We start from the raw sequence: 57,671 nt of genomic DNA on the forward strand, positions 1-57,671 counted from the left end.
GGACGAGTCTTTGATACTCGCCGACGAGTCTTTGATACTCGTGGACGAGTCTTTAATACTTGTGGACGAGTCTTTGATACTCGTGGACGAGTCTTTGATACTCGTGGACGAGTCTTTGAGAGAGATGCTTCAAGTTCTAACTCTCCTTTGCCCCTCTACCCCTCTACACTTCTTAGCCAATGCCTTTAGCGATGAAAAAGGCTTCACCAATGGGGCCTAATGCAAGTACTGGGAAGAATGTAAGTGCGCCCAGGATTAAAATCACGCCTGCGGTAACGCCTGTAAATAGTCCAGTATCCGTTCGCAATGTACCAGTGGTATAAGGAACAGCTTGTTTACGAGACATACTATCTGCTAAAAACAGCAAACCGATGATGGGAATATAGCGTCCTGCAATTAAACTGAAGCAGGTACTCAAGTTCCACCACAAAGCGGTTAAAGTTGGTGCTGTACCTGTAGCGATCGCCAAAGGAGAAGGTTGTGAATCTCCCAAACCTTCAAAGCCAGAACCGTTGTTAGCAGCAGCGGAAGCGTATTCATAGATAACTTGAGCAAAACCGTGGAATCCGGGATTGTTAATTCCTGATAATTGATCGGGAAACGCCAAGGCGATACCTGCGGGAATCATAATTGCGATCGGGTGAACTAGGAGAATTAAAAAACTAGCAAGTACAACCTCGCGCTTCTCAATCTTGCGTCCCAAAAATTCTGGTGTGCGTCCCACCATCAACCCTGTAGCGAACACAGCGAGAATTAGGTAAGCGAATAGATAAGCGGTTCCCGTACCCTGTCCACCCCAAATAATTTGCAGGAACATATTGGAAAGGGTAATAAAACCACCGTTGGGCATGAAGGAGTCATGTAAACTATTAACAGCGCCGGTCATCGTGCCTGTTGTAACTGTTGCGAACAAGGCAGATTGTGCCCAACCAAACCGCACTTCTTTACCCTCTAGATTCGGTTGCTGACTACCCAGCAGTGCATTCACAGCCGGATTGCCGTTATATTCCCCAATGGCATTGATAACGACAAATACGATGAAAAGCACACTAACCATGCCATATACTAACCAGGCTTGCTTGGTGTTATTAGCAAATAAACCGTAGGTATAAATCAGGGACGTGGGAATTGAAATCATCGCCACAATTTGAATCAAGTTTGAAAATCCGTTGGGATTTTCAAAGGGGTGTGCGGAGTTGATGGCGAAAAAGCCGCCGCCGTTTTCCCCTAATTGCTTGATAATTTCAAAATGAGCAACAGGGCCACGAGCGATCGCTTGACTAATATTCGCATCTTCCAAGGTGGGGAATACAACCGCACCCCCCAGTGTTTCAGGAACACCAGCTGCCATAAGAGCGATCGCGCCCACAATACAAATAGGCAATAAAATTCGGGTAATCGAGCGAATTAAATCTACATAAAAATTGCCTAACGATCTACCAGTCAATCCCCGAATAAAGGCAATCCCTACCGACAAACCAGTAGCAGCAGAAGTAAACATGTGATAACCAAGTCCCCACATTTGGCTGCCATAGCTCATGTAGGTTTCACCAGAATAGTGCTGCTGGTTAGTGTTAGTAATAAAAGAAATAGTTGTATGCAGTACTGTATCCCAAGTTGGGGCATTTATCTTGGTTGGATTTAATGGCAGCCATCCTTGATTCATAATAATCAAGAAAATCAGCAACCCCATTGCGACGTTACTGTATAGGATTGCCCGCCCATACTGCCAGCCAGTCATATTTTCTTTGGTTTTAACGCCAACCAAAGCATAAAGTACTCGCTCAACCGGATTCAAAATCGGATCGAGAAAAGTACTTTGCTCTAGGTAGACCCGCGCCATATAGCGCCCAAAAACAGGAGTAATTGCTACCACAATTAGTAGCGTTAATGCAATTTGAATCCATCCTTCTAGCATGAGTTAATCAAACTCCAACCTAAGTAAATTTGAGATAAATATCAGATATTTTCTTGTTATGCATCGGAAATATTTATGAACTATATCGGCATCATTATTAACTAACCAATCTATAACTATGGGCTTTCTAAATCAATCATGGAGCTTTTTTTGATAGAACACAAGGTATAAATTGATATTTAAACTAGGTTATATAAGAAATATATGTTTCTATGTATAAGAGTGTTTATCTCGATATATATCTGCAAATATAGAAGGATGGCTAAATACTAAACAAATAGCTATTTGACACTAAAACTAGCTGAGTCTTTGAGGATTACAGAAATTTTCAGCTTTATTGACTACGTAGGGAATAACCTTTTGCAAAAATATGTTTTTGCCAGAGAGGGAAAAGGGACTCATGTTAAAGGGAAAGGATTTTGAGTTTCTTCACCCTTTTCTCCTTCTCCCGACTTTTGCAAGAAGTCTAATCAGTAAGTATCTAGGCATAAATAAATTTCAAGTTTGTAGTAAGGACTTTAGTCCTGATAATCCTTGCTCTGAGCGATAAATCGCTCACTACAAACTAGGAGTTGATTTTATATTTAATTATGTCTACCTACTTAAGAGGATGTCTGAAAACTTTTTGGTGTTGTATTCGAGACTTGTAGATCCCCCTAAATCCCCCTTAAAAAGGGGGACTTTGATTCCATTTCCCCCCTTAAAAAGGGGGGCTAGGGGGGATCAAGCGAAATATTGAATACTTCTCAGACATCCTCTAAGAACCTAAAAAGGGTGGTTATAAACTGCAATGATACAAACAAAACCATGATTTACGCGCAATTCGTCAAGAAGCTTAATTTATCAAACCACTTTCTCTACGAGATGCTACGCTTTGCTTCTTTAAATATTTTGCAAAACACCAAATTATCCTAAATATGGATATTTGGTAATATTACATTTTAATAATTGCATCCAATATTTTGTAGCGTTTTTTTGAGTTATTTCTATATCGCGCAAATTATGACCTTTGCCTACATTTAACATATAATATGTTAGTTGTAGAGATATAAACAAATAACTTAAACCCAAAGGTTTTAAATGTTGCAAAAACAGGTGATATATAAATTGAAGTTTCTGTCTATGGCGAAAATGTATCCACCATTTTGTTTGATGTTCGGCTATATTTTTTTGTAGACCTAATATAGTCTCAATCTCTATAAATTTATCTTTTACTTGATTATAAAATTTTATTTCTTTTTCAATTTCTCCAGCCTTGTATGATAAATCAGCATCGTCAGATAACTGATAGGCTTCACTAATTAAATGACCAATATTTTCTGCTTTTTGTTGATCGTATCCAAGTTGAATATATATTTCAGTTGCTGCTTCTGCTAATTCAGCAAATTTTTCAGCATCATGTAGCCAATATATTTTTGTTTGTAGTTCTCCTAAAATAGAAGCTAGAGTATGATTCATCAATTTGGCTTGGTTGGCTTGAAATATGCTTTTGATTATCTAACTTAAAATTAAACACTAAAATATAGCCTTTTGAGCATCTGAACTTAACTACTTTGATGTATTAGATTTAGCCGATCTTTTTACCCACCAAACTCATTAACTGCTTATCCAGTTCGATGAGATAATCTCTACCGTAAGCTCCATTCTCTAACCCAGTGACAAGATGATTGGGAATGTCTTGTGTAATTTCTTCGCTACAAGAACCAGCAGCCAAGGCGATCGCGGCTACTGTATCAACATCCCCAGTAAAAGCGATACAATCTTGTAAAAGTTCGCTCATACTGTCATTACGCATCACCGCGGTAATCGCTGCTCTGACACTCATCCAGCCTTTGGACTTGACTTTACCTTCCCACGGTTTATTCCACTCTCCAGATACATAACCTTCCAGAAACCGTCCTAATTTGCGTTTTGCTCCCAGTCGATAGATAAAATAATGCGACATTAAGGCAGCCGCAACGGCAGCATTGATACCATCGGTTGTATTGTGGGTAATTGCCGCTTGAATTGTTGCCGCCTCAATGACTTTTTCTGGTGTGGGATAGATGCCAATGGGTGCTGCACGCATTGCTCCCCCGCTTTTGTCACTATCAGGGTTAATTTTCGTTAAAAACTCTTCCCCATCCTGAATTTCTAATAGAAAATGGTAGAATCTTCGAGCATAACCTTCTCTTCGATCGCGTTTAAAAGCTCTAACAAAACTATCGGCTAAAACTTCTGGCGTCCACGGTGCTTGAGCAACAATCACTTCCGCAATGGCAATACTCATCTGGGTATCGTCGGTGTAGCTGCCAGGATTGAGTCGAAAACGCGGATGTTCCACGTATCGACTCAAATCGTTGTTAGCGATCGTTTCGTCTGCATATTCAAAACCTGCACCGTAGGCATCTGCGTAGGCGTAGCCCGCCGAAGGCATCGCTAACTCTAGCAGCATAAGGATCTTAAACTAAAAACGGACGCGCCAGAAAAAAGCTAGAAACTGATTTAGCATCTACCTGCTCTCCCTCCAGAATAGCTTTTTCTAATTCTTCAGGAGTCATAAACACAGTTTCAATATCCTCGTCTCCATCTTGTGGTGGTGGTGTCTCCAGCTTTTCTAAATCTCGCGCCAGAAAAGCATAGATAATTTCATCAGAATAACCAGGAGCTAGGAAAAATTCGCCTAATTTGTCCCATTTTTGGGCACTATAGCCAGTTTCTTCGGCAATTTCACGTTGTATTGTTTCTAAAGGCTCTTCTTTTCCTTCCAATGTCCCCGCCGGAAATTCTAATATCCGTCCCTGAATTGCAAAACGATACTGGCGCACCAGTATAAGTTTACCTTCCGCTGTCACTGGTACAGCTAGGGCACCGCCAGGGTGACGAATACATTCCCATTCTCCTTCCGATTTATTCGGCAAACGCAAGCGATTAACTTCAAAATCAAACTTGCGTCCTTTATGAAACAGGCGTTGTCTTAGCAGTTGTGGTAATTCTCTACCTAATGGCATAGTAAAATCTGATTATCTGTGAATACAGAGGCAAAATCAGTGTTCTTCTGCTTTTAAGGATGGTAATTTTAATTGTCCATCCATAAATGTACATCAGAACAGTCTACCTCTTTCAGCAGCTCTTTAATCACACACCCGGAAACTGGTTCTATCCAATCTGGGGCAATTTCTGCCAGTGGGACTAGCACAAAGGCGCGATCCCGCATTCGGGGATGGGGAATCTGGAGATTTGGTGTGTCCAAAATAATGTCATCATATAATAACAAATCCAAATCTAGGGTTCGTGGCCCCCAATGTTCCTGACGCACGCGCCCAAATTGTTGTTCAATTTCCAACAAAATTTCTAATAACTGCTGGGGAAGTATTTCTACCTGCAAGATGACGCAGCCATTGAGGTAATCTGGCTGTGGTGGCCCGACAGCTTTGGTTTGATACCAATGGGATCTGGCTTCTAAAACAATACCTGGCGTTTGGGCTAAAGCCTCTATAGCTGCTGATAAAATTGTTTGAGAATCGCCAATATTACTACCAAGAGCAACGGCGCTTCGTCTTAGCTCTGCTTCGTCGTAGCCCGATGTGGACATTATACTTTCCTGAAATAAGCCGTTTTCGGGCTGTCTTTGCGGATACTTGTCAATAGTTTTTAGATTCGCAGTATTTCTCAAAACTGCAACATTTTTTACAAAACTAAATTAACCAAATTTAAAAAACATTATTTTCTAGTGAATTCAGTTAATTATTTATAGGATATTATACTAAACACAATGGTAGTGCTATAACCCCAAAAGTTGATTGATGGTGGTTATAATTACTTACTACTTTGAGCGAGGAACTGACGTGGGGAAGCTTACCTCCTGGTTCAAGCGAAGACCAACTAATTTGAGTGACTCTGGACGAGGAGGAACGAATGAGAGCTTACCACCAGCACATCTGGCGCAGACGAGGCAGTTACTGAGCAAAATGAAAATTTTACCATCTAGGATGAGGGTCAATCGGTCAACTGGCGCTAGACCACTCTATCGCCGCTTCTGGTTTTGGGCAGGTTTAGGTATTGGTGGTGGGATAGCTGCCTCGATCTACGGCATCAGTTTAATAGATCGGACTTTGCCAGATCAGTCCGAGTTGAATGCTGTGTTGCGAGAGCAAACACTGACCATTAAAGCTGCTGATGGCACAATATTACAACAACAAGGTGAAACGGCCAGAGAACAGCTACAGCTAGAACAAATACCAGATAATTTAAAAAAAGCTTTTATCGCCTCAGAAGATAGAAGATTTAGGCAACACAATGGAGTCGATCCGCAAGGGATTGTCAGAGCGAGTTTGAATAATTTGCGATCGCAAGGTGTGGTAGAAGGTGGTAGCACCATCACCCAACAGCTAACGCGGATTCTCTTTTTGAAACAAGAGCAGACAATCTGGCGCAAACTCAAGGAAGTCCGCCTTGCCCAAAAAATGGAGCAAGAATTAACCAAAGATCAGATTTTAGAGCGTTACCTAAATCTGGTTTATTTGGGATCTGGAGCTTATGGTGTGGCAGATGCATCCTGGGTATATTTTAGTAAAACGCCAGACCAGCTTTCCCTTGCAGAAATGGCTACAATCGCTGGATTAGCTCCTGCTCCTAGCTTATACGCCCCAGACAAAAATCCCGAAGCGGCGAAACGGCGGCGGAACTTGGTATTGCAACGGATGCAAGAAGATAAAGTAATTACACCAGAGCAAAGGCAAGCAGCCGTTCAGGAGCCATTAACCCTCAAAAGCAGTTCACCCAAGCGACTGGAAATAGAATCACCCTACTTTACCAGCTACATCCAAAAAGAATTGCCGAAGTATGTCTCTCCTGATGTGCTAAAAAGTGGGGGTTTAGTAGTAGAAACCACGTTGAACCCAAGTTGGCAGAAGGTGGCAGAAGAGGCAGTTGCAAAAACATTGCGAAATCAAGGACGCTGGGAAAACTTTAAGCAAGCGGCAATGGTGGCTATAGACCCCCGAAATGGTGAAATTAAAGCAATGGTTGGGGGAAAAGACTTTGGTAAAAACCAGTTTAATCGAGTTACCCAAGCACAACGGCAGCCAGGATCGACATTTAAAGGGTTTGTATATGCCACTGCGATCGCTACCGGTAAAAGCCCCTACGATAGCTACGAGGATGCGCCCTTTGTCGTAGACGGCTATGAACCGAAAAACTATAGTGAAAACTTCCGGGGTTCAATGAACATCCGAGATGCCCTCACCCGCTCTGTTAATATTGTTGCGGTCAAGGTGTTGATTGATGTGGGATTTACACCAACGATTAAACTTGCCCATGATATGGGGATAAAATCTGAACTCAAGCCCACCTACTCCTTGGCTCTTGGTTCAAATGAAGTCAATCTGCTAGAGTTGACCAGTGCTTATGGCAGTTTTGCGACTCAGGGATTGCACGCAGAATCTCATGGTATTACCCGCATCCTCAACCGCCAAGGCAAAGTCATCTGGTCAGCGAATTTCAAGTCAAAACGCGCCCTGGATGCTGACAGTGCCGCCATCATGACTTGGATGCTACGCAACGTCGTCGAAGCGGGAACTGGTGGTGCTGCTCAATTAGATAATAGACCAGTTGCCGGCAAAACCGGCACCTCCGACGAAGCCCGCGATTTATGGTTTATTGGCTACATTCCTCAGATGGTAACAGGGGTATGGCTAGGTAACGATGACAACCGCCCCACTTATGGTAGTAGTAGTAGTGCCGCTTACACTTGGCACGAATTTATGGAAAAAGCGGTAGACGGGATGCCTGTTGAAAAGTTTCCTAAACGACCCAAGTTAGAAGGTCGCAAAGGCACTATCAAAGCCCAATCCATCAAGCCTAAACAAGTGCTGAATCGTTCTATTGCCTCTAAAGATGATGATGACTCAGAAGGGGAAAGTGCGAGAAATTCTAATTCTGAGGAGAGTGGTTCATCTAGGAGACGTAGAAGAAGAAGAAGCTATTCTCAAGAAACACAGCAAGCAAGCGATTATACCCCAAAACGGAGAAGGCGCGATCGCAGCGAATCAAGTTCTAGTAACTCTTCTGAGGAATCATCTACTCCACGGCGACGCTCTAGAAGAGTAGAATCTGATTCACCCCCGCGTCGAAGAAGTCGGCGAGAGTCGTCTCCTGCAAATAGTTCTGGTTCTTCAGGTTCTTCATCGTCAGAACAACCATCTTGGCGGGATAGACTTAGACCTTCTAACCAGTAATGAGAAGTGGGCATTGTTAATACTATGCACTTTTAGTCAACCAGACTCAATCTCAGAAGTCAAAAGATAAAAACGCCCAGTTAAAAGCACTGCACCCATAAGTAGCCCTAGTATTAAACCCAACCATAAACCTATAGCACCCCAGCCGAAAGTGAATGCCATCAGATAGCCCCCACCTAAACCTACTATCCAGTAAGCGAACATAGTAATTAACACTGGTACTTTGGTATCTTTCAAGCCGATTAAAGCACCAGCAGCAATAGTCTGAATAGAATAAAATATTTGGACTATTGCCCCGGCAGCGAGGAAAGAAGTTGACGTTTTAACTATCTCGATATTATCTAAATTACTGGTGTCCAAATACATTGCCACAATATAGTTGGGAAATAGCCAAAAAATCAGTGCCACAATACTTACAAAAGGAGTAACAAGCGCAATGCAGACTAATCCGGCTGTGCTTGCACCCTTGAGATCGTTTTGTCCCCTCAACTGTCCTACTCTCATCGTGACAGCATAGGAAATACCTATAGACACTGTTTCGACAAAACTTTCTGTCTCGACGGTAATTTCATGTGCTGCTAACGTCTCTGTTCCAAACCATCCCATCATTAAAGCAATAGCAGTAAATACTCCAATTTCTGCTCCATACTGCAACCCCAAAAACCACCCAGTTTGGAAGATATCTATAAACATATCTTTATCGAACTGATGCAAAGCACAATCAAGCTGATAGTCTTTAAAGTAGTTATCAAAGCAAATCCAACTGGCGACAGCGATAAAATTTAGCCAAAAAATGAGTGTGCTTCCCCAACCAATACCGGCTAAACCAAGGGCTGGTAAACCAAATTTACCGAACATTAGCACGTAATTAGCAACCGCATTTAATAATAGTCCAGCTACCGTAATTACTGTTAAAAATTGGGGCCGATTGAGGGCAGAGCTAACTTCTTTTAAGATACAAAAACCGAGTGCGGCCGGAAAACCCCAAACAATAGACCGCAAATATGTTTGAGCTAATAATACATTGCTTTCTTCTTGACCAGTCAGCAGCAGGATATAGTCAAAGTGCCAAATGATAAACATTACAGGTAAGCACATCGTCACGGCTAACCAAATTCCTTGACCGGTAGCACGGCTCACTTGGTCTATCTTTCCTGCACCAAAAGCATTGGCGACACTTACACCCGCGGCTGAAAGAACAGAACGACAAACGGAAGCTAAAGTAGAAAAGGTAACAGCGCCTAAAGCACCCGCAGCTAAAGCTTGGCTGTTAAGTAAGCCCATCATTACCCCATCCAATAAAGGAATGCCCGCTTCTAATATTTGAGTAATTATCAAAGGAACTGCTAATTGCAAGCAAGCTTGGACTTCTAATATCAGTTCTGACTTAAATTCTTTTGAAGTTAACTCCATTGGGGCGCTAAAAAAGCAATACTAAATACATTAAGATATATTAACGCCATAGGTGTAATCAACTCAAGCTATTAGCGATCGCCTGACTCAAAGAGAAATGTCTATAGTCATACTCTGTTTCTAAACTAAACTGTTTAGTTTGCACTTGTTGACAGCTTCGCCAGCTCTACGCCAACTAAACTAATACTGCTCTGGTAAACAGCAAGTAGTAAGACTCTTTTCAATGTATATCTTTTACTAATGTACTGAAGTTAGTTTTTAAGGATTGCCCAAAGGGCAGTGCGCGAGAGCGCAATCACTCGTTTTTTGTCCACTCTCACAAAATCGCGTTGCTCCCATATAAAGTTTATTCGTGGCTAACAGGTAAAATAACTTTATTCTCTGAAAAATGAGGTAGAAAATTAACTTGTGAAGCGTATCGTCGAATTTCCTCTCGAAAACGGAGACTCAATTCTTGTAGAAGTAGATGAGCCTGGGCTAACTGATGATCGTATTGGTCTGCGAGACGATATTATTCAAAAAGCTCAAAAAACTTTTGAATCTGCTCTGGAACAAGTAAAGCCCATAGCAAATGTCATTATGACTAAAGTAAATAGTCTCAATCAGCCTGCCGACGAAGTGGAAATCAAGTTTGGCATCAAAATGAGTGCAGAACTTGGGGCAGTCATTGCTTCTGGGAATGGCGAAGTTAATTATGAAGTGACTTTGAAGTGGAAACGGGAGCCATAAGATGGCCACACCCCTGGAGTTATCAGTCGTCAGGATTTACTCAAACAGTGGCAAAGTTGTTGGTGCTGGCTTTTTAGTTTCCCAAAAATATATCCTTACATGTGCCCATGTGGTAGCAGATGCTTTAGGAATTGCTAGAAACACTGCCGAAATAATCAATGCAGAAGTCCGTTTGGATTTTCCTTTATTGGCAGCTAAAGAGTTTTTGACCGCCAGGGTAGTATTCTGGCGGCCTGTTAACCCTAATGAGTTTGCGGAAGATATTGCAGGGCTGGAGTTAGAAAGCTCTCTTCCTGGTGCGGCTCATCCAGCACGATTGGTAGCATCAGAGGAATTATGGGGGCATTCTTTCCGAGTTTTGGGTTTTCCAAAAAACCAACCCAATGGGGTTTGGGCTACTGGACAAATCAGGGCTGGACTTGCAAATGGTTGGGTACAACTGGAGGATGTGAAACAACAAGGTTATGCATTAGAGCCTGGTTTCAGTGGTGCGCCGATATGGGATGAGCAGTTACAGGGTGTAGCAGGCATAGCAGTAGCGGCGGAAATGGAGCGAACAGCAGCTAAAGCAGCGTTTATTATTCCCACACAAGTGCTGATTACAGCATGGTCAGACTTGGTTGAGCAAGCTCTTTCTTTAGAAAAAATGCAGCAACAGCCAAAAGTGAAACGAGCCAATGACAGTGCTAGAGTTTTTATTAGCTATCGCAGCCAAGATCCAGATTTAACGTTGGCCCAGCAGTTTTATGAAGCAATAAAAGCGGCTGGGCATGAAGCATTTATGGCGGGGGAGAGTATACGGTTAGGCGAAAACTGGCCTGAACGCATAGATAGAGAATTGGAACAGTCTGATTACTTTCTGCTGCTCTTATCTCCTAAATCTGCAACTAGTGAAATGGTCACAGAAGAAGTCAGGCGTGCCAAGCAGTTGCAAGATTTAAATCCCGAAAAGAAACCTATAATTTTACCTATCCGTGTGAACTTTCCTTTGGATTCGCCATTAAATTATGATTTACGGGGTTATTTGCAAAGAATTCAACAACGAGAGTGGAAATCATCTGCTGATACAGTCAAGATTTCGCAAGAAATTTTGACAATTCTAGCCGAAGGTCATGAGGCTAACTATACAGAGGATGAGTTGACAACAGCAGTTGCGGTAGAAAATTTGGAAGAACCTCCTTTGCCAGTAGCAGAACCAGAATTACCAGAGGGTCAGGTAGATATGGCTTCTGCTTTTTATATAGAACGCCCTCTTATTGAAGAACACTGCTACGAGGCTATTTTGAAGCCTGGTTCTCTGATTCGGATTAAAGCGCCTCGACAGATGGGTAAAACTTCTTTAATGGCACGGATTCTTCATCAAGCTTCACAACAAAACTCTCTAGCCGTATCTTTGAGTTTTCAACTTGCAGATAGTAAAGTGTTCCCAGACTTAGATAAATTTTTACGCTGGTTCTGTGTTAGCGTTACTCGGAAACTGCGAATACCAAATCGGTTAGCGGATTACTGGGATGAGATTTTTGGTAGCAAAGATAACTGTACAGCTTATTTTGAGGAGTATCTTCTAGCAGAAATCGATCGACCCCTAGCATTGGGTTTGGATGAAGTCGATTTAGTATATCAACACCCTGAAATTGCCGCAGACTTTTTTGGACTCCTGCGTGCTTGGCATGAAGATGCAAAAAATCGGGATATCTGGAAGAAATTGCGATTAGTAGTGGTGCATTCAACAGAAGTTTATATCCCAATGAATATCAATCAATCACCATTCAATGTGGGACTTTCGATTGAGTTGCCAGAGTTTAATGCTGAACAAGTCCAAGATTTGGCACGTAGGCATGGGCTAAATTGGAGGTCTTCAGAAATTGAACAATTGATGAATATGGTGGGAGGTCATCCTTATTTAGTGCGAGTAGCACTCTATCGCATTGCGCGCCAAGAGATCGCACTGGAACAGTTATTACAAGTTGCTCCTACAGATGCCGGGCCTTTTGGTGACCATTTGCACCGACATTGGTGGAATCTAAAACAACATCCTGAGCTAGCAAGGGCAATGAAACAAATTGTTGCAAAAAACACACCAATACAGCTAGAGCCAATAGAAGCCTTTAAATTAAAAAGTATGGGTTTGGTCGATCTGGAAAATAATTATGTAATACCTAGATTTAATTTATATCGGCAATATTTCCGCGATCGCGCGGCTTCTCTGTAATCGAAATCTCATACATCTACATTTCATTGATGAACGCAGAACAAAACCCAGCTTACGAATATCAAGTCGGAGGAAGTTTGCCAATTAATGCTCCCACTTATGTAGTACGGCAAGCGGATCAAGACCTCTATGAAGGGTTGAAAGCAGGGGAGTTTTGCTATGTGTTGAACTCGCGCCAAATGGGTAAATCTAGCTTGCGGGTGCAAGTAATGCAACGATTACAAGCGGAAGGTATTGCCTGTGCAGTAATTGACTTAACTAGAATTGGTAACCAGCAAGTAACGGCAGATCAATGGTATGCAGGGATTGTCCGCATTCTTGTCAGCAGTTTTGCTCTGTCTGAAAAGTTTAATTTGCGGAGTTGGTGGCGCGATCGCGATTATCTTTCCCCAGTGCAGCGGTTAAGTGATTTTATTGAAGAGATACTACTGGTGGAGATTGATAAACCTATTGTCATTTTTATAGATGAAATTGATTGTGTCCTCAACCTGAAGAAGATTGTTGGAACTGATGATTTTTTTGCTTTTATCCGAAACTGTTATAACCAACGTGCTGATAAAACGCAATACACCCGTCTGACTTTTACACTCTTAGGGGTAGCAACACCTTCAGATCTGATTGAAGATAAAAAGCGCACCCCCTTTAATATTGGCAAAGCAGTTGAATTAAGCGGCTTTACGCTAGTAGAAATAAAACCACTAGGAACCGGATTTGTAGGCAAAATAGATAATCCGCAGCTGGTATTAAAAGAAATTTTAGATTGGACAGGTGGACAACCATTTCTCACTCAAAAAGTATGCCAACTGATACTAAAAGATTTAGTTAATTTACTGCCTAATTTAAGCTCATCAATAAACGAAATAAATATTACAGAGTGGGTAGAAAATGTGATTATTGATCACATCATTAAGAATTGGGAATTTCAAGATGAACCAGAACATTTACGTACAGTACGTGACCGGATTATGCATAATCAAACTCAAGCAAGTATGTTGCTAGGGTTGGTTCAAGAAATTTTAGATAAAGGAGAATTATCTGGTAATGATAGTGATGATCAAATAGAATTAAGATTATCTGGATTAGTAGTACAACACGACAGTAATTTAAAAATTTATAATCGCATTTATAAATCTATTTTTAATCAAGAATGGGTAAAGGAACAATTAGCTAAATTGCGCCCCTACTCTGAAACTTTTCAGGCGTGGTTAGATTCTAATTGTCAAGATGAATCGCGGCTTTTGCGGGGTAAAGCATTAGAAGATGCTTTAAATTGGAGAGAAGGCAAAAGTTTGAGCAATCAAGATTATGATTTTTTAACTGCTAGCCAAGAGCAAGAACAACGCGATCTTCAAGAAAGGCTGGAAGCCGCCAAAGCGAAAGAATACAAAGCAAGAATTAAAGTTGAAAGGCAGAGAACTCGATTAGCGATCGGATATGCTGTTGTGGCAGTGATTGCTATATTTGCTGGTTTTCAATGGAGAGAAGCTAAGATAGGTCAAATTCAGGCACTCACAACTTCCTCTAAAATTCAATTTACTATAAATCAATATTCATTTGATGCATTAATAGATGCCTTAAAAGCAGCAAGACTACTCCAGCATTCTATCTTTGTCAAAAATGAGCATGAACTTCAAATGCAAGTTATGGAAGCAGTTAGCAATGCAGTTTATGGAGTTAGAGAAAGTAACCGTCTAGAAAAACATCAAGACCTAATTAGACGTATCAAGTTCAGTCCAGATGGTAAAAGCTTTGTGACAGCTAGCTATGATGGTACTGCCAAGCTCTGGAAGTTAGGTGAGAAAGAACCTTTAACATTAAAAACCTATAAAAGTTATGTTGTTGATGTCAGTTTTAGTCCTAACGATCGGAGGATTGCTACTGCTAGCCGAGACGGAATTGTAGATATTTGGGATAGTGAAGGTAAGCATATTTCAAATCTTAAACATACTGTAGCAACTTCAAATGAAAATAAAGATATTCTCTGGAGCGTTGACTTTAGTCAGGATGGTCAGATAATTGCTACAACAGGTGGCGACACCACTATCAAGCTTTGGAAGCTAGATGGTAGTCTTTGGAAAACTTTAAAGGACGATACGAATGGACATACACAAGAAGTCCGTAATGTTAGCTTCAGTCCTGATGGTCAGAAGATTGCCTCCGCTAGTACTGATGGTACAGTTAAACTTTGGGACATCCAAGGTAATTTAATTGATACATTAAATGGTCATAAAGGAATATCAGTTTTAAATGTAAGTTTTAGCCCTAATGGTCAAACTATCGTTTCTACCAGTAGTGATAATACAGCTATTATTTGGGATGTAAAGAAGAAAACTCAGCTAGCTCAACTGCAAGGGCATACAAAACCAGTGAAAAATGTTGCCTTCAGCCCCGATGGTAAAACTATTGCCACTTCTAGCGATGATGGAACTATTAAATTATGGAGTAGCCATAATTACCAATTGCTAGACACTTTGGAAGGACATAGAGGTTCCGTTAGTGGTATTAGTTTCCACCCTCAAGAACATATTTTAGCATCCGCTGGTGATGACAAAACAGTTAGGCTTTGGCGTATAAATCCTTTGCAAGTAACTTTGAATGAACATGATGCCATTTACAGCATTGATATTAATCCTAAGAAAGATATTATTGCGACTGGTAGCGGAGATGGAGTTATAAACCTATGGAATTTCCAAGGAGAACGACTAAAAACTATTAAAGGTCAGAAATTGGGTATTGCTAGCGTTACTTTTAGTCCAGATGGTAATACCATTGCTAATAGTAGCCCAGATACGACTGTTAGGAGATTCAATTTACTAGGACAAGAACTAAATCCAACACTTAGAGGACATAAAGACTCTGTTAATAGTATTAGCTTTAGCCCTAATGGAGAAATTATTGCTTCTGCTAGTATTGACAGAACTGTGAAACTTTGGAATAGAGAAGGAAAACCTTTGAAAACTTTGCTAGGTAATACACAGTTTTTCAGTGTTAACTTTAGTCGAAATGGTGAGACCATTGCCGCAGCTGGACGAGATAAAAAAATTCAATTTTGGAAGCGTAATGGAAGCCCCCTATATACGTGGAATTTAGATGAATCACCTCTTAATAAATCAACTTTAAATACAACTATTTATAAAGTTATATATAGTCCGATTGGAAGCACAATTATTACTTCTAACGAAGATAATACTGTAAAGTTATTGAGTCCAAATAGTGGTGTTATCAAATCTTTGAAAAGTCATACGGCTGGGGTTTGGGGATTGGATGTTAGCCGCGACGGTCGAATGATTGCTAGTGGTAGCGATGACCGTACTGTAAAAATATGGACTATGGATGGGAAATTGATTACAACTCTTACAGGTCACAAGGGTAGCGTAAACTCTGTTAAATTTACACCTGACAGTAAAAAGCTTGCTACCGCTAGTTCTGATAAAAAAATTTTGGTGTGGGATGTACAAAATATGAATTTCGACGAATACATAGAGCGTGGATGTAATTGGTTGAGTGATTATCTAAAAACTCATGATGATCAAGATGATTTAAAAAATGTGTGCAAATGAAATAAAGATTAAATGCAAACAATTAGTCTATATTTAATCAAATTAGCTAATAGTAAAGTTAGATATCTCTCAGGAATACATTTATGCTAAATCAACCGGAAAATCGTAATCAAAACTATGATTGGAAGAGTAAAGGCTTAGGTTGGGTGCCTGATTATCCAGATTTACGCGACTATAATTTAGATGATGAGGATCTGAGAAATCAGCAACGCTTGAAAGTGGAAGAAACCACAGGTTGGATAGAAAATATTATTGGAGAATTAATTCAAGTAATAAATGAAAATGGTCAAAAAAGTAAAATTAATGAACTAAGAATTAATGAACTAAGAAATAAAATATTGGGAAATGTTATATTTAAAAAGGTAAGAGTTCATAAGCTTTTGCAATATCCAAGTTGTTTGGAAATAAATGAAACCACTAGTAAATTTAGTATTAATAAAATTAAATATGATAGTATTTTGTCGAGACAAGTTCTTCAATTAAAGAAATATCTCGGTATTTTATTATTAACTAAATATTTAGAGCTTCCTGAAAAAATAAATACAAATTATAGTGATGGCACTGATAATAGTTTAGATATGAAACAGCCATTGGATATAATTCAGTGGATGAATGATGAAAATTATGATTTTCGCACAAAAGAAATTGTTGAATTGTTTCAATGTTTATCAAATATTAAGCAAGATGGAATTGTTGGGCTTGAGACTTTTATTCAATTAAATGAATATCTATTAAACCCGAATAAAGATAAATTAGCTGATAAAGATAATAAATGTAAAGAGGATGATGCTAAAAGAAGACCATTAAAAAGAATTAGATATTTTTCAGTAACTTCATTAATACCAGATAATGCTTTTAATAAAATTATATACAACTTATGTTTAAAGGTAAATGAGCAAATTTTACAAGAAATAAAAATAAGAAATTTTCTTGAAGAAGATTTTCTGAATAGCATTAAGGTAAAATCGGACTTTTTTCAAAAAGTTTTAGCAGAGCTAAATTCAAATGAGCTAAATTCAAATATTGTTACTAAAGATAAAAATTGGTTATTAAAAGTTTTAGGAGAAGGGTTAACTAAATCAACCCAATCTATTAGTACAGTTAATCAAAATCAATTTGAAATTAGTGCTAATTTTGAATTTTTAAAGAATTCTCCCTTGCTCGATCCAATAATTTCAATAGCTCTCAGAAGTATTTATCCGTTAGCTCGACTTAGACACCAGACACTTGAAGAATTAGTTGAGCAAGGAATTTCTAACTTTGAAAATCTTATTAAACCAAGACAAGAAGATTTTGATGAACAGCAAAAGCCAAAGGTTGAATACTCCAATAATGAATTAGTTAAATACTCAATTCGTAAAATTATATCTACACTTCGTTATGAAATCCAATCTCTTGAGCAAGAAAATCAAGAAAGACAAATAAAAAATGAAAAATTTACAACAGAGTTTATCAATTCTTTTGTCCTATGTTTCTTTATCAAAAAATACTTAAATCAATTTGAGTATACACGAGAAGCTGTAGAAGAAATTGAAAAAGAAATTGCTGATATTGACAATTCAGATGTTACCAACTCATCTCCTTATAATCTTTTTGATAAGCAAGAAGTATTTGAAATTGTAACAGAGAGAAATACCAAAAGCTCTACTCAGAAACAAGAAGAACTATTCCTAACTTTAAATTTATATATTCCCATATTCAGCAGTAAAAATCTTAAATATTTAGAAGAGCCGAAAGCACAGGAAGAAAAAGATAAAAAACCATTTTTTCAACTTCCTAGCGTAGTGGATTTAAGTTATTGGTTTTCTTCAGTCAAAGACCAAGGTTCTTTACAATCATGTACTGCATTTGCTGCTATTTCGTTATTAGAGTATTTTGCCAATAAAAACTCTAAAGATAAAATTGAACCGTCTCCTATGTTTCTCTACAAGGCTGCACGTAACAAAATGAAAGTTACAGGAGATGTAGGTTCGTCAATTAGAGAAACGATGAAAGCATTAGCCTTATTTGGCGTTCCACCAGAAGAATATTGGTCTTATGATGAAAAAAAAGTAGATGAAGAACCACCACCATACTGCTATGCTTTTGCTCAAAATTACAAGACAATAAAGTATTTTCTTTTAGATTATGCTGGTATTACTGAAGAAACTCTTTTATTTCAAATAAAAGCAGTTTTGTCCGCAGGATTTCCTTGCATTTTTGGACTTACACTTTATAGCTCTGTCTACAAAAGCTCGAACGAAAAAGGTCATATTCCGTTTCCAGATTATCAGGAAGATAAGATTGTTGGTGGACATACACTTGTAGCAGTTGGTTATGATGATTTTCAGTTCGTTAAATGTGCCAATGGTCAGAAATACTCAAAAGGTGCATTTTTAGTAAGGAATTCTTGGGGAACTGAATGGGGTGTAAAAGGTTACGGTTGGCTTCCTTACGATTATGTATTAGCTGGATTAACCTCTGCTTGGTGGTCGTTGCTCAAATCAGAATGGTTTAACGAGAATAATTTTGGTTTGTCAGGTACAGGTGGTGAAGGAGTACCAGGTAGTACAGGTACATAAATGCTGATAATTTAATGGTTGCGATCGCCTAACATAGATTTTAATCAATGCTGTAGAGCGACGAATTATTTAGACAAAACGGCAGATTCTTTGTCATTGGAGTTTAGACTAATTTTGCTTACCAAACCACCAAACCCTTATCCAGAAAGGCTTTCCTAATTTATAGGTAAGTTTTAGATTCCTAAGTTTAAAATGCTTGTTACACAAGAGCTGTAGCCTGAAAAATAGAATTTAGTCTAAACTCCAGCCAAAAGTAAGCAAAAGCAAATTGCGCTACCGCTTGAGAATAAGGGCCTTATGTGATGCGTTGCAATAGCGCAGGCTCTTTGAGTAATCGAGTGTCGGAGCTAGCGACATTACGAATTAGTAATTAGCTAAACAAATATCACTATGAGTTGTGAACTTTGAATTAAAAAATTGTTTGAACTCAACACTCACAACTCATAACTTTCTAAGATTATCGTGCTGGTAGTTGTGGGTGTGTGGTCGAGTACTTGGTCACTATGCCAGAAATTTCGGGGTTGTAAAGCCTGAGATAATTCCAGTAGTTGCCAAATACTTGCCGCACATAGTTTTTAGTTTCATCAAAGGGAATTTCTTCAACAAACTCATCTGGATCTTTTGTAGTTAGAGTTTGCAACCATTTGGAGACATTGCCGGGCCCAGCATTGTAACTAGCGATCGCCAGCAAGGAGTTATTGTTATATTGATCGTGAGTATGACCCAAATACCATGTACCCAGCATGATGTTATCGTTGGGATTTTCTAAGTTGATTGTTTTGAAATCCACCTTGATTTGTGGTGCAATCCATTTAGCTGTACTCGGCAACAGTTGCATTAAACCAGTAGCATCAGCGACAGATTTGATTTTTGGTTCAAACCGTGACTCTTGACGCATCAAAGCAGTTACTAGCAAAGGATTTAGTTTACGGTCAATAGACCACTTTTCAATCTCTCGCTGATAGGGAAATGGATAACGCGCTTGCCAGTAGGTGATTTGTTTACTCAGAGTCTGATATTGGGCAACTTCGGCTGGTATTTCTCGGTCTTCCAATTTAGAAATTTCATCAATTCCGATGAGATTTTCTCCTTTAGCCTGCCGCATCAACCCTTCAGTAAATTGCTCTGCTACCGTTGGCTGAATTTTGTTCTGAAATTCTGTTTGCCATTGTAACCAGGCATCGCGGTCTTGACCTAGCAGATACAATTCTTTGAAAGTTTCAGAACCAGCAGGCGGTAATGGACGCTGGGGTGCGATTACTTCCGGGTTCATGACGCGCACGTTGTCAAAGTTGCCGACATTTAGCCCCAACATTGTCGCGGCTCGCCATGCATAGTAAGAGTAGGGAAACTGGCTAACCACATATTCATAAGCAGTTTTAGATTCTTGCTGTTTCCCCAGTGCAGCCGCCCATTTACCTACCCAAAAGCCTGCTCTTGGAGCCAAAATGCTATTGGGGTTATTGGTGACGATTGGTTCTGCCCATTGCCAAGCACCGACGTAATCTTTGGCATTGGCTTTATCTTGGGCGATTTTCCAACGGTATTCTGCTGCTTCGTCAGAGTTACCGTATTTACTTATGAGTAATTGCCACGCCGCGCTAGCTGACTTTTGATCCTTGAGAGTTTGGATTTTGGCTTTTTGTGCCAGTGCAGTACCAGCTTGTTTGGGAAATTTACTAATTACTTGGTCAAGATAGGGTAAGCCGTCTTTAGGTGTTTTTGCGGTTTCTGCTAACCGCAGTAGTGCCGTCCCAGTTTCCTCACTATTGGGAAATTGCTGCACTAATTGTTTATAGGTGGCGATCGCTTTTTCTTTATCTTTGCCTCCCACCTGTAAGCCCCGTGCAGTACGGTAGAGGTTGCGCGATGTTTTGGGTGCTTTGGCGTAAGCATTGGCCGCTTTCGGAAATTGACTATTTTCCCAATAGCTAGTGCCAATGAGTTCCCAATCTTCGGGTTTGAGGGTAGTCTGTTTTGCTAGCTGATCCAAAACGCCCACTATGCCTGGTTGATCGTAGGCATACTTAGCCAAAATTAATTGTAATTGTGGCTGATTGGGATTTTCTTGCAAGCGTTTGCGGATAATTTCCCAAGTTAGAGGATTGGAAGGAAATTGAGCGATCGCAGTTTCTTGTTGCTTTGGTTGAGCAATCAGATATAGCGCTTTGACTGCGGCCGGTTCTTTGGGATACAGTTTTAGCACCTTTTGCCTGAGATCGGAGGCTTTACCGTCCTCGCCCAGCAAATCCTCTGCCTGGGCTTGTTTGAGCAAAATGTATGGTGCGAGAATCGGATAGTCTTTCTCTAGTCCTTCGAGTAAAACTAGAGCTTTTTGCCCTTGGGTTCTTTCAATATAATCACTCGCCAAAAGATAACGAGCGCGGTTGCGATCGGGCGATCGCGATTCGGCAGCGATCGTTGCTAATTTTGCCGCCCGTTCTGGCAGCGATTGCGATATCAGCCCAAAGACAGCTGATTTGGCAACACTACCGTCCGATCTTTGCTCTGCTTGATTCTGACTTAGTTTGAGCCATTTTCCCAGAGACTTGCCAATCTCAGGTGCTGATACCATTGCCCCAGTTAAAAAGGCAAGCAGTGCTGCACCCGCAATTATCGAAATTTGCTTTTTCTGTAGTTTCTTCAGCATGAATACCCGCTGAAAAGTTTCGGTGAATTTCTTGAAACTCTAACACTCCTAACCATCAGTGTTACCAATTTTTTATTTTAGATTTTTTATTTTATGTAGAAAAATACTAATTTTCAATCCTTTAGTTGGTAGTATTGAGTAATTAGCACATATTAGATACTATTACATCTATCTTGGGTATATCTTAAAAGATGTGGGAGGTAGTTCTTCAGTTGGGGATTCGACTTCTACTAATTTGGTACGACTGAATTCCCTTACCTTGTAAGAAGCTGACACGACAGTGCAAATCTGAAACTCTTCTCTCGATAAATAAATTACGTCGCCACCACTTGGGTATTTTCCAGTTTTGTCGGGTGTATTATCGCCTCAGCCTAACGCACCGTCATAAATTTTCGTGCGTTATGGACTTTAGATTTAACACACCCTAGCAAATTAAAGCTAATGTAGAGCAGGTTTTTAAATTTGCGCGTACACCGTTGCTGAAACAGTAAGAGAAATAGAGCGGAGTTTATTAGTATACATTAATACTTAACAAATATCCTCTAAATCCCCATCGATCGCATTCTGAATTCTGACTTCTGACTTCTCATTTAAGTTTTTCGTGAGCAGCCAAAATAATTTTTTCGGTTTCTTCCCAGCTAATACATTTATCAGTTACAGAAACACCATATTTTAATTCTTCTTGTTTCCCAGCAATCGGTTGACTACCTTCATACAAATGCGATTCCAGCATCATGCCAACAATTGATGTATTACCATCCACTATTTGCTGAATAATATTTTCTAAGACAGCACCTTGTAATTTGTAATCTTTATTGGTATTTCCGTGGCTACAGTCGATCACAATTCTCGGTGGTAAATTTGCCTGTTTTAATTTCTCTTCTACCAGTTTGACATTTGCTGGATCGAAGTTAGGTTGACTACCACCTCTTAAAATTACGTGACCGTAGCCATTACCTTTAGTTTGAAAGACGCTGACCTGACCGTTTTGATTAATTCCCAGAAAACTATGCGGGTTTCCAGCTGATTGTAGAGCATTCAAAGCTACTTGAATATTGCCATCAGTACCGTTTTTAAAACCTACAGGCATCGAAAGTCCACTGGCCATTTCGCGGTGAGTTTGTGATTCAGTTGTGCGTGCGCCAATGGCAGACCATGTAATCAGTTCGCTGATATATTGAGGGATGATTGGATCTAGTGCTTCTGTGCCAGCAGGTAATCCCAACTCTGTAATTTTTAATAGTAGCTCCCGTGCAATTAATAAACCTTTCTCTACATAAAAAGAATCATCCATATCTGGATCGTTAATTAACCCTTTCCAGCCTACGGTTGTTCTTGGTTTTTCAAAATACACTCGCATAATTAGTAGCAAGTTATCCTTGACTCGCTCGGACAAGATTTTTAATCTCTCAGAATATTCGAGCGCTGCTTTTGGATCGTGGATTGAGCATGGCCCAACTACTATAAATTTCCGACGATCCTTAAAATCCAGGATATCTTCTATTTCCTGCCTATATGCTAAAACTCTTTGTTCGGCTAATTGTGTTAAAGGTAATTTTGACTTTACTTCATTGGGAGTTAATAAAATGCGATCGTTCTCAATGTTAGCGTTATCGATATTACTATTAAATAATTTGTTGTGCATGGGGGATGCTTTGGCAATTCTATAGACGCACTTCAACTCAAAAGTGTAACATAAACCAATGAAATTTTAAAATAGCTTATTTTTTACTTGACAAATTTCTAATTAGACTGTAGATGAGTAAAATTATAACTAAAAAAGGGGAAAATATTTCCCCTTTTCTTTTTTATTGGACTACCGACTTAGTAGTAGTGTATATCATTACTGCCATACAAACACTTTAGCTTCGTATGGTCCCAAGTCAATTACGATGCCATCTTCACCAGATTCGACATCATAATTGCCTGTCCACTCGTGCCATGTGCCAGCGCTAGGAAAGTCAGGAACTTGATAGTCAGCTAGGAAGTTTTCTGAGAAATTTGCAATTACGACTACACGAGAACCTTCATCATTCCAACGAGTATAAGCTAATACTTTTGCTTCTGGATTTTCGTGGATAAAATCGATATTTTCTGTGTAGAGAGCGTGATTGCTTTTACGCAGGTTAGTTAAGCCTTTGTATGATTCAAATAAACCACGATTTAAATCGTTACCTAACAGTGTCCAATCAATTTTGGATGATTCAGGTTGTTTAGGTTTATACTCGCCAAATTCTTCTCCCATCCAAATCAAAGGCACACCAACAGCAGTCATTAGGATGGCTACTCCTAATTTGACCCGCCGAAATGCTTCTTCGTCAAAAATCTCACGGTTCCCCAGTTCAACCATCACATGATTATGGTCGTGGTTAGTGAGATAATTTACTACATTGGTAGCACCCAAAAAGCCTTGGCGCTTGCAGTCAATCACATCTTTGAGACGCTCTAAATCAAACGTATCACCGCAAATGTGTTCTAGAATGCAATGATAAAAACTATCATGCCAGCAACCATCCATCGGCCCATCTACATTGGTAATGCTGGTAGTTTCAGGAATGTGTTCGGCAACATTATAAAAAGGCTTCATGCTAGCAGTGTTTTTGGCTTCCTGAACAATCCAGTGCATGAAGTCGTAGTTAGCAATTTGCCGCGCCGCATCATAGCGAATACCATCAAGATGAAATTCTCCAATCCAAAAACGAATTGTATCACCAATAAATTTCCAGGCTGGTTTAATATCTAATTTTTCATCATAATGTTCGTAATTAAACTCAGGCCCCCAATTATTATCAGGGTCACGAGGTTCGTGATGATACCAGTAATCGTGGTCAATTTGTGTTAAAGGAGCAGATGCTTCTGAGTGGTTGTAAATTCCGTCAATAATTACACGAATGCCTCTGCCATGACACTCATCAATCAAATTTTTTAACTCAGCAGTAGAACCATAACTTGATTCTGTTGCAAAAAAGTGACGAGGGTTATAACCCCAACTATAATCACCAGGATATTCTTTAAGTGGCATCAACTCAATAGCATTGACTCCTAGTTCGCACAAATAGTCTAACTTTTCAACTACGTGTTTGTACTTGCCTCGTGCATAAGGGTCGTCCTCGCCACCAGAAAAGTCACCGACATGCAATTCATAAATTACTAATTCGTGGTCAGCAGGTAAAGGTTTGTCATCATGTTGCCAAACATAAGTATCGGTAATCCTTTGCCCATCTTTGACCCGGATAATACCATCATCTTTTCCACTTTGTTCATCTATATCAGTTGCATAAGGATCTGTAACATCAACCCATTGTTCGGGTTCAAAAAACCATGAATTTGACTGAACGCGAAATTTATATTTATAAACGCCGTCTTCTAGTTCAACACTTGTACGAAAATAACCATCATCACCTTTTTCCATTGGAATTTCTTGCCAATCAGAAAAAGAACCAATTAATGCTACTCCTTTGTTATAAGGTGCAAATAAATTAAATTCAATTGGCTTTGCCATAGAAGTTTTTGTAATACCAAGGGTTGATAGAAGTATTCTCGGATGCTCAATTGAATTTGCAAATCGCTCTACAGAAAGAATTATGTAACCAGCGCTTCTATCTTCAGGATGAATTTATCAATAAAATTGTAAAGAATTACTGTGATTAATATTTTTTGACTGTTTATCATATTTTTTTACTAATATCAAATTCAACGTCAGGCATTTTTCGCCCGTAATACTACTAAGCCTAAAATGCTATTGAACTCAAAGTGTAAAATTAGAGGATGTTTGAAAAGTCACGATTGATGTATCAAATATTTTTTTACCCCACCCTAACCCTCCCCTTATAAAGGGGAGCCACTGCGTTGGGTGGGCAACGCCCGACTTGAAGCATGTGGCGTGAGAGAACCGGATTTTTCTTGTTTCCCCCCTTTATAAGGGGGGACTAAGGGGGGTAACAATGCAATTAAAATCACAGCCCATCACTTTTCAAACAACCTCTTAGAACGGATAGATTAATGGCTTTTTCTTAAGTTTTTAAATAGCAGATATTTAGTAAGGATAAGGGATTGTTTGCTAAATATCTGCGGTATTGGATTACTCAATTTTGCTGCTAGTTTTTTGCAGATAACTTAACAACCAATTTGCTGCCGTTGCCCTGCGAGTTTGTCGAGGGCCAAATTCCCCAATTTTGTAACCTTTGAAACCCAGTTTTTCTTTTAGCATTTGTTTATTTTCAGCAGGAATGGAACGAGTCAACTTGACTGTTGCAGGGCGAGATTCAAGAAAATCTGGTGGTTGTGGGTACTCATCTTGCCATTCTGATGCAACTAAGCTGGTGTCCCATTGTGCAATTGAAGAGTCATAACGATAGCCTAAATAATGCCATAGCAACTGGTTGACTGTGGCATCATCAAGTTGATCGTCAAGAATTGCCCAAATTGTTTCTGTATTAAGTGGTGGCAGGTTAGACATAAACAATTCAAAATTCTAAGTTGAAAAACTGACTACTAAATTAATTAAATTCACTACAGTTAGGAGGTAGTTAAAAATACTTTATCACTAGTTTGCGGCACTCCCAAAGTGGGGGATAATTTTATTTTTATCTATACCTGCTGGAAGATTTATTCGCTACAACCATTAGACAAACTACTAAAGTGACCCCAAATAAAGAAATTCGCTTCGCCAACTCAGGAGGAAAATTATGGGAATAGAGGATATGTTCAGAAATATAGTCGGTGGCAAGCAGAAACAACGCGATCGAGAATGGGATAATCGCGATCGCCAGTACAGACATCGTGGCGATGATGATGACGATGACCGCCAGTACAGACATCGCGGCGATGATGATGACGATGACCGCCAGTACAGACATCGCGGCGACGATGATAACGAAGAGCAGGATTAATTTTGCAAGTTGGAGTTAAAAACAGGTTGTGTATACACAAACTAGGTAGACTGGAAATCGTAAAGATTAGACCAGTCTATGCACAATTCCACATCACTGCCAAAGATTATCCGCGCCCATGTATTCATTTCTGGCCGAGTCCACGGAGTAGGCTATCGCTATTCCACTGTCGATACAGCTAGGCAGTTGGGATTAACCGGTTGGGTGCGGAATCTCCCTGATAATCGAGTAGAGGCAGTCTTTGAAGGGGCGCGAGAGGTCGTAGATGATATGGTTCGCTGGTGTCATTCTGGGCCACCTGCTGCTGTAGTTAAAGATATTGTGGTTGAGTATGAAGAACCGGAAGGGTTGCGGGGATTTGAAGTGAAGCGGGTTGAGTAAATAGTTAGTCATAGACCGCTAGTTTACTGCCTGTGAAAAATTTTGATTACAATGCAGATGTCCACTAGGCGGCGTGCTGTCTATCCACGTAAATCCAGAAGATACTCAATGAGTAATCAATTAAAAGACTACAATCCCAGCGGCGTAGGTGAAATAAATGGCAACCTCTTAGGTTTGCCCTGCGATTATGAGTCTGCAAACTTGATTGTTTTTGGTGTGCCGTGGGAAGTCACTGTTTCCTATGGTGCTGGCACTGCTAATGGCCCACAGCGAATTCTAGATGCTTCGACTCAATTAGATTTGTTCGATTTCGATCACCCTGATGGTTGGAAGCAGGGAATTTTTATGGAAGAAATTCCCCAAGATATTTTAGAGAAGAACACATACTACCGCGCTTTGGCAGCTAAAATTATCGGGCGATTAGCCGAAGGTAAACAACTTTCAGATACACCAGATTTAACATCTGTCCTCACAGAAATTAATCAGGCTAGTCAACGGGTTAATCAATGGCTGTTTGAAAATTGTCAGGCAGCAATTGATAATGGAAAGCGAGTTGCAGTCATAGGTGGAGATCACAGTTCGCCTTTAGGTTATTTTCAAGCATTAGCAGCTAAATATCCAAACTATGGCATTTTGCACATTGATGCCCACGCAGATTTACGCGATGCTTATGAGGGATTTGAGTTTTCCCATGCGTCGATTATGTTTAATGCGATGAAAATACCGCAAATTACTAAGTTAGTGCAGGTAGGTTTGCGTGATATTAGTCATGATGAAGTGCAAATGATTGACCAATCTGATAGTCGCATTATTGCTTATTACGATCCCGCTATTAAGCAAAAGCTTTACTCTGGGACAACTTGGATTGATTTATGCCGAGAAATTATCAGTCATTTACCTGAGTATGTTTATATTAGCTTTGATGTAGATGGTTTAGATCCAAAACTATGTCCGAGTACGGGTACTCCTGTTCCAGGTGGGTTGGAATTGGAGCAAACTTTTTGTCTGTTCCGAGAATTGGTCAATAGTGGAAGAAAAATTATTGGCTTTGATATCTGCGAAGTTGGTGATGCGGAGTGGGATGGTAATGTTGGAGCGCGGGTAGTTTACAAGCTGGCAAATTTGATGGATTTATCAAACAGGATTCAGGAGTCAGGAGTCAGAATTTAGAATTAATTCTGTACGACACTTCTCTACGTTCGCGTAGGGCGTGTTTTCAAACTACTCGTTTAGCCTCCTAATTTTTTAGATCCCCCTAAATCCCCCTTAAAAAGGGGGACTTGAAGAGATTTTTAGCCCCCATTTTTAAGGGGTTGGGGGGATCTAAGAATTTGAAAACACGCCCTAGCATCTGTCTGTGATATGCTACGCGACGCCAACAGCATGGCTTCTCTACGAGACCGCGATAGCGAGTATTCGTTCGCGCAGTGTCTCGTAGGAGCGTCGCGTGTGAACAAGAAGGTTTAAAGCTCCCACTAAATTATTCGTGTAATACCAATTCAATTAACGATCGCAACACATCCTTGAGTAAAGACGCGATTCATCGCGTCTGTACAAATGTGTCGCATTCTTTTTTAAATTGGTATAAGTCTCTGAAAAAGAAGATTTAGTGCTTTTCAATCAGTGACGGGTCTGTAGCAAGATCCCACAGGGTATTCCCTACTGATTGTTCTGACTTGTGAATTATTCTTCAACCATAATTTATCTAAGGAACAAACAATCAGTACATCAGCGTCTGTCTCTATATCTCTCTGAAAACACAAATACTAAATTAATTCCAAGTGCTGAAGTTTTGGAATTATATACTTTATTGTCTACTTAGTGGCTGGATACTATTTTTAGTTATATTTTACTATGAAAATCATGCTGAAAAACTACTTTAACACCAATCAAGGGCGAATTTTCACTGCTTTGATTTTGACTGGAATTTTGTCTGTTACTAGCGGTTTAACACTTGTAAAAGGTGCTACGGGGGCTTCTACAAATTTATCGCTAGAAACAAGCAATGAAGTTCTCAAAGAGAATATTAAACCAAACCGTTTGCCACGTCCAGTAGCTAATGCGGTACTGCGCGATTTAGCTCGCAGGCAGGGAATTTTTACTAGACAACTGCAAATTATTGATTACAATCAACAGACTTGGCGCAATGGTTGCTTGGAACTGCCTCAAGCTGATGAATTCTGTACCCAAGCCTTAGTTCCTGGTTGGCGGATTGTGGTATCTAATGGCAAACAAAACTGGGTTTATCATACCAATAATAATGGGCGATCGCTACGTTTAGCTTCGGCAAATACTCCCTCAGAAAATCTGCCAAATAAATTACCCACATCTGTAAAAAATGCTGTTTTACAAGCTGCATCCAGACGTTTGCAACAGCCAATTTCTCCGTTAACCATTATTGAGGCTCAACAGCAAACTTGGAGAGATAGCTGTTTAGAATTAGCTAATCCTGATGAATTATGTACCCAAGCTTTGGTATCAGGCTGGCGGGTGGTTGTCGGCGGAGTCGGTCAAACCTTGGTTTATCATACTAATCAAACAGGTTCCGCACTCAGGCTGAATCAAAAGGCTAACGAAACTACACTGGGGCCTGTGCAAATTCCAGCTAGTGAGTTACCACCACCGTTAGATCGAGATATAGTATTTCGTCAAATCTCCAGTGGGGGTTTTGCTGGCAGAACCTATGAGACTGTTTTACTCAAAGATGGGAGACTGATTCGCGTGCGGATTGGTGATGCTAATGATTCTGAACGTAGTGTTCGCCGCGTTTCTGTGCAACAGGTACAACAATTTGTGCGATCGCTAGAACGTTCTCAGTTTAGTAAATTTCGGAATTTGAGTTACCCAGCCCCCAGTGGTGCTGCTGATTATATCACCTACACCCTCACCAGCCAAGAAGGTACGGTTCAGTACAACGATATTTCTCAAAATAACCTGCCAAAGAATTTACAGACAGCAGTCAAAGCCTGGAATCAAATTGTAGCCAGCGCACAATCATAAACTTCATTGATGGAATTGAAGAATAAGAGAGTGGCGGGAACCTAGCTACAGAGTCGCCACTCTCTTATAAAGTGATGGGTTTAAAATTTCATAGATACTAGCGATGTCTACGACGGGCTACGCCTACGCGCTATCTTGAAAAATCAACTTTCAAGATAGCGAAACTAATGAAAGGTGTTTACGGCAATATTTGGTTGAAATACTTATTTAATTCGCCGTTTTGTAAAATACCACATAGGATTAAAATTAAACATGAAGTCTACTGTTAACAAGCAGCTACTCGAACAGCAATATTATATTAAATTGTCAATCCCCCAAAAGAAGTATCTTAAAAAGATTAATCAAGCTTATTTAGTTTAAATGGGTAAGCAAGTTTGTAGTAAGGACTAAAGTGCTTATTATAAAACCTCTTGCACTAGCTTAGACATTGGACTAGTACAGCACAACGGAAATCTAGCTACTATCTCAATTAACTAGATAAGTTGCTCTGAACAATTTATTAAAGGTAGGCAAATTTCCGCCACAGCGAACTAGTAGTTTTTGCTCAATTATACTCGATTAAGGTGAAAAAAATAGCACACTTAATCAAGTAATATAAACTTAGTAAAAAAATATTTTGGAAAAACAGGCTTGTATATTAATCAAACATTAATTACATGGAACAAGTCATTACTTCAATGCCAGATGCTTTGTTAGTAACCAGTAATTCAGGAAAAATAAAAAAAGTAAATCATGCTGCTCAACAATTATTTGGTTTTCAGGAAGAAGAATTAATAAATCAACCAATATCATTAATTATTGATGAGGATCAATTTTTAATTAAAGCTATTTGTCAACATTTTTATTTAAAGCATAATGCCCAAAATCTAGAAGTGGTTTGTCGAACCAAAACTAGAGAGAAACTGTTGATTGCTTTTTCTTGCTCAGTGATTCCCAAAAAAACAGAAGGGCTAGAAGATATTGTCTATATTGGTCGGGATATTACTGCTTGGCAACGCCGAGAACAGCGTACAAGTGCCCAGTATTCTATTACTCGCATATTATCAGAATCACAAAGCATAAAACAGGGAATTCCCCAAATTTTGCAGTCGATTTGTCAAAACTTGGGATGGGATTTAGGCGAACTTTGGACACCAAGCCAATATATTGGCACTTCCCTACAAGGAGATAGTCTTAATGCAGTACTAAGGTGTGTAGAAATTTGGTCAAGTCGATTAGTTTCTGTCCGAGAGTTTAAAGCAATCACTTGGCAAACTACTTATATACCTGGTGTTGGCTTACCTGGTCGAATTTGGATCGGGCGTTTACCTTTGTGGATTAAAGATATCACAGTAGATGGAGATCAAAGGCGATCGCTACCGGCTGCGGAGGCTGGATTGCACGCAGCTTTTGGCTTCCCCATTTTAGACGATAGTGAAATCTTAGGAGTAATGGTTTTCTTTAGTCGGGAGTTACTACCAAAAGATAAAGACCTATTGCAAATGATGGGTTCTATTGGTAGCCAAATTGCCCAATTTATCAAACGCAAACAAGCAGAAGACGCTCTTGTGGAAAGTGAAGAACGATATCGAGATTTATTTGAAAATGCTAATGACTTGATTCAATGTGTCAATCCATTTGGTCGGTTTTTATATGTCAATCGTGCATGGCGAGAAACTTTGGGATATAGCGAAGCTGAAATTGCGAATATGAGTGTTTTTGATATTATACATCCAGAGTTCAAACAAGGCTGTTTGCAAAGATTTTATCGCGTACTATCAGGAGAAAAACTTGGGCAAGTAACAGCTATATTCGTTACTAAAGACGGTCAAACAATCTTTTTAGAAGGTAATATTAATTGTAAATTTGTTGAAGGTCATCCAGTTGCGATTCGCGGCATTTTTCGCAATGTAAGTCAGCGAGTAGCAGCAGAAGAAGCACTTCGTTATCAGCAGAAAGAAACCGAACGTTTATTGCTGAATATTTTGCCAGTCGCAATTTCTAGAGAAGTGAAAGAACAACCAGCTAAAATTGCCGAAGATTTTGCTGATGTCACAGTTTTATTTGCAGATATCATTGGCTTCACCGAAATTGCTACTTCTATGAGTGCAATTCAACTGCTGAACCTACTCAACCCAATTTTCTCAGTTTTCGATCGCCTCACCGAACGATATAGTTTAGAGAGAATCAGAACCATTAACGATGCCTATGTGGTGGTTGGTGGCTTACCTACACGCCGCCAAGATCGTGCTGAAGCGATCGCTTTGATGGCACTGGATATGCAAACTGCGATCGCTCTATTTAATACTGAGAATAACCAAAATTTCAGCATCCGTATCGGCATCGATAGCGGTTCGGTAGTAGGGGAAGTCATCGATCTGAATAAGTTTACTTATGAATATAAAGACACGGTAAACATCGCTCGCTCTATGGAATCGCAAGGTATTGCTGGTAAAATCCAAGTTACAGAAAATACTTATAAGTGCTTGTGCGATGAATTTGTATTTGAAAAACGAGGCGAAATTGAAGTTAAAGGTAAAGGGAAGATGACAACTTATTTGTTGATTGGACGGAAGGGATGAGGGCATTGGGCATTGGGCATTGGGCATTGGGCATTGGGCATTGGGCATTGGGCATTGGGAAGAGACAAGGTAGACAAGAAAAAAGGAAAAGACTTGTTCAATAATTCCCCCTTGTCCCCTTGTCCCCTTGTCCCCTTGTCCCCTTGTCCCCTTGTCCCCTTGTCTCCCCTGCTCCCCTGCTCTCCTGCTCCCCTGCTCCCTGCCTATCCCCTTAGTGAGTATTCGGAATCAGCCGTCCACAGGGATAAGTTGCTGTTGGCTGTGAAGCACTTTCAGCAACTGCTGCTGGAACTCGATCTGATGGTTGGGTTTTGGCTGCTAGATAGTCTTTTTGCAGTTTATCTAAAATGGCTTCTCGCCTGTCGTATATACGCTTCAGGGGACGAGGCTGACATTTGTTTAACACATACGCACTCACCAGTGGTAGAGCGATCGTGCTATCGGTATAACAAACTATTGTGTTAGGTAACTCATCCGGGTCAATTTTACCCCAGCTGACAGCTTCCGATGGGGTCGCCCCAGATAAACCGCCTGTATCTGGACGTGCATCGGTAAACTGCACAAAATAATCGTGTCCTCGTTCTTCCAACCCCAAAACTTCGTGAAGTTGCGGTTGAGTTTGTAGCAAAAAGTTTTTAGGACTACCGCCACCAAGAATTACAGCCGCACTTTTACCTCCTGATTCACGGGCATTATATGCGATCGCGGCTGTCTCATTCACGTCAATTGATGGATCTATTACCAACTGCGAACCTTCCAATGCTAAAGCCGCCACGTTCATCCCAATTGAACTATCTCCTGGAGAAGACGTATAAATCGGTACGCCATACTCATAAGCTGTAGCTAGCAAGCAGGAATGCTGCACACCCAATTGCTTTTCTACTTCTCGGACATATTTACCTAGTAAATGGTGAAACTCAGCCGTTCCCATCCGCTTTTGAAACGCTTCTCCTTGGAGAATCTTGCGGATGAACGCATCAGTTTCTAGCAGCACATCGTAACCAAAAATAATGTCATAAATGCGGATCGTGCCTTCTTGGCGAAGTTTCACATCATCCAAAAACGGATTACCAGCAAAGAGTTCAAAACCCAAACCATAGTGCATATCGTGGTAAAGATTTGCACCAGTGCTAATCATCCAGTCAATAAAGCCGTTGCGAATTAAAGGTGCAAGCGCTGAAACCCCAAATCCTGCTGGCGTCATCGCACCGGAAAGGCTAACTCCCACGGTGACACCTTCCGTTAGCACATCGCGACTCAGTAGTTGGCAAATTTCCCGTAACCGCGCTGAGTTGTAAGCGGTGAAGTATCGATCGATCAAATCCACCACACTGATATCATTTGATATAGGTGTGGGTGCAATTTTTTGACCCAGCTGTTTAGACATTTTGGTACTCCCTAACAGTAAACACGCCGAATCTAATGGTATCTAGCTTTCAGCCAAAGTGACAGCAATACTTTTTTACCACTAGCTTGAAAAAATAAGTGAGCAGTAGGAGAAGAAAACTTTTTCAACCCTTTTGGGATTTTCTTATGATTAGCTGTCTTGAAACCTTATAAGTATTTCACAGGCATATTAGTCACATTGCTGCAAAATCGCACCATAGCTTTACTAGCACTGGGTTGTAATCCAGTGTGTGCGATCGCTTTTTCGGTTTTGGAATAGTGATGCCTTAATGGACATTAGTTGCAAAAATTAACAATTAGTATTTTTTCTTTAATAACTATCTTAAATCTTTTAACTATCTGCTTAACTGTCTTAACTGTCTTCTAATTCTTCAATTTTTGATTTAACTATTTGTTTAACGGTCTTAACTGTCTTAAGTGTCTTCTAATTCTTCAATTTTTAATTTAACTATTTGCTTACAGCTTCAATGTACGGCTTGCTTTTTATTTACAACTATGAAAAGTTATGAGAACACCACAATCTAGTAATTAAAATTTATTTGCCAACAACTCCAAATATTAGTCCTATAGTTCGTTACTTAGATTATGAGCAGAATGGCACTAAGATATCAGCAAATCCAGTATTCATAAGACTTTTGGGTGTGGTGTGTCGGGTGTCGGGTGTAGTGACGAAAAAGTTTATTAATGTTCGCACTTGTTGTTCATTTTCTTGATTTGTTCCCTACACCCGACACCCTACCCCCTACACCCTGCCCTGACTAGGTTTCACGTTTTCTTAGTGCCATTCGATTATGAGCATCTTAATAATATTATCGCCTTGAAACGAGCCACCACAAGCAAACCAAATGTGGGGATCTAACTGGATGGTGATGATACTTGCGAACTGCAACAATGCTCAGATCGTCCACGAAATAAAGATAGAAGAAGACTCCAGAGGAGGTTTAGCGCAGATCATGCAACCCTTTGAACTGCCAGAATTTTACACGCCTTGGCCCGCACGGCTGAACCCAAACCTGGAAGCGGCACGAGTCCATTCCAAAGCGTGGGCTTACGAGATGGGGATACTTGGCTCAGAAGAAGAAGCACAAAGCTCGGTTATTTGGGATGAACATACATTCGATGCCCACGACTACGCCTTGCTTTGCTCTTATACCCATCCAGATGCGCCGGGAGCGGAGCTTGACTTAGTAACCGACTGGTATGTTTGGGTATTCTTCTTCGACGATCACTTCCTAGAAATCTATAAGCGCACCCAAGACATGGCTGGGGCAAAGCAGTATCTTGACCGACTGCCAGCGTTTATGCCAGTGCATCCCACTGATACCCCTTCCGTTCCGACCAACCCAGTAGAGCGCGGCTTGGCTGATTTGTGGTCTCGCACCGCCTTTACTAAATCTGTGGACTGGCGACTTCGATTCTTTGAGAGTACCAAGAACCTCCTAGAAGAGTCTTTGTGGGAACTCGCCAATATCAACCAAGATCGGGTCGCCAACCCCATCGAATACATCGAAATGCGCCGCAAAGTTGGTGGCGCTCCGTGGTCAGCGGATCTCGTCGAACACGCCGTGTTTATAGAAATTCCGCCCCAAATCGCCTCAACTCGGCCAATGCGTATCCTCAAAGATACGTTTGCCGATGGAGTGCATCTTCGCAACGACCTATTTTCTTATCAGAGAGAAGTGGAGGATGAAGGTGAGAACGCTAACTGCGTGTTGGTCTTGGAGCGCTTCTTGAATGTGAGTACCCAGGAGGCAGCCAACCTCACCAACGAACTGTTGACCTCGCGGTTATACCAGTTTGATAACACTGCTGTCACCGAGTTGCCCCCCCTGTTTGAGGAGTACGGACTAGATCCAGTGGCTCGTGTGAACGTTCTCCTTTACATCAAAGGACTCCAGGACTGGCAATCGGGCGGTCACGAGTGGCACATGCGATCGAGCCGTTACATGAATAAGGGAGGAGACAATTCTCCAACATCTACGATTCTGGGAGGCCCCACAGGTCTAGGCACATCGGCTGCGCGTATTCAATCGCTATACGCCGCCTTGGGTTTGGGAAGGTTCAAGAGCTTTACTCACATTCCATACCAGGCTGTGGGACCGGTGACACTGCCGAAGTTTTACATGCCCTTCACTACAAGCTTGAATCCCCATCTGAATGCTGCGCGGAAGCATTCCAAGGAATGGGCGCGTGAGATGGGGATGCTGGAATCACTACCTGGGATTCCTGATGCCGTCATCTGGGATGACCACAAGTTTGATGTTGCCGACGTAGCCCTATGCGGTGCATTGATCCATCCGAATGGGTCTGGTTCTGAGCTGAATCTGAGCGCGTGCTGGCTGGTTTGGGGAACCTATGCCGACGATTACTTCCCGGCACTCTACGGGAATAACCGTAACATGGCTGGTGCAAAAGTGTTCAACGCCCGACTGTCGGCGTTTATGCCTCTGGATGACTCCACCCCCAGCGAGGTTCCAACCAATCCAGTGGAAGCCGGCTTGGCAGATATTTGGTCTCGCACAGCAGGCCCCATGTCCGCAAATGCGCGGACTCAGTTCCGCCGGGCGATTCAGGATATGACTGATAGCTGGGTGTGGGAACTCGCCAACCAGATCCAAAATCGGATTCCCGACCCGATAGATTATATTGAGATGCGCCGTAAGACCTTTGGCTCGGATCTGACCATGAGTCTGTCCCGACTAGCTCAGGGCAACGAGATCCCGCAGGAGATTTACCGCACCCGAACAATGCGATCGCTCGATAATTCCGCCGCCGACTACGCCTGTTTTACCAACGATATCTTCTCTTATCAAAAAGAAATCGAATTCGAGGGTGAAATCCATAACTGTGTGCTGGTCGTTCAGAATTTCCTCAACTGCGGTAAACCACAGGCCGTTGAAGTTGTCAACAACCTGATGACTTCTAGGGCGCTACAGTTTCAACACATCGTCGCCACCGAGCTGCCAGTTCTTTTCGATGATTTCGACCTGGATGCAAGTACCCGCGAAAAACTGCTCGGATACGTCAAGAAACTAGAGCAGTGGATGTGCGGCGTACTCAAATGGCATATAACGGTAGATCGCTATAAAGAATTTGAATTGCGTAGTACGTTAGCAGGGCGGCTACTTAGCGGGCCCAGAGGGCTGGGTACTTCAGCTAGGCGTATTGGCTCGTCGATCGGTCAGGGGAGTCTCAAGTCATTACTCGGTCAATGAAGTTAGGTTTTCTTGTCGGTGAGTTAATTCAAGGTCAGTATGCGATCGCGTGAGATCAATTTTTTTAGTAACTAAAAAGTGGAGGATTGAGTTGTGACTTATTCTAACGACCCCAATTTGGTAGAAGATCGGCAGCCCCAGTTAACTTTAAGTACAGCGGCGGCGCGTAATTTGGCGACAACAGCCAAATCTGCACCGCAGACTCAGGAAATTACATCGCGGTGGTTATTGAAGCTGTTGCCGTGGGTGCAGACGAAAGGTGGCGCTTATCGAGTCAACCGTCGGTTGAGTTATGCCGTGGGTGATGGACGGGTGACTTTCACCAACACTGGAGCTGCGGTGCAGGTGATTCCTCTGGAACTTACTGAGTTGCCCTTGCTGCGAGGGTTTAACAACCTTGACGTTTTGATCGGATTAGCAAACCAGTTTGTTCAGCAGGAGTATGCTCCAGATGATGTAATCGTCGAACTTGGTCAGCCTGCCGATCGCGTGATTCTGATTGCTCGTGGCAAGGTAAACAAGATTGGTGTTGGCAAGTATGGCGAGCAGATCGTGTTCGATGTGCTCGCTGATGGCGACCATTTCGGTGATGAAACTGTGGTGCAGTCCGAGGATACTTGGCAGTACACCCTCAAGGCGATTACCAGAACCATCGTTTTGTCGCTACCCCAAGCGGTGTTTGAGAGGGCGATCAATCAGTCTGAGGCGTTGCGAACTCATGTTGAACAGTTCCGCGTTCGCCTGAGCCAGCCACAGACTCCCCAAGGTGAAGCCGCCATTGAACTGGCAGCCGATCATCCCCAAGAAGCTGAGTTGCCGGGAACCTTCGCCGATTACGAACTCACACCGAGAGAATATGAGTTAAGCATTGCTCAAACGGTGTTGCGAGTAAGTACGCGGGTAGCCGATCTTTATAACGAACCGTACAACCAGACAGAAGAACAACTGCGGTTGACTATCGAGGCATTGCGGGAACGTCAAGAACACGAGTTGCTCAACAACCGCGAATTCGGGTTGCTGCACAACGCTGACCTCAAACAGCGTATCTACAGCAGTAGCGGCGCACCTACTCCCGACGACTTGGACGAACTGTTAGCGACGGTATGGAAGGAGCCGGGATTCTTCCTAGCTCACCCCCGCACGATCGCTGCCTTCGGTCGTGAGGCCAACCGCCTGGGTCTCTATCCACAAAGCGTAGATGTGAATGGCGTTCAGGTCACATCTTGGCGCGGCGTACCCATCTTTCCTTCCAGCAAGATCCCCATCACCAATAACCGCACCAGTTCTATCCTTTTACTCCGCACTGGTGTAGAAAAACAAGGGGTAATCGGCTTACATCAAACTGGTATCCCCGATGAATACCAACCCAGCTTGTCTGTTCGATTCATGGGCATCAGCGAAAAGGCAATCATCTCCTACCTCGTCACCGCCTACTACTCCGCAGCCGTCCTCACTCCTGACGCACTTGGCATCCTCGAAGATGTTGAAATCGGGCGCTAAATATCAGGAGTGCTGAGTGTTGAGTGCTGGTGCTGAGTGAGTAAAATTAGCGCTGACTAGACCTCTTGCATAAATCAAAAATAAGAAAGAACCCCACCCCGCCAAAGCTACGCTTTGTCTCCCCTCCCCGCAAGCGGGGAGGGGTTGGGGGTGGGGTGTTAGGAACTTTTGCAAGAGACTCCATGAGCTGCGCTCACAAGGAACAATGAAAATAATCTGGGAATGATTTTGCGTTGTTTCAGCCTCTATTTTTAAGGCAGGTCTACTGTTGATACTCCGCAAGAAAGTAGGCGGTCTTTTAACTCAGCACTTGGAACTCAGCACTCAGCACTGAATGGCACTTTTATTAATAACTAAGAGGATGAGGTGATGACGGATTTTATTGAATCAAATTTAAATGTTGAGAGTGGACAACCTCAACTGAGTTTGAGTAAAGATGCTGCGCGTAATTTGTCCACGACCACCAAATCTGCACCGCAAACGCAGGAAATTACCTCACGATGGTTGTTGAAGATGTTGCCGTGGGTGCAAACGAAGGGTGGGACTTATCGAGTTAACCGTCGGTTGACCTATACGGTGGGTGATGGACGGTTAAGTTTCTCTAACACCGGAGCCGAAGTGCAGGTGATTCCCCAGGAACTTGGTGAGTTGCCCTTGCTGCGAGGATTTGACGACACCGAGGTGCTGAGGGCGTTGGCAAGTCGGTTTGTTCAGCAAGAGTTCGCGCCTGGTGATATCATTGTCCAGTCAGGTCAACCAGCCAATCAGCTTTTTTTGATCGCACATGGCAAGGTAAACAAGATTGGTATTGGCAAGTATGACGAGCAGCCTCTATTGGATATGCTAGCTGACGGTGATTATTTTGGCGATCGCGTGTTGGTGGAGTCAGAAAGCAATTGGAAGTTTACGGTCAAAGCTGTGACCCGATGCACGGTATTGGCGCTACCACAACAGGCATTTCGAGAACAGCTCAACCAGTCGCCGGCGTTGCAGGCTCAGGTTGAGCAATTTAGGATTCGCGCAGAACTTCCACAAAACAAGTATGGGGAAGCTGCGATCGCGTTGTCAACCGATCATAGTCAAGAGACGACGTTACCAGGAACATTTGTTGACTACGAACTCTCACCCCGCGAATATCAGTTAAGCATTGCTCAGACTGTGTTGCGAGTAAGTACTCGCGTTGCGGATCTGTACAATCAACCATACAACCAGACGGAAGAACAATTGCGGCTGACGATTGAGGCATTGCGGGAACGTCAAGAATACGAGTTGATCAACAACCGCGAATTTGGATTGTTGCACAACGCCGACCTCAAACAGCGCATCTACACCCGCAGCGGCCCCCCCACTCCCGATGACCTGGATGAATTAGTCACCCGTCGGCGGAAGCCGAGGTTCTTCTTGGCTCATCCCCGCACTATTGCAGCCTTCGGTCGCCAGTGCAACCGTCGAGGCATCTATCCAGACACCATAGACATGGATGGGAGCAAAATAATCACGTGGCGCAATGTACCGATTCTTCCCTGTAACAAGATCCCGATTACTAAGAATCAGACCAGTTCTATCCTTATACTCCGCACTGGTGAAAAAGATCAGGGCGTGATTGGCTTACATCAAACTGGTATCCCGGACGAGTACCAACCCAGTTTGTCTGTCCGATTCATGGGCATCAGCGAAAAGGTCATTATCTCTTACCTCGTTACTGCCTACTACTCCGCAGCTGTCCTCATCCCCGACGCACTTGGCATCCTTGAAGATGTGGAAATCAGTTTGTAACTTTTTTGAGTGGAATATGAGTCAATTTTGGTAGTGTCAAAATAAGAGTTAATACGAAACTCATAACTCACCACTCAAGACTGATGCAAGATAGGCAAGAACAAATTTCGCAAGTGGTAGTGACTGCTGGACAGATGCGCGATATTGAAAAGCGGATCTTTGCAGCGGGAATGCCTGTAGTTGCTTTGATGGAAAAGGTAGCGGGATTAATTGCTCGTCGCATTCCAGAAATTCCTGCAAACACCCCTTTGTTAAGGGAATCTCGTGTGGGAATTCTTGTCGGCCCCGGTCATAATGGTGGCGATGCTTTAGTCGTAGCTCGTGAATTATACTTTCGCGGGTATGAGGTTTGGATTTATTCTCCTTTTTCTAAGCTTAAAGAATTAACTTCGCAGCACTTGCAATATGCCCAGAGTTTGGGCATTCCAATTTATCAAACAATTGAACAACTACCAGATTCTGATTTGTTGATTGATGGCTTGTTTGGATTTGGTTTAGAAAGAAACCTGACCGATCCCATCGCCTCTGCAATTAATCAGCTAAATGAATTATCTATACCGATTTATAGTATCGATTTACCTTCAGGTTTACACACCGACACAGGCGAAGTCTTGGGAACTGCCATTCGCGCCACTCACACATTTTGCTTAGGTTTATGGAAACTCGCTTTCTTCCAAGATCGGGCGTTGGAATATCTCGGTAAAGCTGAGTTAATCGATTTTGATATTCCTTTAGCTGATGTGGAAGCTGTTCTCAAAGATGCACCTAAAATTAAACGTATTACACGAGCAAAGGCACTTGCTACTTTACCTTTACCCCGTCCAGCAGTTACTCACAAATATAAGGAAGGACATTTACTGCTGATTTGCGGTTCGCAGCGCTATGCAGGTGGGGCGATTTTAACTGGTTTGGGTGCTAGGGCTAGTGGTGTCGGGATGCTTTCGATTGCCGTACCCGAATCCTTGAAATCTCTTTTGGTGTCACACTTGCCAGAAGCACTAATTGTCGGTTGTCCAGAAACGGAAAGTGGAGCCATCGCCCACCTACAATTACCACAAAACACCGATCTGAGTTCCTTTAATGCGATCGCTTGTGGCCCCGGTTTAACACGAGATGCTACGCCCATTGTCCAAGAAGCGATCGATAGCAATCGCCCTTTGCTACTCGATGCCGATGGTTTAAATATCTTGGCACAAATGGGAGCGATCGCCACATTAAAAAAACGCCAAGCAGTAAGCGTACTTACACCCCACACTGGCGAATTTGAACGATTGTTTCCTGATGTCGCCGATGCCAAACATGACAAAGTGAAAGCAGTACAGGAAGCTGCCGCCGAAAGTGGGGCGATAGTATTGTTAAAAGGGGCAAGAACTGCGATCGCCAACCCTCAAGGTGACGTTTGGATTGTTCCTGAAAGCACACCTGCCTTAGCGCGTGGCGGTAGCGGCGACGTGTTAACTGGTCTACTGGGTGGATTGTTGGCGCAAACAGCAATGAAGCAGATTCCCGTAGAAGATATTGTGGCAACTGCCGCATGGTGGCATTCCCAAGCAGGTATAATAGCCGCCCAAGAGCGTAGCGAATTGGGTGTAGATGCGTTTACATTGACACAATATTTGCTAAAAACTCTAACTTAGTCAAATTCCTCGTTCCCAGTCTCCGATTGGGAACGAGGAATTGGGATCAGGCATCGATCATCAAATACCAACGCTGTAGCGCCAACTGGTGAATTTCGCGCCAGGGAATATTATGTTTTCGGGCTAAGTCTGCACAATCTTCATATTCTGGCTGCACATTTGCAATAACTTTTTCTGGCGATTGCCCTTTCCATGCTACTTTGACACGCACTTTGCCATATTCCGTTTCCACTTGTTGAATTTCCCGTTGTAAAATGGCGCGTTGCTGAGTTGTGCGCCGAATGCCTAAAGTTGTAGTTTCGCGGAAGATGACAGCTTCACAACTGAGTAAATTTTCTGGATGACAAATCACAGTTAGCAAAATTCCCAGACGCGACTTTTTCATACCGATCGCTTGGGTAAAAACATCCAGCGCACCAGCAGCAAACAACGCCTCAAACGCATAGCCAATCGCTTGTGGATTCAAATCATCAATTTGGGTTTCTAATACCGAGATGGTTTCCAAATTTGAGCTAGTTTCTTCAGAATCACTGAAATTTGACTGCAAACTTGCGCTTTCACCCAACCAGAGGCGTAAAATATTGGGAATGGGTAAATTGATGGTTCCTGCTCCCAATCCTATCTGCTTGATAGCGATCGCAGGTGGTGAACCAAAATCTCTTGCCAAAGTAGTGGCGATCGCGGCTCCTGTTGGTGTTACTAATTCTCTGTCAATGCCATTACTATAAACTGGACAACCCCGCATTTCCCACAGCTTTAATACCGCTGGTACTGGTACTGCCATCTGACCATGTGCAGCCCGAACAGTGCCGCCACCAGTCGGAAACGCCGAGCAGTAAAGTAGGGGCAATCCTTCATCATTGCTCGCAATCCCCAACCAATCCAACCCCAGGCAAGTACCCACAATATCTACGATCGCATCTATAGCACCCACCTCATGAAAATGAACTTTTTCAGGTGCAATGCCATGCACCGCCCCTTCTGCCACCGCTAGCTGCCGGAATACCGCCAAACTCCAAGCTTCTGCCCTTGATGGCAACCCTGCTTTGAGAATCATCTGCTCTATTTCTGGCAAGTGGCGTGTGTGATGGTGACTGTGTTCGCCATCGTGGTGATGGTGATGGCGATCGTGTACTAAATCCACATGGACTTTAGTCGCCTGTTGACCATTCCGTTGGACAAGTTCTGTCCTTAACTGATATTCCTGTTCAATATCCAAACCATTAAGTTTTTCAATTAAATACTCCACAGGAACACTCAAACTTACCAAAGCACCCAGGCACATATCACCAGAAATTCCTGTCGGACATTGAAGATAAGCAATTTTATTCATAATAAATTTGTCATTAGTCATTAGTCATTAGTCATTAGTCATGGGGCATTGGGCATTGGGCATTGGGAATTGATCGATAATTAATAGTTCTTCTTCCCCTGCTCCCCTGCTCCCCTGCTCCTTGGTCACTGAACGTAGCCGAAGTGCTGCTCCCCTGCTCCCCTACTCCCCCTCCCCGTCCTATGGCAAAAATTTTCCCAGTTCATCCGGATAATCCTCAAACTCGCCGAATAGAGGAAATAAAGTCGGCGCTCTCTAGTGGCGCAGTCATGCTTTACCCTACTGATACAGTCTATGCCATCGGTTGTGATTTGAATGCTAAGTCGGCGGTAGAACGAGTGCGGCAAATTAAACAGCTAGCAAACGATAAACCATTGACATTTTTATGTCCCTCGCTTTCAAATGTGGCAACTTATGCCTTCGTAAGTGACACAGCCTATCGGATTATGAAACGCCTGATTCCAGGGCCATATACGTTTTTGCTCCCAGCTACGAAATTAGTACCGCGATTGGTGCAAAGCCCCAAGCGGAAAACTACTGGAATTAGAGTACCAAACCATACTGTATGTTTGGAGTTGCTGGCAGCATTGGGCAATCCGATTATTTCAACTTCAGCACATCTGCCACCAGATGAAGCAGATAATGGCATAGTTCGGATAGATCCAGAAATTGTTCAGTCGCGGGTAGAGCTATTCGATCGTTTGGACAAGTTGGTAGACATAATTGTAGACACTGGTGAAGAACCTACTTATGAAGTATCTACCATCCTGGATATGACCGGAGACGAAGCAGCAATTATACGGAGGGGTTTAGGTTGGGAAGCAGCAGCAGCATGGGTATAAAAATTCCACTTCACAGGCGCACCTTTCCGTTTCGGAAATTGTGATAAAAATAACTCCAGTTTTAAAATTGTCATATTTAAAAGCGATGTCTAGGATGGGCTGTTCGGTGAAACAGTGGATATAAGAGGATGGTGGCAAAACTTGGCACAGTAAGGTATTTGACAACTTTAAGAAAATGGCGGGTACTCTTGTGCCAGCGTTGAGATGGTGGCTTGTGAAGAAAACCGACACATTGCCATAACTGTAACTCTTTCGTATTTCCTATAGTTTTGATATATGAGCTTTAGATGTGAGCATTATATACGGCAAGTCTTGATGGATGAATGCCTAAAGATTCACAAGCCTTGGACAGCCTTGATTGCTGTGTCTGCGTTGTAATTACGGTGCAATACTACTGGAAAAGTCATGAAAGCTAACGTCGTCAATCTACCAAACTCTACACCAATTTTTGAGAACCACGTTTCAACTGAAGAATTTTCACATAGCAGCAGCGATCGCTTGATTCAATTGCTGTCTGAAGAAATGCAAGCGCAAGTGAAAGCAACACCCAAGTGCGTAGAAGCTTTAGCAAAGCGCATAGCCGTAGAAGTAGAACGCATTTGCGATAAAAGCTCCCGCATTCAAACATCTGGGGAAATCAAGTCCTGGCAGATGACGTTGGGAAGGCATCGGATGCAAAAATGCTTACGTTATTACCAACTGGGTTCCAAACAAGGGCGGGTGGAATTACATAGCAATTTGGGTGCTATGGTTTACCGTCATGTAACTATGTCCGGCTCTGAGTTGGGCTTTGATGCTCGTTACAGCCTGATTGAAGATTTTTTACAAGCATTTTATATCGAAGCAATCAAAGCTTTCCGCAGAGAAAACGAACTACCAGAGAATCACACACCGCGCACTCAGCTGCAATTAGCTGAATACATGGCCTTTACAGAACAGTACGCCAAACGCCGGATCAATTTACCTGGTGGTGCAAACCAGCAATTGATTATCTTGCGGGCCCAAGGTTTTGCTCGTCGTCAGCCCCAAGAAACGACCGTGGATATTGAAATGGCGGTAGAGTCTGCTAAAGGTGAAGAAGCAGAATCTTACCAGCGTAACTCGGCGGTACAGCAACTGCGATCGCAAATGATTGCCCAAACTAATTTCGATCCATCTGAAGAATCAGAACGCGATCGCGTCATCACTGAATTGATGAAATACCTAGAGTCTCAAGGTCAATCTGATTGTATGAACTACCTCAGTTTGAAACTTCAAGACCTCTCAGCCCCAGAAATTGACCAAATTCTCGGTTTAACTAGCCGTCAACGCGATTATCTCCAACAACGCTTTAAATACCACGTAGAAAAGTTTGCCAAACAACACCATTGGCAATTAGTACATCAATGGTTAGGTGCGGGTTTAGAGCAAAAATTGGGTTTATCTTCCCAGCAGTGGGAAATCTTTGTAAATCAACTCACAGAACAGCAACAGCAAATATTAGAGTTAAAAACTGCACGAGAAAATGACGTTGCGATCGCCAAGACCATCAAATGCACCCCCAAACAGCTACAAAAGCGCTGGACTCAACTTTTAGAAATAGCATGGTCTATCCGCAACGGTCATACTGAGGCACAAACAGGTTGAAGCTAAGGTGAAATAACTAAAAAACATTATCGAAGCTTATGACTGGGAAGAGGAGCGCGAATTTAGCTTATACACTAAATACAAAATTTAATTAATTCGTAGCGAATTCTTTGTGTGCCTCTGCGCTTCCCTCTGCGTCCCTACCCTTCAGGAAGGCGTTCGCGTAGCGTCTCGTAGAGAAGCGTCTATGCGTTTAAATTTCACCCCTCAATTCGCCGCAATCTTCCACAAATAACTCTTATCTGAATTTATCTAAATTACTAACTCCTCCCTCATCCAAATTATTAATACATTTGTATTTATTTAGTACAAAAATACCAATATTTTTCGATTTTTCACCTATTAATCCAACTACGTTTAGCCAAAATCAAAAATTCATATTAAGCAACTGAAGCTTTTTTACTGCTTCTGTGAAATCCTATAATAAGCAGGACTTTTGGCAGAGGGATTGAAGATGGCTCTGACTCAAGGCGGACGGGCAAATAAGTCTGGGAATATTTTAGAAGCAAATGTAGAAGCAATCTTGCATGGACATAATTATTTCCAAGTAGGGAACTATGTCCAAAAAGAATTTATACTAAATGCTACTTTATTGCCAAAACGTTATGGCAAAGAAGTCTATATTGGAACTGGAATTTATCATACTTATCTGAAGGTTGATTTTTATGTTGTCGGCTCATCTGCAATGCCGTCTGGTTTAATTTTCGAGTGTAAATGGCAAGAAAGTCCTGGTTCGGTTGATGAAAAATTTCCTTACTTGAACATGAATATTCAGCACTATTACCCAGCACCAACTATCGTAATTTTAGGCGGTGAAGGTATGCGAGAAGGCGCAAGCAAATGGCTGAAAGCAAGAGTTAATGATAACCATAATTTATTAGCAGTTTATAGCTTAGATAGATTCATTGCTTGGGCAAATAAAAATCTTTAGAAGATGTAATTAATAGTTCGTTAATAACACCTCTCTTTTTTATTTTTGAGTTAATTGAACGCGCTGCTTTAATTTGGTAAGTTTCAAAATTGATATCAGTATAAATTTTTTGAATAAATTCACTATCAGAATTGCATACCATAACTTTGACACCACGACTTGCTAACTCTGCACAAGTATCTCTTAAAAGTTCTTGGTCTTTTTGACTAAAAGAATTTTGACTATAAGCAGTGAAATAGCTAGTATCACTGATAGGATGGTAGGGCGGATCAAAAAATACAAAGTCATCACTGCTAGTCGCATGATTTAGAACTTCTGTAAAATCTGCTTGTTTAATTTCTGCATGGAAAAGTGCTTCAGAAGCAGCTTTTAGTAAAACCTCAGCACAAATATTGGGATTGTCATATCTGCCTAATGGCACATTGAATTTTCCCTGTGAGTTGACTCGATAAAGACCATTAAAACAAGTCTTATTAAGATAAATTAGACGAGCCGCTTTTTCTATATCAGTACCACTAGAGTTGTTTCTGACACTATAATAATAATCTTTATTATGTTGGATTTTATGCTGTTTTAATAGAGAAATTAATTCTTCTACACGGTCTCTAACACAACAATAAGTGTTAATTAACTCGGCATTAATATCAGTTAAAATGGCTGCACTTGGTTGGAGATAGAAAAAAACAGCACCACCACCTAAAAATGGCTCATAGTAATTTTTATAACTCTTGGGAAAATAAGGAATATATTGCTGTATCAACCGACTTTTACCCCCTGCCCACTTCAAAAATGGACGCGGACTAGTCTCCTTCGAGGCTTGAATAACCATTTACTTACAATTTAACTGAAAATAATTATGACTAAATAAAGCCAATATAACCGACAAGCCAAATTTTAGATTAACTGGCTAATTTTCCAGCCGCATATATTACAATTGAGTAGATAAAGCATATCAAAACAAACGTAAGTATATAACAAGGCAGTTTAAATTCAGATGTTTGACGGATTTTGGGATAACGTTTTTCGCTACCCCCGGTACTTAATTACGATCGTCTTAGGCTTGTTTTTGAACACCTTTGCGCCATTAGTGCCATTGTTGAAACGCCCTATCACCTCGATCGCTATCTTGGGTTTATTTGTGAGCAGCCTAGTCTTCCTTACTTTCACTCTACGGGCAATGCTGGGCTTGAGTCCAATCTAGACTAGCGTTATATCGGGGCTGTGCCCCACAGACGGTTGCTTTTGGCGTTGCTCCCGCTAAGTACTGTCTATTCTGTATCTATTTTTGTCGTACAACCTCTGTGATGAGGCGAAATTTTTATGGCTACAAATCGTCGGGTTTCCCGCGTTGCTGAACTGATCAAACGGGAAGTTAGCCAAATGCTGCTTAACGGAATTAAGGATGACCGTGTTGGTACCGGAATGGTCAGTGTGACTGATGTTGATGTTTCCGGCGACCTGCAACACGCCAAAATCTACGTCAGCATCTATGGTACAGATGAAGCTAAGGTAGAAACAATGGCAGGCTTAAAGTCGGCTACAGGTTATGTCCGCAGCGAACTGGGGGCGCGAGTACGGCTACGTCGTACACCAGAGGTGATATTTCTCGAAGATCGCTCTATAGAACGCGGTAATAAAGTATTAGCACTACTAAATCAACTTAACCACGATCGCCCGCCAGAAAATCTGCAAGCAGTAGAAGACAGCACTGTTCAAAATGATGAAGAATTCTCCGAATAAGTAACTAAAACAACAATGTAACTTCAGAACAATTAATCTCAGCAAATCCGCCAAACAGTTTACAGACGTGACTAGATCGCGTCTGTTTTAATGTGAACATAACCTAATTCAGCAAGACACTTCTCTTCTTTTAGGCGAAACAAGGTTTAAACATCAGACTTTTTGGCATTTGTGGGGAAAAGGGGAAGGGTTAAAGGGTAAAGGTATGGAATTTTCCCAAACCCAGTAACCTTTAACCTTTCTCCAACCGGAAAGCAAAAGCTACTTTTGCAAGATGTCTATTCTTCCTTGCTAAAACTCCATTCCTTGATGGGTGGAATATTCACTAATTCTGAAATTCTGACTCCTGTTTATGTATGTCCTGATTATGAATTAGAGTATTACTCGACCCAATACTACTCGCTTTGTGCATTTTGAACTCAGAATTTGGTTTGGGGAAAAGGTTACTGGGGTTGGGTTAAAGGTTTTTTCTTTCCCTTTTCCCTTTAACCGACAAGTATTGTTACTCGACCCTTTTACAGATGTTTTTCAAAAGAAAATTGGATGGTGTTAGTGCTGAAATTAACTAAGAAAATACAGGCTTACTTAAGAAATTGTTAACAGATGCTATAGTTCAAGCCTTCGTACTATACTTTGTCCGTTATGTTTTGCAACAATTTATACCCTAATAACTGACAAATATTATTGTGTTGCTTACCTTAGATGAATAACCCGCAGTTGTAGATCCAGCTTTTAAGGTGATTATTTGATATGTAAGCGATGGCGATATAAACCCTTCCTACCCACCAAATCTTGTCTAAATACAGTAATGGCAAGACTTTCAGACTTGTGGCATCAAAGTCATACAGTTACATAAGCAGGTTAAGTTAACTACTGGGAATTTTTTTTGTAAAGCGGATTTTCGACAAATGTCAGGATTCGTTGACTTTCTTAACATTTCTTGAGATAATTTCAGGAGATGTAGCGTCAAAATAAAAATAGTTCCGTATAGCAAACTACAAAATCTTAGCCACAAGTCTAATTTCTGTAATGTTTGTTCCTAATTTTTAACGGGAACACTATCGTAAGTGTTAATTTGTGAGTAAAAACCATGAGTGTGAATACGGTGCCTTCTATCAATTACTACTCTCTAGATGTGATTCAAGACGAAGCACGCCGACTGGTGCAAAAGGGAATGGTTAGCCGACAACAGCCAATATATAGCCTCTGCCAATACATTCCAGCGAGAGAGTGGGTTTGCGTTGAATGTGAATTAGAGAAATGTGACTTTTTGTTACGCGATCGCATTGGCGACCTAATTGGTCGCGAACAGTGGGACAACGACTAATCAATGTTTGATGTTGGGTTTGGGATTGGGAGTTTGTTTTTGATGTGTGGATTTCACCATCAACGATTCAACCCTCAATCTAGGGGAATAATCTCTAGTTTTTTGATGAGCATTACTCTATATAGAATCTTGCGTTATTGATTAATACAGAAGCATTTGAGTCTGAATTTATACAACTTTTCAAGTTAAAGAAGGCATCAAAACCATTTGTTCTGTACATTTGGTGTCACGGCTTGAGTTTAGTATGTAAATTCTGTGAAGTTCCTACATCGATCCGATAGAAGTGTAGGAACTTCACTTTTGACTCGCAATTTATGGCATCGCTTCCCTCAAGTAAGTGATAAGCTGCTTGCTGTTCAAAACCAAAATCCGTCTAGAAAAGTTTGCTAAGTCGGGCTAACCGACACCAGTTGCGACAACAAAGGGAACTTCGCCAGCAACTGGCTCAACTTTCACAAAATCCAAAATTTTTATAGTATTTTTTCTGAAAAAATCTCGAAAAGAACAGAAAAATTGGATGAACTATTATCCTACTTGCTCTAAATATTGATTAATGTCTTCAATGATGCGAGTAAGTTCAGCCTCAGTAGTCAAGCGAATGTTGACATTGCGGACAGTCAGCAAAACCTTGGCTGCGAAAGGTGTTGGCCAGATATTAGGATTACAAAAAACTTCTAAAAATACTTCACCCGTATAACGATATTCCAGGGGAGGCTGGGGAGTGACTCTACCACCGCCAGGAGTGGGTTTAGCGGCGATCGCTTTTAGGCGTTCCATCAGTTGATCCGTTGCTGCCTTTAATTCTCGTGCTGCTTGGGCTGAAAAACTGAAAGAGACTGAACCCTCAATCAAGTTCAATGTTAGAGGAATTGAAGACATATTTTTTTGATTAAAACTTCTTGATAAGTACTTATATTACCGGAATAAGGGGTTTGAATCCCACTCTGAGAGTTCCCGATATCTTCTTCAAAGACCATTATTACCGTTGCGGGTAATTCGTTAGTCTGTCAAGACAAGTATTCTGTCCTGGGTAAATAAGTTTGTAGTAAGTTAGCGCGGTCTTCTCCCAAAGGGAGAGGCTAGCGTCAAGGGGGTTTCCCCCATGAGCGACTAACGAACCCGTTCGCGCATCGTCTTTGTTAGGATGAAGTGCTTACTACGTAACAGCTTTCATTGGCTTGCAATCACAGTATTACCTGGTCGTTTTGTTACCGCCGAATTAGGCTGCGAAGCCACCATCAATGTTCAGACTCGCACCAGTAACGAAACCGGCTTCTGCACTGGCAAGATAGGAAACCATGTCGGCTACTTCTTCACTCCGACCATAGCGCTGGAGGGCAGTCATACTTCTCATAGTGTCGGCAAAGGAACCCTCCGCTGGGTTCATGTCGGTATCCACCGGGCCGGGTTGGATATTGTTTACTGTGATGCCACGAGGGCCGAGATCGCGGGCCAGACCGCGCGTAAAACTTGCGATCGCACCCTTGGTCAAAGCATAGACGGAACCACCAGCAAATGGCATGATGTCACTGTTGACGCTGCCAATCATAATAATCCGTCCGCCCTCGCCAATATGGCGGACAGCCTCTTGAGTTGCCACAAACACGCCCTTAATATTAACCGCGATGATTCGGTCAAAATCATCTAATGAGAACTCGTCGATAGTAGCCAAAGTGGCGATCCCCGCATTGTTCACGAGGATATCGAGACGACCAAAAGCTTTTACAGTCTCGGTGACAGCATTTTTCACCGCTTCAGCATTGGCACTGTCGGCGCGAATAGCCAAAGCTTGCCCACCTGCTGTTTCGATCGCTTGCACCACCTCATCGGCTTTTTGCGGCGAGCTAGTGTAGGTGAGGGCAACAGCTGCGCCATCCTGTGCAAGACGTTTAGCGATCGCTGCCCCCAAACCGCGTGAGCCACCTGTTACCAATGCCACCTTTCCAGTAAGTTTTTTGTTGCTCATAGTATTTTTTTGTCGTTAAACTTTTGTATCGTCTGGTATAGATATAAAGCATGGGGGTAAGCCTGTCAAGAAATTATTATACTGATGAGTATGAAACAGGAAAAAACCACTGCCGCCATAGGCCGACCCCGCGAGTTTGATACCGATGAAGCGCTCAATCGTGCAATGTATGTGTTCTGGCGCAAGGGTTATCTAGGCACATCCCTCTCGGATCTGACCGAGGCTATGGGCATTAATCGTCCTAGCCTTTACGCCGCCTTTGGGAACAAAGAATCTCTATTTCGCAAAGTGCTGGCTCGCTATGCCGACGGGCCATCAGCTTATCTTCGTGAAGCTCTCAAAGAGCCAACTGCGCGCCAGGTCGCCGAGAAGATGATGCACGGGGTCGTTGACTTAGGAACCGATCCGCACAATCCACCCGGATGTCTCTGGGTTCATGGCACGCTTTCATGCGGAGATCCAGCCGATCCGATCCGACAGGAATTGTCTGCACGCCGAAAATCGAGTGAAGCTTCTGTGCGTAAGCGGTTCGAGCAGGCGATTTCGGAGGGCGACTTGTCGGCTGATTCCGATCCAGCGGCTCTCGCCCGCTTTGTCGTGACGGTCAATTGTGGAATATCAGTTCTGGCGGCAACCGGAGCTACCCGAACGGAACTCCTGCGGGTTGTGGAGACAGCGTTGCAAGCGTGGCCGCAGTAAAGATAGTGCCTATTTGGTATCACATGGGGAAACTGTCAGATTTCGCTCCTCAAATTTTGACAATTTTCTGAAAAAACTATGAGCTTCCTTATCTTTATCAAATAGTAAATAACACTCATTAAGCCGATCGGTTATTTAGAGGAAATACAGACTACTGATGGTTTTTATAATGCTCGCAAATCTTATAAGTAGCGAACGCTCATAAACAAAGAAAAAGAAAACTCATTTTTAGTCTAGAATCTTTGTCAAACATAACATCGTTTCAAATCGAGCAGATAGAAAAATGAGAGAGTATACAGATAAATAAACTAACAGACTTAAATAGATAATTGTTTATTTATTTTTAATCAAAGGTAAATTTTAGTTAATGTCTAAATGAGAAAATTTCCATCTAAGTACGATCGGGTTTACACTCAAACAAACTTATAACTCTCAAATAACCAATTCACTTTTAGATGAGGAACATGAGGCAGATAAGGCAAATAATAAATAAAAACCGACAAATGACTGCATTTTTGTGTTAATTCTTATAAGAAGCAACCAAATCTGCGACGATCGCAACTAGTTCTCCGGGATCGACTGGTTTAGGCACATGAGTTTGAAAACCCGCTTCCAAAGCACGGCTACGATACTCGCTATCACCATAAGCAGTTAAAGCGATCGCGGGAATTTTTCCATAAATATCAGGCTTTAGTGCTCGGATCTTGCGGATCAGGGTATAGCCATCTTCATCAGGCATTGCAATATCACAAATCAAGACATCTGGTTGCAACTCAGGTAATACTTTCAATGCTACCGCTGCCGATGCAACTGCCATAATGGTGGCTCCATCAGCTTCCAACACAGTAGTAATGTAAAAGCGGCTATCATCATCATCATCAACTACGAGGATGTTTAAGCCAGCAAGGGGAAGAGCAGGTTCCATAACATCTCCATTAATGTTGATCGAATGAAATGTATTTCCAATGAGCTGCTTATTTTTTCTCTATCACCATACCATTGGTAATTTTACTGCGATCGCGCCTATTTTCCTAGAATATAACTCAATTTGTCTAGTCACCATTTAATTGATACTTAATTATTCACTGGTATTTATAATTATTGACCGGATAAAATTATGTTATTGTTTAAATTCCTTTACATTAAAAAATTAACTTTAACGAATAGTTAAAGTTTAAAAATAATCTTGCTAACTACTGACTACTTTATTACTAACAGGTTTGGATTCAATACTCTTCGGATAAACCCAATAATCTCTTTTTTGGTCTGGGGAAAGGTTAAAGGGCAAAGGGGGAAAGGTAAATTCAAACCCTTTCTTTTTCTCCTTTTACCCTTACCCGAAAAGTATTAGGTTTGGATTTTGATGGAGCTTGAAAAAAGTCAAAAAAATAGACAATGCCGAATCTTAAAACTAGTCAGGTCGGCATTATCATTTTTAAATCAATACAGTTCAAATCAGCTCAAAACCTAGATGTAGAGACGCAATTTCTCGCATCTTTAAAGACCAACTCAAAGCTTGATTACTCCCATTCAATAGTTCCAGGTGGCTTAGAGGTGATGTCATAAACCACGCGATTCACCCCTTTTACCTCATTCACAATTCGAGTAGAAATCACTTCCAAGACATCATAAGGCACTCTTGCCCAATCAGCAGTCATGCCATCTTCACTAGTAACAATCCGCAAAACAATGGGATAAGCGTAAGTACGTTGATCTCCCATAACGCCAACACTACGAATCGGTAGCAATACAGCAAATGCTTGCCAGAAATCATGATACATACCGCGTTGGTTAATTTCTTGCCGCACAATCAAATCAGCATCGCGCAAAATATTTAACCGTTCAGATGTAACTTCCCCCAGAATCCGAATTGCTAAACCAGGCCCAGGAAAAGGTTGCCGTTGAACAATTTCTTCTGGTAAACCAATGGAACGCCCAAGTTTGCGGACTTCATCTTTAAATAGTTTCCGCAGTGGTTCCACCAATTTAAATCTTAGGTCTTTGGGCAAACCGCCAACATTGTGATGACTCTTAATTTTCACCGCTACCCGCTCACCAGTTTGCGGATCTACATTGGTGTCCGCAGATTCAATCACATCTGGATAAAGAGTTCCTTGAGCTAGATAGTCAAAGTGACCGAGGCGCTTGGATGTTTCCTCAAATACACTGATAAATTCGTGTCCGATGCGGCGGCGTTTTTCTTCTGGATCTGTGATTCCAGCAACTTTAGCCAAAAAGCGATCGCGGGCATTAACATATTCAACAGGAATGTGAAACTGTTCTTGAAACAGCTTTACCAATCGCTCTGGCTCATATTTTCGCATAAAGCCTTGATCGATAAACACGCAAGTCAGTTGCTCGCCAATCGCTTTGTATAGCAAGAAAGCTAGGGTAGAAGAATCCACTCCACCAGACAGCGCCAATAGTACCCGTTTTTCACCAACTCTGGCGCGAATTTCTCGAATTGCTTCTTCGACAAAAGCCGCTGTTGTCCAAGTGGGTTCACAATCGCAGATATGGTAGACAAAATTACGGATTAATGCTAGACCACCAACAGAATGCACCACCTCTGGATGGAACTGAACGCCGTAAAGTTTCTTTTCGTGGTCAGCGATCGCAGCACAGGGAGTATTTTCTGTATGTGCTAGCAATTCAAACCCTGATGGCATTTGGATAACTGAGTCTCCATGACTCATCCACATAGTAGTGCCATCTTCAACATTAGTAAGCAAATCTGTAGGGTCGTCAATATATAATGAGGCTTTGCCGTATTCACCTCGATCGGCCTTTGCCACTTCCCCACCAAGTTGGTTTACCATCAACTGCATCCCATAGCAAACACCCAAAATGGGTATTCCCAAATTCCAAATTTCTGGGTCACAATGGGGAGCGTTATCACCATAAACTGAACTTGGCCCACCTGAGAGAATTATTCCCTTGGGATTAAGTTGGCGCAAATGTTCAGAAGTAGTGCGATAGGATAAGACTTCCGAGTATACTTGAGTTTCGCGGATGCGACGGGCAATCAACTCAGAATATTGAGAGCCAAAATCCAAAATTACAATCAATTGGCGATCGAGCCGCCCAAAAGTTTCCAATGTTTGGGGCGCTTGTTCTGTTGGTAGAGTCACCGCTGTATTCATGACGGGAGTGTTATATCTGTTAAGGATAAATAGATGCTTTGTGGTTTATGGTGATGCTATTATCCAGCCTGGATAGGCTGATAATGGTATAGAAAGCCTTGACAAACGCTAGTTTACGTGCATTTGTCAAACCCCGGAGTTGGAGATGGTATTAAAACGATAAATCTACCCTAGAGTGGTTACTTAAAGGATTATTTTTTTGGATTGTTTACGATTATTCATAATAAATTAACATAATTTTCCGATCAACAGACCAGCAGTTTTACTCTTCACGATAATTTTGCGATCGCGATCGAAGAGAATAGAGCCACAGACTGTTACTTTTTTGCCGCTTTCGCTATGGCTTTGAATGTATTCTTGAGAACGAACATCGATAGTTTCGGCGATCGCACTGTAAACTTTATTTACCCAATCACTACCAGTTGCAGCATCTAGGGATTTTAGGTATGTTAGTGCTGCTTCGGCGGTTGCACTGTTAAACACAGCTTGGATATCTGGTGATTTTAAACCTGCGATCGCACAGTGCGCTGACAAAATTTCTCGCCGTCCATCAGCCAAGTAATGATGGGTATGAAAAATCCCGCCAGCCAGCTTTATCAGCTTACCGTGATAGCCAAATAATAAGATTTCTTTTACACCCAGCACATCAGCTTCTACTAACATTGGGCCGAGCCAGTTAGCAGTTTTGACTAATTGTTCGGGATTAATCCCTAGTTTACGCGCCAAATCTAGACCATTCTCTCCGATACAAAATACTAAACTCTCAAAACGACTGGCTTTATTTTGTAATTCCGCCCGAAAAACTGCAAGCTGATCTGGTGTACTCAAGGGTTGAGAAATGCCGGTTGTGCCTAAAAGCGAAAGTCCTTCAACCACACCAAAGGCAGAATTTGAAGTGCGAACAGCAAGCGATCGCCCTTCGGGTAAAATAATCGTCACCGTGATTTTTTCCCCAGGTGCTAGTATCCGTTGCAAATTCTCTTGCAACAGCTTTTGAGCATAAGCATAAATAGCCGGCTTGTCATCAGCATTTAATTGCCTACCAATACCTTCTCCACCTTTAATAATTACTGCATCATCACCCTGTTCGCGCCATTCCACCAGCGCCCAAATCGGTGTATCTTTAGTCAAATCGAGATTATCACCAGGATCGCTGCGAGCGATCGCTAAAGCTGTATTCTCAGACAGTCCTGCTACCTGTTCAATGGGGATTTCTGCGATTTGAGCGGGTTCAATCAAATCTATAGATGCTAAAGTTAGGGTTTTGCGATCGCGTAACCAGTGTAAAGCTGCAATAGCAGCAGCGCAGGCAAAGACGGGAAGTGTGTATCCAGAACGGGACATTTTTTAAATTTAAAAATAAAAATAATTCTTCAAAAATAAAGACAGTTTCAGATGGCAATTGAGACATCAGTTGTAGCTTACTTCCTTTAGGGTAAAGTTCCCTCTTTACCTCCCTCAATACGGTCGGCGTGCAATGGGCAATTTAGACCGTGTTTACTTTGCTGAGTTCAACGCGACCGCCTTCAAATACTTGCACCATTAGCTGATAACCCTCCATCAGGGACATCCCGACGAGTGGTTCTGAATCAGCCTCATCAACCGGGATTGTCAGAATATCTTCATCCCAAACTAAAACTGCTTCATAGACATTGAAAACGCATTCACTCCCATCTCCAAGAATGGCTCGTCCTCGCCTCTTCCATCTCAGATTCAACTGAGCAATCAAATCTGGAGGCAGTGAAAGCCAACCGTTAAAGCCTGTGTCCACAATCGCATCTTGTGTGTAAATTTTGCCATCGGAACCACAAACTGAAAGTGAAATAATCGGTTCAAAATCCGCGTTAACGATTCCGGCGATCATACGGCTTTTTTCACGCGTCCGCCGAATCGACGAACATGGCGAGAACCAATGCGGACAATCCAGATTTGAGCGTCTGGGTGACGGGCTTCGAGGCGATCGCAAGCAGCTATTTCACTAGCATCTACTTCAAAAGCTCCGGTTTCGATGTCAATCGCCACAATCTTGCCATGATTATCTGCTTCAACCTGTGAGCGCACCTGAGATTCATAAATCTCATCGCCACGTCGAGCGAATTCTTCTTTGCCGTAGCAGGGTTGGCGAACTGTCATAGAAATAGCCTCGTGTTCACGCCTCTAATTTTTCTATTTTAGGCTGTCAACCATCTTATCAAACTGGGCGATCGCTCTATCACAGTCGTCCACAGTCCTACTCACTGAGCAAACTGTTAGCCTGCAATGGATACACATGGCGTAAGCTTCGCCAAGCCGGAAATGGTTGATCGTCAATCATTGCTTCTGGCTTTGGGAGATAACCAGCGAAGCAATCCTCTAGTCCAAACTCCTTTGCTGAAGCACGAGCATAATCACTGCCTCCACTGCTCCAGCAGTACAGTACTGATCCTTGCGCCTT

43 protein-coding genes (1 of these 43 running past the window's edge) are annotated in these 57,671 nt (G+C 41.9%); 22 read left to right on the plus strand and 21 right to left on the minus strand.

Annotated features, from left to right (window positions below; genetic code table 11):
• Window positions 1–189: hypothetical protein (locus RMZ95_RS20115; protein WP_409883262.1), on the plus strand; the 189-nt coding region annotated here is incomplete at its 5' end.
• Here the strand turns inward: RMZ95_RS20115 and kdpA are convergent.
• The 5 genes from kdpA to folK all read right to left on the minus strand — a co-directional run bounded on the left by kdpA (window position 173) and on the right by folK (window position 5,492).
• The gene (gene kdpA / locus RMZ95_RS20120) at window positions 173–1,918 is read right to left on the minus strand and encodes a potassium-transporting ATPase subunit KdpA (protein WP_322682346.1); all 1,746 of its coding nucleotides are present in this window, start codon (window positions 1,916–1,918) and stop codon (window positions 173–175) included. The two genes, RMZ95_RS20115 and kdpA, sit on opposite strands and share 17 nt — an antisense overlap.
• Window positions 1,919–2,824: 906 nt before the next feature.
• Window positions 2,825–3,376 carry a hypothetical protein gene (locus RMZ95_RS20125; protein ID WP_322682345.1) on the minus strand — a complete coding sequence of 184 codons (552 nt, stop codon included), beginning with the start codon at window positions 3,374–3,376 and terminating at the stop codon, window positions 2,825–2,827.
• 109 nt (window positions 3,377–3,485) lie between these two features.
• Complete coding sequence (locus RMZ95_RS20130) at window positions 3,486–4,352, minus strand: ADP-ribosylglycohydrolase family protein (protein ID WP_322682344.1); 867 nt, start codon at window positions 4,350–4,352, stop codon at window positions 3,486–3,488.
• A 7-nt stretch (window positions 4,353–4,359) separates the two neighbouring features.
• Window positions 4,360–4,908 (minus strand): NUDIX hydrolase, encoded by a 549-nt coding sequence (locus RMZ95_RS20135; RefSeq protein WP_322682343.1) that lies wholly within the window; start codon window positions 4,906–4,908, stop codon window positions 4,360–4,362.
• Window positions 4,909–4,976: 68 nt separating this feature from the next.
• On the minus strand, window positions 4,977–5,492 hold the full coding sequence (folK, locus tag RMZ95_RS20140) for a 2-amino-4-hydroxy-6-hydroxymethyldihydropteridine diphosphokinase (protein ID WP_322682342.1): 516 nt from the start codon (window positions 5,490–5,492) through the stop codon (window positions 4,977–4,979).
• 253 nt (window positions 5,493–5,745) lie between these two features.
• On the opposite strand from folK, the gene RMZ95_RS20145 reads away from it, so the two are divergent.
• Window positions 5,746–8,136 carry a penicillin-binding protein 1A gene (locus RMZ95_RS20145; RefSeq protein ID WP_322682362.1) on the plus strand — a complete coding sequence of 797 codons (2,391 nt, stop codon included), beginning with the start codon at window positions 5,746–5,748 and terminating at the stop codon, window positions 8,134–8,136.
• A 36-nt stretch (window positions 8,137–8,172) separates the two neighbouring features.
• Here RMZ95_RS20145 and RMZ95_RS20150 read toward each other — a convergent pair whose 3' ends face one another.
• Window positions 8,173–9,549 (minus strand): MATE family efflux transporter, encoded by a 1,377-nt coding sequence (locus RMZ95_RS20150; RefSeq protein WP_322682341.1) that lies wholly within the window; start codon window positions 9,547–9,549, stop codon window positions 8,173–8,175.
• A 408-nt stretch (window positions 9,550–9,957) separates the two neighbouring features.
• Between RMZ95_RS20150 and RMZ95_RS20155 the strand changes: the two genes are divergently transcribed.
• From RMZ95_RS20155 to RMZ95_RS20170, 4 genes are all read left to right on the plus strand, one after another.
• On the plus strand, window positions 9,958–10,278 hold the full coding sequence (locus RMZ95_RS20155) for a CU044_2847 family protein (protein WP_322674678.1): 321 nt from the start codon (window positions 9,958–9,960) through the stop codon (window positions 10,276–10,278).
• 1 nt (window position 10,279) lies between these two features.
• Window positions 10,280–12,490, plus strand: a complete 2,211-nt coding sequence (locus RMZ95_RS20160) for an AAA-like domain-containing protein (protein WP_322682340.1) — start codon at window positions 10,280–10,282, stop codon at window positions 12,488–12,490.
• A 29-nt stretch (window positions 12,491–12,519) separates the two neighbouring features.
• On the plus strand, window positions 12,520–16,050 hold the full coding sequence (locus tag RMZ95_RS20165) for an AAA-like domain-containing protein (RefSeq protein WP_322682339.1): 3,531 nt from the start codon (window positions 12,520–12,522) through the stop codon (window positions 16,048–16,050).
• A gap of 83 nt (window positions 16,051–16,133) precedes the next feature.
• Window positions 16,134–18,611, plus strand: a complete 2,478-nt coding sequence (locus RMZ95_RS20170) for a C1 family peptidase (RefSeq protein WP_322682338.1) — start codon at window positions 16,134–16,136, stop codon at window positions 18,609–18,611.
• Between the two features lie 457 nt (window positions 18,612–19,068).
• Here RMZ95_RS20170 and RMZ95_RS20175 read toward each other — a convergent pair whose 3' ends face one another.
• The 4 genes from RMZ95_RS20175 to RMZ95_RS20190 all read right to left on the minus strand — a co-directional run bounded on the left by RMZ95_RS20175 (window position 19,069) and on the right by RMZ95_RS20190 (window position 25,720).
• Window positions 19,069–21,261: a transglycosylase SLT domain-containing protein gene (locus tag RMZ95_RS20175; RefSeq protein WP_322682337.1), complete on the minus strand. Its 2,193-nt coding sequence runs from the start codon at window positions 21,259–21,261 to the stop codon at window positions 19,069–19,071.
• A 586-nt stretch (window positions 21,262–21,847) separates the two neighbouring features.
• On the minus strand, window positions 21,848–22,906 hold the full coding sequence (locus RMZ95_RS20180; RefSeq protein WP_322682336.1) for a 3-deoxy-7-phosphoheptulonate synthase: 1,059 nt from the start codon (window positions 22,904–22,906) through the stop codon (window positions 21,848–21,850).
• A gap of 198 nt (window positions 22,907–23,104) precedes the next feature.
• Window positions 23,105–24,778, minus strand: coding sequence for an alpha-amylase family glycosyl hydrolase (locus RMZ95_RS20185; protein WP_322682361.1), 1,674 nt, complete (start codon window positions 24,776–24,778; stop codon window positions 23,105–23,107).
• A gap of 564 nt (window positions 24,779–25,342) precedes the next feature.
• The gene (locus RMZ95_RS20190; protein ID WP_322682335.1) at window positions 25,343–25,720 is read right to left on the minus strand and encodes a DUF1823 family protein; all 378 of its coding nucleotides are present in this window, start codon (window positions 25,718–25,720) and stop codon (window positions 25,343–25,345) included.
• 244 nt (window positions 25,721–25,964) lie between these two features.
• Between RMZ95_RS20190 and RMZ95_RS20195 the strand changes: the two genes are divergently transcribed.
• The 5 genes from RMZ95_RS20195 to RMZ95_RS20215 all read left to right on the plus strand — a co-directional run bounded on the left by RMZ95_RS20195 (window position 25,965) and on the right by RMZ95_RS20215 (window position 32,095).
• Window positions 25,965–26,153: a polyribonucleotide nucleotidyltransferase gene (locus RMZ95_RS20195; RefSeq protein ID WP_409883272.1), complete on the plus strand. Its 189-nt coding sequence runs from the start codon at window positions 25,965–25,967 to the stop codon at window positions 26,151–26,153.
• A 78-nt stretch (window positions 26,154–26,231) separates the two neighbouring features.
• Window positions 26,232–26,534, plus strand: coding sequence for an acylphosphatase (locus RMZ95_RS20200; protein ID WP_322674686.1), 303 nt, complete (start codon window positions 26,232–26,234; stop codon window positions 26,532–26,534).
• Window positions 26,535–26,642: 108 nt separating this feature from the next.
• Entirely contained in the window at window positions 26,643–27,704 is a 1,062-nt protein-coding gene (gene speB / locus RMZ95_RS20205) for an agmatinase SpeB (RefSeq protein ID WP_322682333.1), read from the plus strand.
• 684 nt (window positions 27,705–28,388) lie between these two features.
• Complete coding sequence (locus RMZ95_RS20210; protein ID WP_322682332.1) at window positions 28,389–29,534, plus strand: hypothetical protein; 1,146 nt, start codon at window positions 28,389–28,391, stop codon at window positions 29,532–29,534.
• Between the two features lie 656 nt (window positions 29,535–30,190).
• Complete coding sequence (locus RMZ95_RS20215) at window positions 30,191–32,095, plus strand: adenylate/guanylate cyclase domain-containing protein (RefSeq protein WP_322682331.1); 1,905 nt, start codon at window positions 30,191–30,193, stop codon at window positions 32,093–32,095.
• Window positions 32,096–32,306: 211 nt separating this feature from the next.
• Here the strand turns inward: RMZ95_RS20215 and RMZ95_RS20220 are convergent, their stop codons facing one another.
• Window positions 32,307–33,482 (minus strand): homospermidine biosynthesis protein, encoded by a 1,176-nt coding sequence (locus RMZ95_RS20220; RefSeq protein WP_322682330.1) that lies wholly within the window; start codon window positions 33,480–33,482, stop codon window positions 32,307–32,309.
• Window positions 33,483–34,365: 883 nt separating this feature from the next.
• On the opposite strand from RMZ95_RS20220, the gene RMZ95_RS20225 reads away from it, so the two are divergent.
• The 4 genes from RMZ95_RS20225 to RMZ95_RS20240 all read left to right on the plus strand — a co-directional run bounded on the left by RMZ95_RS20225 (window position 34,366) and on the right by RMZ95_RS20240 (window position 41,630).
• Window positions 34,366–36,717 carry a family 2 encapsulin nanocompartment cargo protein terpene cyclase gene (locus RMZ95_RS20225; RefSeq protein WP_322682329.1) on the plus strand — a complete coding sequence of 784 codons (2,352 nt, stop codon included), beginning with the start codon at window positions 34,366–34,368 and terminating at the stop codon, window positions 36,715–36,717.
• Window positions 36,718–36,810: 93 nt separating this feature from the next.
• On the plus strand, window positions 36,811–38,217 hold the full coding sequence (locus tag RMZ95_RS20230; RefSeq protein ID WP_322682328.1) for a family 2B encapsulin nanocompartment shell protein: 1,407 nt from the start codon (window positions 36,811–36,813) through the stop codon (window positions 38,215–38,217).
• Between the two features lie 369 nt (window positions 38,218–38,586).
• Entirely contained in the window at window positions 38,587–39,993 is a 1,407-nt protein-coding gene (locus RMZ95_RS20235) for a family 2B encapsulin nanocompartment shell protein (RefSeq protein ID WP_322682327.1), read from the plus strand.
• Between the two features lie 83 nt (window positions 39,994–40,076).
• The gene (locus RMZ95_RS20240) at window positions 40,077–41,630 is read left to right on the plus strand and encodes an NAD(P)H-hydrate dehydratase (protein ID WP_322682326.1); all 1,554 of its coding nucleotides are present in this window, start codon (window positions 40,077–40,079) and stop codon (window positions 41,628–41,630) included.
• Window positions 41,631–41,676: 46 nt separating this feature from the next.
• On the opposite strand, the gene larC is transcribed toward RMZ95_RS20240, so the two are convergent.
• Window positions 41,677–42,963 (minus strand): nickel pincer cofactor biosynthesis protein LarC, encoded by a 1,287-nt coding sequence (gene larC / locus RMZ95_RS20245; RefSeq protein WP_322682360.1) that lies wholly within the window; start codon window positions 42,961–42,963, stop codon window positions 41,677–41,679.
• A 182-nt stretch (window positions 42,964–43,145) separates the two neighbouring features.
• Between larC and RMZ95_RS20250 the strand changes: the two genes are divergently transcribed.
• The 3 genes from RMZ95_RS20250 to RMZ95_RS20260 all read left to right on the plus strand — a co-directional run bounded on the left by RMZ95_RS20250 (window position 43,146) and on the right by RMZ95_RS20260 (window position 46,362).
• Window positions 43,146–43,805 (plus strand): L-threonylcarbamoyladenylate synthase, encoded by a 660-nt coding sequence (locus tag RMZ95_RS20250; RefSeq protein WP_322682325.1) that lies wholly within the window; start codon window positions 43,146–43,148, stop codon window positions 43,803–43,805.
• 405 nt (window positions 43,806–44,210) lie between these two features.
• Complete coding sequence (locus RMZ95_RS20255; protein ID WP_322682324.1) at window positions 44,211–45,431, plus strand: HetZ-related protein; 1,221 nt, start codon at window positions 44,211–44,213, stop codon at window positions 45,429–45,431.
• Between the two features lie 454 nt (window positions 45,432–45,885).
• Window positions 45,886–46,362 (plus strand): PD-(D/E)XK nuclease superfamily protein, encoded by a 477-nt coding sequence (locus RMZ95_RS20260; protein ID WP_322682323.1) that lies wholly within the window; start codon window positions 45,886–45,888, stop codon window positions 46,360–46,362.
• Here the strand turns inward: RMZ95_RS20260 and RMZ95_RS20265 are convergent.
• On the minus strand, window positions 46,334–47,191 hold the full coding sequence (locus RMZ95_RS20265) for a DNA adenine methylase (protein ID WP_322682322.1): 858 nt from the start codon (window positions 47,189–47,191) through the stop codon (window positions 46,334–46,336). The two genes, RMZ95_RS20260 and RMZ95_RS20265, sit on opposite strands and share 29 nt — an antisense overlap.
• A gap of 165 nt (window positions 47,192–47,356) precedes the next feature.
• Between RMZ95_RS20265 and RMZ95_RS20270 the strand changes: the two genes are divergently transcribed.
• From RMZ95_RS20270 to RMZ95_RS20280, 3 genes are all read left to right on the plus strand, one after another.
• The gene (locus RMZ95_RS20270; RefSeq protein ID WP_322673395.1) at window positions 47,357–47,563 is read left to right on the plus strand and encodes a DUF751 family protein; all 207 of its coding nucleotides are present in this window, start codon (window positions 47,357–47,359) and stop codon (window positions 47,561–47,563) included.
• Window positions 47,564–47,682: 119 nt separating this feature from the next.
• Window positions 47,683–48,102: a 30S ribosome-binding factor RbfA gene (rbfA, locus tag RMZ95_RS20275; protein ID WP_322682321.1), complete on the plus strand. Its 420-nt coding sequence runs from the start codon at window positions 47,683–47,685 to the stop codon at window positions 48,100–48,102.
• A gap of 1,090 nt (window positions 48,103–49,192) precedes the next feature.
• Entirely contained in the window at window positions 49,193–49,429 is a 237-nt protein-coding gene (locus tag RMZ95_RS20280) for a DUF4327 family protein (protein ID WP_094347157.1), read from the plus strand.
• A 525-nt stretch (window positions 49,430–49,954) separates the two neighbouring features.
• On the opposite strand, the gene RMZ95_RS20285 is transcribed toward RMZ95_RS20280, so the two are convergent.
• Together RMZ95_RS20285 and RMZ95_RS20290 are read right to left on the minus strand one after the other, a co-directional pair.
• The gene (locus tag RMZ95_RS20285) at window positions 49,955–50,308 is read right to left on the minus strand and encodes a hypothetical protein (RefSeq protein ID WP_322682320.1); all 354 of its coding nucleotides are present in this window, start codon (window positions 50,306–50,308) and stop codon (window positions 49,955–49,957) included.
• 340 nt (window positions 50,309–50,648) lie between these two features.
• Entirely contained in the window at window positions 50,649–51,395 is a 747-nt protein-coding gene (locus RMZ95_RS20290; protein ID WP_322682319.1) for a 3-oxoacyl-ACP reductase family protein, read from the minus strand.
• A gap of 90 nt (window positions 51,396–51,485) precedes the next feature.
• On the opposite strand from RMZ95_RS20290, the gene RMZ95_RS20295 reads away from it, so the two are divergent.
• On the plus strand, window positions 51,486–52,094 hold the full coding sequence (locus RMZ95_RS20295) for a TetR/AcrR family transcriptional regulator (RefSeq protein ID WP_322682318.1): 609 nt from the start codon (window positions 51,486–51,488) through the stop codon (window positions 52,092–52,094).
• Window positions 52,095–52,614: 520 nt separating this feature from the next.
• Here the strand turns inward: RMZ95_RS20295 and RMZ95_RS20300 are convergent.
• From RMZ95_RS20300 to RMZ95_RS20325, 6 genes are all read right to left on the minus strand, one after another.
• Complete coding sequence (locus tag RMZ95_RS20300; protein WP_322682317.1) at window positions 52,615–53,019, minus strand: response regulator; 405 nt, start codon at window positions 53,017–53,019, stop codon at window positions 52,615–52,617.
• Between the two features lie 595 nt (window positions 53,020–53,614).
• Window positions 53,615–55,237, minus strand: a complete 1,623-nt coding sequence (gene guaA / locus RMZ95_RS20305) for a glutamine-hydrolyzing GMP synthase (RefSeq protein ID WP_322682316.1) — start codon at window positions 55,235–55,237, stop codon at window positions 53,615–53,617.
• Between the two features lie 228 nt (window positions 55,238–55,465).
• Window positions 55,466–56,581 (minus strand): cobalt-precorrin-5B (C(1))-methyltransferase CbiD, encoded by a 1,116-nt coding sequence (gene cbiD / locus RMZ95_RS20310; RefSeq protein ID WP_322682315.1) that lies wholly within the window; start codon window positions 56,579–56,581, stop codon window positions 55,466–55,468.
• A gap of 142 nt (window positions 56,582–56,723) precedes the next feature.
• Window positions 56,724–57,101 carry a clan AA aspartic protease gene (locus RMZ95_RS20315; protein ID WP_322682314.1) on the minus strand — a complete coding sequence of 126 codons (378 nt, stop codon included), beginning with the start codon at window positions 57,099–57,101 and terminating at the stop codon, window positions 56,724–56,726.
• Complete coding sequence (locus RMZ95_RS20320; RefSeq protein ID WP_322682313.1) at window positions 57,098–57,370, minus strand: hypothetical protein; 273 nt, start codon at window positions 57,368–57,370, stop codon at window positions 57,098–57,100. The genes RMZ95_RS20315 and RMZ95_RS20320 overlap by 4 nt, the downstream gene beginning before the upstream one ends.
• Before the next feature lie 97 nt (window positions 57,371–57,467).
• Window positions 57,468–57,671, minus strand: partial view of a DUF705 domain-containing protein gene (locus RMZ95_RS20325; protein ID WP_322682312.1) — the 3' portion only. It continues 96 nt past the right edge of the window; only the last 204 of its 300 coding nucleotides appear in the window; its start codon lies off the right edge, out of view; the stop codon is at window positions 57,468–57,470.

The organism is Nostoc sp. DedQUE07, assembly GCF_034530975.2.
In the GTDB taxonomy this organism is placed as follows: domain Bacteria; phylum Cyanobacteriota; class Cyanobacteriia; order Cyanobacteriales; family Nostocaceae; genus Nostoc.

Excerpts from the sequence above, each read along its gene's own strand:
- RMZ95_RS20160 (WP_322682340.1), top strand. The coding sequence starts at position 10,280 with ATGGCCACACCCCTGGAGTTATCAGTCGTCAGGATTTACTCAAACAGT.
- RMZ95_RS20285 (WP_322682320.1), bottom strand. The coding sequence starts at position 50,308 with ATGTCTTCAATTCCTCTAACATTGAACTTGATTGAGGGTTCAGTCTCT.
- RMZ95_RS20175 (WP_322682337.1), bottom strand. The coding sequence starts at position 21,261 with ATGCTGAAGAAACTACAGAAAAAGCAAATTTCGATAATTGCGGGTGCA.
- RMZ95_RS20270 (WP_322673395.1), top strand. The coding sequence starts at position 47,357 with ATGTTTGACGGATTTTGGGATAACGTTTTTCGCTACCCCCGGTACTTA.
- RMZ95_RS20320 (WP_322682313.1), bottom strand. The coding sequence starts at position 57,370 with ATGACAGTTCGCCAACCCTGCTACGGCAAAGAAGAATTCGCTCGACGT.
- RMZ95_RS20255 (WP_322682324.1), top strand. The coding sequence starts at position 44,211 with ATGAAAGCTAACGTCGTCAATCTACCAAACTCTACACCAATTTTTGAG.
- folK (WP_322682342.1), bottom strand. The coding sequence starts at position 5,492 with ATGTCCACATCGGGCTACGACGAAGCAGAGCTAAGACGAAGCGCCGTT.
- RMZ95_RS20215 (WP_322682331.1), top strand. The coding sequence starts at position 30,191 with ATGGAACAAGTCATTACTTCAATGCCAGATGCTTTGTTAGTAACCAGT.
- RMZ95_RS20235 (WP_322682327.1), top strand. The coding sequence starts at position 38,587 with ATGACGGATTTTATTGAATCAAATTTAAATGTTGAGAGTGGACAACCT.
- RMZ95_RS20315 (WP_322682314.1), bottom strand. The coding sequence starts at position 57,101 with ATGATCGCCGGAATCGTTAACGCGGATTTTGAACCGATTATTTCACTT.
- RMZ95_RS20170 (WP_322682338.1), top strand. The coding sequence starts at position 16,134 with ATGCTAAATCAACCGGAAAATCGTAATCAAAACTATGATTGGAAGAGT.
- RMZ95_RS20250 (WP_322682325.1), top strand. The coding sequence starts at position 43,146 with ATGGCAAAAATTTTCCCAGTTCATCCGGATAATCCTCAAACTCGCCGA.
- RMZ95_RS20180 (WP_322682336.1), bottom strand. The coding sequence starts at position 22,906 with ATGCACAACAAATTATTTAATAGTAATATCGATAACGCTAACATTGAG.
- RMZ95_RS20240 (WP_322682326.1), top strand. The coding sequence starts at position 40,077 with ATGCAAGATAGGCAAGAACAAATTTCGCAAGTGGTAGTGACTGCTGGA.
- larC (WP_322682360.1), bottom strand. The coding sequence starts at position 42,963 with ATGAATAAAATTGCTTATCTTCAATGTCCGACAGGAATTTCTGGTGAT.
- speB (WP_322682333.1), top strand. The coding sequence starts at position 26,643 with ATGAGTAATCAATTAAAAGACTACAATCCCAGCGGCGTAGGTGAAATA.
- RMZ95_RS20220 (WP_322682330.1), bottom strand. The coding sequence starts at position 33,482 with ATGTCTAAACAGCTGGGTCAAAAAATTGCACCCACACCTATATCAAAT.
- RMZ95_RS20165 (WP_322682339.1), top strand. The coding sequence starts at position 12,520 with ATGAACGCAGAACAAAACCCAGCTTACGAATATCAAGTCGGAGGAAGT.
- cbiD (WP_322682315.1), bottom strand. The coding sequence starts at position 56,581 with ATGTCCCGTTCTGGATACACACTTCCCGTCTTTGCCTGCGCTGCTGCT.
- kdpA (WP_322682346.1), bottom strand. The coding sequence starts at position 1,918 with ATGCTAGAAGGATGGATTCAAATTGCATTAACGCTACTAATTGTGGTA.
- RMZ95_RS20125 (WP_322682345.1), bottom strand. The coding sequence starts at position 3,376 with ATGAATCATACTCTAGCTTCTATTTTAGGAGAACTACAAACAAAAATA.
- RMZ95_RS20130 (WP_322682344.1), bottom strand. The coding sequence starts at position 4,352 with ATGCTGCTAGAGTTAGCGATGCCTTCGGCGGGCTACGCCTACGCAGAT.
- RMZ95_RS20195 (WP_409883272.1), top strand. The coding sequence starts at position 25,965 with ATGTTCAGAAATATAGTCGGTGGCAAGCAGAAACAACGCGATCGAGAA.
- RMZ95_RS20290 (WP_322682319.1), bottom strand. The coding sequence starts at position 51,395 with ATGAGCAACAAAAAACTTACTGGAAAGGTGGCATTGGTAACAGGTGGC.
- RMZ95_RS20190 (WP_322682335.1), bottom strand. The coding sequence starts at position 25,720 with ATGTCTAACCTGCCACCACTTAATACAGAAACAATTTGGGCAATTCTT.
- rbfA (WP_322682321.1), top strand. The coding sequence starts at position 47,683 with ATGGCTACAAATCGTCGGGTTTCCCGCGTTGCTGAACTGATCAAACGG.
- RMZ95_RS20210 (WP_322682332.1), top strand. The coding sequence starts at position 28,389 with ATGAAAATCATGCTGAAAAACTACTTTAACACCAATCAAGGGCGAATT.
- RMZ95_RS20135 (WP_322682343.1), bottom strand. The coding sequence starts at position 4,908 with ATGCCATTAGGTAGAGAATTACCACAACTGCTAAGACAACGCCTGTTT.
- RMZ95_RS20260 (WP_322682323.1), top strand. The coding sequence starts at position 45,886 with ATGGCTCTGACTCAAGGCGGACGGGCAAATAAGTCTGGGAATATTTTA.
- RMZ95_RS20265 (WP_322682322.1), bottom strand. The coding sequence starts at position 47,191 with ATGGTTATTCAAGCCTCGAAGGAGACTAGTCCGCGTCCATTTTTGAAG.
- RMZ95_RS20150 (WP_322682341.1), bottom strand. The coding sequence starts at position 9,549 with ATGGAGTTAACTTCAAAAGAATTTAAGTCAGAACTGATATTAGAAGTC.
- RMZ95_RS20200 (WP_322674686.1), top strand. The coding sequence starts at position 26,232 with ATGCACAATTCCACATCACTGCCAAAGATTATCCGCGCCCATGTATTC.
- RMZ95_RS20280 (WP_094347157.1), top strand. The coding sequence starts at position 49,193 with ATGAGTGTGAATACGGTGCCTTCTATCAATTACTACTCTCTAGATGTG.
- RMZ95_RS20225 (WP_322682329.1), top strand. The coding sequence starts at position 34,366 with ATGGTGATGATACTTGCGAACTGCAACAATGCTCAGATCGTCCACGAA.
- RMZ95_RS20300 (WP_322682317.1), bottom strand. The coding sequence starts at position 53,019 with ATGGAACCTGCTCTTCCCCTTGCTGGCTTAAACATCCTCGTAGTTGAT.
- RMZ95_RS20295 (WP_322682318.1), top strand. The coding sequence starts at position 51,486 with ATGAAACAGGAAAAAACCACTGCCGCCATAGGCCGACCCCGCGAGTTT.
- guaA (WP_322682316.1), bottom strand. The coding sequence starts at position 55,237 with ATGAATACAGCGGTGACTCTACCAACAGAACAAGCGCCCCAAACATTG.